This is a genomic window from Acinetobacter sp. YH12219 (genome assembly GCF_013417875.1).
Classification (GTDB): Bacteria; Pseudomonadota; Gammaproteobacteria; order Pseudomonadales; family Moraxellaceae; genus Acinetobacter; species Acinetobacter amyesii.
Genome location: NZ_VPDC01000003.1, coordinates 57,672 through 115,342, shown reverse-complemented (window position 1 = coordinate 115,342; position 57,671 = coordinate 57,672). Strand labels below are relative to the sequence as shown.

The window sequence follows — 57,671 nt, the reverse complement described above, 5'->3', positions numbered from 1 at the left end:
CCTGACGATGTTGTTCGGTCAAATAACACACGCGAAACTTCGCTTCTACCCATGCCTCAGACATAAAGCAAAACTTGTCACGGTTTAATTCACCTTTGCGTCCCACAGGGGGTAACTGGAAGAAGTCACCTGCAACAATGACTTGAATCCCCCCAAAAGCATCTTCACTGTCTTTAAAAAATTTTAAAACTTTATTCACCAAGTTTAATTGCTTGGCATGCAACATCGAAATTTCATCGATGATTAAAACTTGGGCATTTTCCAAATGCTCTTTTAAATATTTACGTTCTTTTAAGCGCTTTAACTCATCTTCGGAAATCGCATCTTTAATCCCAATCCCTGCCCATGTATGAATTGTCATGCCATTCATATGGGTTGCAGCAATCCCTGTAGAAGCCGTAATTGCCACCGGCACTTTGCGCGCTTTTAGATAATTGATGTACTGATTTAAAGTATAAGTTTTCCCTGCACCAGCCGAACCTGTTAAAAACACATTTTCGCCTGCTTTGAGCAGCTTGAGTGCAGTTTCTTGTTTCATAAGACCTATACCGTAAAAGAACGGCTATAGCCTAACGATTTTTGACTCAAAAGTTAAGCGCACAACACAGTTTCCTAAATCCGTATTTCGCCAATCTTACTTTAAGCTATTGAACCTATTTAAAAATTCTTTGGCGATATTTACTTTTTCTATTTCTGCTTGGGTATTATTTGAATACTCAAGTTGATCAAAAACCAAAATGTGGTTTTGCACATGACAGCCCAAAGTCATCGATACATGCAAAATGGGATGGTACATATGAAAAGCTACATATACTCTTGCAATGATACTGGCGCTATAACTTGATGCCAAACAATGTTTAAAGTGAATAGATTCATCAATAATTCGATCGATGGTTTTTAATTCTTCAAAGACCCAATCTTGAAAATATATTTTGTCTTCTGTTGTAAATGGCTGCCAGACTGTTGTCGCAAATTTACGCTTTAATTGAGTTAACATTTCTTGCTTTTGTTGCTTAGCATGCCAATGCACCGCCTGATGAAAGACCCCATTCCAGGTAATATTTTTAGGGACTGTATGACCTGTAGAATAAGTCGCACTAACATAGTCACGCACATATGCATCAAATACAGATACTCTTAAATTAGCATGCTTTAAATAAAATAAATTTCGAAAATCCTGCAGTTGAATTTTATGCTGTCGTAACATACTTAAAAACTGGCGATTTTCTTGGGTTTCTGGACGGATATAATCCATCAAAGCCTGCGGTAAATGCTGCGTACAACGTACTAAATGTTGCAGATAGGCCTGCATAATACGGCTCAAAGGTAGATAGACTTTTTTTATGGCCTGATCCTCCGCGCCTAATACCTGTCGCATTAAGATCAACCACTCATCTAAATACAAAATCGATGGGCTGATCACTACACGATGGTCATCATGCTGCTGATATTTTCGCTGTAAAACAAACTGTAGATTTTTTTCATGATTAAACCAATCATGTTCATGCGCAATCGTATGGCAATTTTGAATAAATAAGCGCGCTGCAACAAATTGAAAATGTTGTAGGGTTGCAAGAATCAATGCGGGATGAATATGCTGCGTATCGACAAAACTTAATGCCGTCACAGCCACTCGTACATTACTGTGTTGAAAATTACGACTCAGCCAATCCAACACTTCGGCTGACTGCTTGAACATCCATCGCACTGCACGGTTGTTGTCGAGTAAAGGGAGTTTTCCACATTTTTTTTGCCAAATTGCTGTGGCTTGCACAAAATTGCTATGGCTTAATATGTCCTGCTCTGCCCAAACATCCCGATGCATCAAACGAATAAAACCCAGCAAATTGGGACGCTCATATGCATGGTCGAGCAACAAAATAATATCTTCTATATGTTCATTTAATTCTTGTAAATTGAACCGATCTTCATAGCTCAAACTCATGATCCGGTATATGGTCGGATCTAAAAATTGTGCTGTAGCAAAACAAATCTCGTCCAAACTATCCATCAAGAGCTGTATCGGCAATATTTCAGCTTCTGTAAGTGAATGAAGCGCAAACATCTGCTCAATCTTTTGCATCAACCAAAGTGGTAGACAGATTTGGCATTCGATATACGTTTGTAATAGCGGTGTCTGATAAATCTGCTGCTCTTGCATCAGCTGATCAAAAATTTGCGCTTCAACTGCTGTCATCTGTGCTAAAAACTGCTGAACACGCGCTGGCCCATTTAGATGTTGAAAAATCGACTGTAAGATCAATTGTCTAAACTGCTGTGCTTTTTCTCTGAGCAAAAGTGAATGTTGCGGCTTTAGGTCTCCAGTAAAAAAATATAATTCATGAAATAAGAAATCTTCTATTGTCTCAATACAAGGCACTGTCGAATGCAATTCAGCAATTTTGATAGGTCTAAACGAACTTCTAGGAAACTGATAACCAATTGATTCACGACTTTGTAGTTGTAAGGCCCACAGTCCATTACACAGTTGAATGCGGTGCTGCTCTTGCTCAATTTTAAAGATATTTTGTGAATTGAGTGCTGTAGCAAGATCCATTTGCTCTTGATACAACTGCTTTAAACTTGGAGATATTCGAATAAGTTGCCGAGCAATATGCTCAAGCTGCGGGGTCAAGCTGTTCTGTTCCATCTTCCGCCCTAACGATCGTTGATTATTTTGCAACCTTCACTATAGTCAAAGTTTAATGCTCCGACTACTGCCATTAATCGGCCAAATAGCTGTACAAAAGGTCAATACGAAGGCGTTAAATAAAATAATCTAAAGGCTATTGTTGTGACAAAATTCACCATGATTTTGAGCTGTGACGGATAAAAAATGGGTAAAGTTTCAGAGTAGTCACTATTATTGATCTGTAGAATGTTGTTCTGCACGGATTTTTTTGAGCTGTTCTATCGCAGTGTAAATATCTTGTTGTAGAGCCTCTCGATAACGCTTTAAATCCTCCACACTCTGAATATGACTTAAACTTTGACGGGGTAAAAATTGAAAATAGAACGGAATGCGCTTGGGGATAATCCGTTTGGGTAAAGACGGAATCACATCACCATGGCGTAATAATTTATCGAGTTTTTGTATTTTTAATAGTTGTTTAAACCAACGATGTTCAACGATCACACTGGCATCAAAACCCAGTTCAAAGACTTCATCCCCACCTAAAGCAGCAAAAGGCACGATGTCATAATTAAATTCTTGCGCCAGTTTTAAAAAGCCATAACGTTGCTTCCAGATCAGTTGATAGGCTTCGCCTTTGCGTTTCAAAACCTCTCGACCGCCACCGGGAAAAACCAAAATGGAATAACCTTGTTGCATCACTGTTCTGACATAGTCCTGAATACCTTGGACTGCACCGAACTTTTTGACCATGCCACGCCAACCAGGCAAATAAAAATGGCTATGATCAGCAATACTGACCACAGCCACTTTATGTTCATTGTAGAGATAATCAATAATCACCGGTGAATCGAGTACACCGTAAATTGTGTGATTCCCTACATACATTGCAGGTTTAGATGCATCGATATATTCAGCGCCCAAAAACGTTGGCGTGAAATACATGCGGGATAAAGCGCTTAAACGCTTTATCCATTTTGCATCATGTTCAACCTGCAAATGTGCTGACCTTAGGCAGCATCATGTTTTTGAACAAGTACAGAACCTACTGAGTAGCCTGCACCAAATGAGCAAAGTACACCGTATTCGCCATGGTTTACTTCATTCGCAGTACGGTGCAATGCAATAATGACACCTGCTGATGAAGTATTGGCAAATTCATCAAGAATGATTGGTACAAGGTCTGGCTGAGCATGTTCTTTGCCCACAACCAGTTTCAGAATCAATTCATTCATGCTGGCATTTGCTTGGTGTAACCAGAAGCGTTTTACATCTGTTGCCGCAATTTTGTTGTCATCCAATTGCTTGGTGATCATTTTCGCCACTAATGGACACACTTCTTTAAATACTTTACGACCGTCTTGACGGAAACGGTTGTTGTCGATGTCAGCATCGACTTCACTCATATTTAAGTAACCGAAGTTGTTACGAATGTTGTTTGAGAACTGTGTAAACAGGTCAATATCCAACACTTCAAAACCAGCCTTGGTTTCAGTTTCTTCAATGATCGAAGCCGTTGCAACGTCACCAAAGATGAAGTGACAGTCACGCATACGGAAATCTGTATGACCAGATGTGATCTCAACGTTCACCAATAACACGCGACGAGCGCCTGATTTGATCGCGTCATAAGCTTGTTTGATACCAAAAGTTGCAGCGGAACATGCAACGTTCATGTCATAGGCATAGCCCTGAATACCCAATGCAGTTTGGATCTCAATCGCTACAGCAGGATAAGCACGTTGAATATTTGAACATGACAAAATCACTACATCGATGTCTTCTGCAGTCACGCCTGCATTTTCCATCGCTTGTTTAGCCGCAGCAACACCCCATTCCGCTTGTAGCGAAATTTCATCATTTGGACGTTCATGTAGCACTGGGCGTAAACGTTTTGGATCTAAAATACCGCTTTTTTCAGCAACATAACGTGCTTTCACGCCAGATGCTTTTTCGATAAATTCTGCACTTGAACCACGGCGTGCTTCTAGTTCACCGGCTTCAATTTTTTCAGCATTGTCGCTGTTGTACTGTTCCACATAAGCATTTAAAGCTTCAACTAACTCTTCGTTAGTAATTACGTCTTCTGGATGATAAAGACCTGTACCCGTAATGCGGATGCCCATGTAAAACTCCTTTTAGAAATTACCTATATCTTAACTGATTCCGAGCTTATCCCATACTTTTTGCAAGCGGGATGGAGAAATTGGCATCTTGGTCTTCATTGGTTGAGAGAAAATAGAGATGCGTAACTCCTCAACCATGAAATACAATTCTTTAAGGCGAGTGTCATTTTTAAACTTAAATAATTTTTCCATCCATGGGTCAACTTGATCAATGGCAGAATTGTCCCTTTGTAGGTTATTTGGCAAGCGGTCTAAACGCAAGACTAATGCCTTCAAATATCTTGGAAATTCGAGCCACACATCGGAAGTTTTGCCATAAACAAAATCTGAAAGTTGCATCAAATCGAGCTGATCTTCAATGTCATCAATGTTCTTCCCAAACACAGAATCATCTAAAACCAACAATTTCCGACGTATATCCTGCCATTGAATATAGGTTTCAGTTAAAACGGCTAATGCTTGTTGCCCATGGGTTAAGAAAGATTTCTTTACATTTAAAATCAGGTTTTGGTACTCCTGCACATTGACAGGTAGCTCATTTATTGCAAGCTGAAGTGTGGCATAAACTAACATTTGCTCTAGTTTAGCTTTGTCACCTAGCGGTGAATAAGCCAATGCCAAGGGTTTAGAAATCTGTTTTTTCAACTGACGAACTAAATCCCCCAACTGCATATGAACCAAACGAATGATCCCTTCGCGGTGTTGTTTGACTGCTTCAAATTGGTCATTGAAAGTCTGAATCACCACACCCGATTCATCTTTGGCATCCAACTCCGCAAAGCTTTTGACTGGAACAAGCGCTTGATATTGTTTCACCACCACACCCGTGACTTTTTGTGATGCTTCGAACACAAAATTATCAGGGAAGGTTTTAAACTCACCTTTTAACTGTTTGACTGGGCTATGAGTTTCCGTACGACAGCGAGCTTTGAGTTCATCTAGATCACGACCTTGCTCAATCACACGGCCTTTTTCATCAATGACTTTGATTAAAGGCAGCAGATATTGCTCAACGCGTTCCCAAGAAAAGTCTTTGTCTGTGATTTGCTCACCACGCAGTTGATATGCCAAGAAACTAAAAATATGCTCGCGCAAATGCATAGCATCGACACGATCCATCAATTTACGAGTCGTATCAGGTATTGGCACCAAGTGACGGCGTTTATCCTTAGGCAGTGCTTTAAGCAAGGCTTCAATCAGGTCTTGTCGCCAACCAGGTATACCCCATGACCAAATATTTTCATCCACTTGCGGTAAAGCTTGAACTGGAATTTTGACCGTTGCACCATCTTCATCATGACTTGGGTCAAAACGATAACTTGCAGCCAAACGCAGTTCACCATTTCGTAGGTAGTCTGGAAATTGCTGGGTCGTTGGACGGTCATTCATCCAAAGCGCATCATCATCGATAAATAAATGCCGTGGATTTTTCGGTTCTACAGTTGCACGCCAGTCTTCAAAACTACGACGACTTGCCACCTCTTCAGGCACTTTTGCAGCATAAAATTGGTAGATGGTTTCTTCATCCACCACCAAATCACGACGACGCAGTTTATCTTCAACACGCTCAACTTCTTCGAGTTTTAATAAATTGTGTTTTAAAAACGGCGGCGTAATACCCAAATGTCCCGTCGTCAACGCATCGCGTAGGAAAATTTCATGCGCCGCCGGATGATCCACTTTTTCATAATTAATCTGACGACATGGCTCAATAATCAAACCAAATAAAGAAATTTGATCATAAGCATTCACCACACCAGCTTTTTTCGACCAATGCGGCTCAAAATAATGATGCTTCAATAAATCGCCTGCAGCCAATAGAATCCATTCAGGTTCAATTTTCGCCAACGTTCGAAGATATACCTGAGAGGTTTCAACCATCTCAAAAGCCATGACCCACGGTGTATTGGTTTTATGCAAGGTTGATGCAGGGAAAATACGTGCCTTTTGCTGACGCACTGCCATGAACACATTACGTTCATCGGTTTTGTTGGCAATAAATGAAAGTAAACCCGTTAATAGCGCACGGTGCAGATTTTCATAATTGGCTTTCTTTTCATTAAAGGACAGTTTTAAGCCTTGAGCCAAATCCACCAATTGCTCATGGGTTTTTTTCCACTCACGGAGGCGTAACCAACTCAGGAAATGGTTGCGTGCAAAGGTTCGACGCTTATTTTCACTCATGTCACGGTTAGCGACTAAAGCTTCCCATAATTTGATATAGAACAAGAAATCCGAGTCAGCTTCACGGAACAAAGCATGTTTCTGATCAGCCTGCATTTGTTTATCCGCAGGACGTTCACGTGGATCTTGTACCGCTAAAGCAGCGACAATAATCAAGACTTCATTTAATACACCAAAATGCGCTCCACCCAAAATCATCCTTGCAAGACGTGGGTCGATCGGCATTTTCGCCATTTGCTGACCAATTTTGGTTAAACCACCACCCTTCGCCGGAGGAAGTCCCCCTTTTGTAAAGGGGGATTTAGGGGGATTACTTTCAATAGAATCTCCCCCAACCCCTCTTTGCGAAAGAGGGGCTTTCCCTTTCTCAACCATCGCCCCAAGCTCAATCAAAAGCTTACGACCATCATTCACCAAACGATGATCTGGCGGCTCAATAAAATCAAAGTCTTCTAATTCACCAAAGCCCAAACTTTGCATTTGCAAAATAACCGAGGCCAAGTTGGTTCGTTTAATCTCAGGCTCGGTAAATTCAGGACGACTCATAAAGTCTTCTTCTGAATACAGTCGAATACACACACCCGGTGCGATACGACCACAACGACCTTTACGCTGATTTGCTGCCGCCTGTGATACAGCCTCAATCGGTAGACGCTGTACACGTGAGCGATAGTTATAACGGGATATCCGAGCAAAGCCACTATCAATTACGTAGCGAATATTCGGTACGGTTAAAGCCGTTTCTGCCACGTTGGTGGCAATAATAATACGTCGCCCACCACCCGATGGATTAAAGATCTTTTGCTGTTCTGCCAAAGCCAATCGAGCATATAAAGGTAAAACTTCGGTATGACGTGGCCCAAACTTTTGCAGTGTTTCCTGTAACTCACGAATTTCTTGTTCAGTGCTGGCAAAAATCAAAATGTCGGCATGTTCAGGATGACCTTTTTCCTGCGCATCTTGAAAACATTCTTCTACTGCCGAAACCACGGCACGGGGTAAATTTTCTTCAAAATCGTCAAATTCATCATCATCACTGCCGACAATGCTCAGCTCTGAAATCGGACGATAACGCAACTCTACAGGGAAGCTTCGACCTTCCACCTCAAAAATAGGTGCCCCATTGAAGTAATTAGAGAAGCGGTTTACGTCTAATGTCGCGGAAGTAATAATGACTTTGAGATCTTTACGACGTGGCAAGAGCTGTTTGAGATAGCCCATGATGAAGTCGATATTTAGCGAACGTTCATGCGCTTCATCGATAATAATCGTGTCGTATTTATTTAAGAATCGGTCATTGGCCAGTTCAGCCAATAAAATACCGTCAGTCATCAAACGCACGATGGAATCTTGTGAACCTTGTTCATTGAAACGAACTTTAAAGGAGATCGACTCCCCCAGCTTTTCGCCCACTTCTTCTGCAATACGTTGCGAAACACTACGCGCTGCCAGTCGACGAGGTTGCGTATGGCCAATCAAACCCGTTAAACCACGACCGGCAAGCATGGCAATTTGCGGCAACTGTGTAGTTTTACCCGAACCTGTTTCACCTGCCACAATAATCACTTGATGCTTTTGAATCGCGTCAATCAGTTTGTCTGCATACTGCGTAACAGGTAAGTCTTGATTTAATTTAATATTTGGGATGCGGGCAATCCGTTCGCGCACTTTCGCATTCGACTTTTCAAACAAATCTTGAAATTTTTCAGGATTGGCTTCTTTGCCTTTTTTCAGCCGACTTAAGCGATGGCGATCACGAACCATGACCAATTGATCGACATTTAACTGACTTGGCACAGATGCATTATCCTAATAATTAAAATAGAACCGAATATTTTACGCTGTATGTAAAAATAGTGAAAGATGAATCTATTTTTTGCGTGCCTGAAACCAATAGATGAAGCCGAACAGAATAAAATGATAAAAAACTAAAATTACGGCCAATAACCAATAATTGCCACATGCTTCTATACTGTCATGTAATAGCTGATAAAATGGCACTGTATAAGACACACTCAACGGCACAATTAAAAACATCAATAAAATGAAAGAGATGATCAAAAAATGATGAACAGATTTTGCTAAGCACAAAAAGAATTGAGAATAAAAAGCAAATCAACGCAATAAAAATAAATAAAAGAGGTTCATCCGATGAAGAACCATTCATTTCAGCATAATAATTAATTTGATTCGGGCTAGCACCTTGAAATGAAAGCACATTCTTGATTCATCCAGTACAGAATAATAAAGCCACATGCTGACTAGAATACGCAACTCAAGCTTATCCATTTGGATGCTTTATCCATTAGGTTTCAGTCCCATAGAAAATATAAATGATACTAAAAACAATAAATATACTCTGCCCGATCACCCATGCGAACAACCAACCATTATGACAATAAACAATACTGTCATAGATAATTTTTGAAATTGAAGCAGTTTCTATCATTAAAATGATGATGAATTGAAAAATCGCATATAGCCATAATATAACCACATACCAAGCACGTCTAAATGATAGCAACAGTGGGAAAAAAAAGAAGATTCCAACGATTCCCGTGGTACTCAATAGCGTAGGATCATCTGATGAAGTTCCTAATAGTTCATTAAAATAGGTCGCTTTTTGAGGTTGCAAGTATTCATAGATACATAAATTTGTACCTGTGTCTTCAACTTTAAGAATACATAGTGATGCAAGTGCAAGACTGAGAATGGCAATGATACGAAAAAATTGACTAAGCACTTGATCAAATCTGGAATCATTTTATGTTCATGCCATCTTATATGAACAAATTCTATAATTTGAAATATTTTTTATAACTTTTTTAGAGATCACCCTTGAAATCTTATGCCACAAGCATCATGTTGGTTACAGACTTTGAAAAGATGATTTTGTCATTTTACTTTCAACTTTATATGGCATTGATATGGCTTATATCGAATGAAATAATGATAAATAATCGTTATTGCTGAAATAGTTCTGGAGTGTACTAATTCGGATTTTCCGATATTAGTTATGTAAAAATACTATTTCAGCAATAAGAAAAATTTCTGTACCCTATTGGAAATCAAAAACAAACCTCAATCATGGAGACAATGATGAGCTTAATTAATACTGAAGTTAAACCGTTTAAAGCACAAGCATTCCAAAATGGTCAATTCATCGAAGTAACTGAAGCTGATCTTAAAGGTAAATGGTCTGTTGTATTCTTCTACCCAGCTGACTTCACTTTCGTTTGCCCAACTGAACTTGGTGACCTTGCTGACAACTATGCAGAATTCCAAAAACTAGGTGTTGAAATCTACTCAGTTTCTACTGACACTCATTTCACTCACAAAGCTTGGCACGATTCTTCAGAAGAAATCAAAAAAATCCAATACGTAATGGTTGGTGATGCGAACTGGACTCTTGCTAAAAACTTTGACGTATTAATCGAAGCTGACGGTCTTGCTGATCGTGGTACTTTCGTTATCGATCCAGAAGGTAAAATCCAAATCGTTGAAATCAACGCTGGTGGTATCGGTCGTGATGCTCAAGAACTTCTTCGTAAAGTTAAAGCAGCTCAATACGTACACGCTCACCCAGGCGAAGTTTGCCCAGCTAAATGGAAAGAAGGCGACGCAACTCTTGCTCCTTCAATCGACCTAGTTGGTAAAATCTAATCTGTATTAGATTGAACTGATTCAAAAACCACGCTTTTAGCGTGGTTTTTTTATGCCTATTATCTGCGAGTATATACCTCCATACACCCTACGCAGTTCACACTTTATTCCTACAACTTTAACGCTCAAGCACATTCCACATGTCTGTAGATATTCATCAAGTTAGAGCTTACACAAATATAATAAAAATGCGCCGCAAACCCGATTGTCTAGGCTTACATCTTTGCCAGTATTTCAGTATTTTTAACATGAATTTTAGGTCAATTGCTTATTTCAGGAAGATGTAAGCCCATGAAAAAATATTTCGTCTCGATCAGTTTAATTTTATGTTCGTTTACAACTTTTGCTGCCGTGAACTGCGAAGGTGAAATTAAAAACCAAAGTATTCGTGAAGATATTAAAGTCAAAAAAAATTGTCAGCTTGAAGGTTTAATTGTTCATGGCAATGTGATTTTAGAAAATGGTGCCAATGTTGAACTGCATGACAACTACATCAAAGGCAATATTGAATCGAATAAAAATTTTACCAAGATCATTGCCAATCATAACAATATCAGTGGCAATGTCGATTTTACGACAGGGAAAAACATCCAACTCCTCAATAACCAAATTTCAGGCGACCTGAAATTAAAGAAAAATAACGGCAATATTGTGCTAAATAATAATGAAATCGCAGGTAATTTAATTTGTCTTGAAAATGCTTTTTCAATTAATGGCAGTAACAACCAAGTCAAAGGCAATAAATCAGAACAATGCCGTAGTTTTTAACTCTCCTTACACTAATATGGGAGAATGACACTTATGGCATTTATTTGAACTGGCATTATTTTTATCAAATTAGTTGATAAAGAAATGAAAAAAATGTGAGATAAAACATTATTTTTTAACAATTCTGCAATACTCCACGCCTTGAATTTGTCTTAATTTCAAAAGAGATAAACCTTTAACTGCAGTATGACTATAACAACGCAATAAGGGGGTGGCTTATGACAACAACTGTGGTAACTTCTTGGAAATACAGTTCTTCTTCACGTTACTTAAAAATATTTTATGCGAATGGTTCTGGGGATCTCTTTTATCCAGTTTCACCTTTTATTTATGATAATTTACTTCGATGTAGTGATAAAACGGCATTTGTCCACAAATATCTAGAATATGATCTACATTTTTCACGCGTAAGCTTACAGGGTTAAACCGCTACAAGTTTAGCGCTATAGCAACAGTATTTTTATTAATTAAAAAATATTTTCGATAAAATCAGGGCTGAATGCCCTGATTTTTAGTTACGCCAAGTCACCATAAAGAGCCCTGCGCCCACATTTAATGTTGTACTGATAAAACGATCATCCGTTTCAACACGCTGGATAAATTCAGCGACCTCATCGGCATGTGACAGCACATTGTCCACGATTAACACGCCATTTTGAACTTGTATTAATTCAGCTAAATATGACCAATACGCCACATACGCATCACGTTCTGCATCTAATAAAATGAATTCATAACGCTGATTTAACTGCTGTAAAAAATGCAGCGCATCGCCATGATGAAATTCAATGTATTCGGATAAAGCTAAATTTTCCGCATGCTGTTTAGCTTGTTCGATACGCGCTGCATCAATTTCAATGGTTTCGACTCGCCCTTGTGTAGACTGGGCAGCATCTGCCAAACACAGCGTGGAATAGCCTGTAGATGTTCCAATTTCCAAGATCTGTTTGGCTTGTTTTAAGCGAATTTGCATAGCCAAAAACAGTGCAGACTCAGGCTCAATATTTCGGTAACGCGCAAGTCGGTTATTTTGCGCAGCATCGTGAGCACTAAAGTCTGCATAGAGTTGTTGCATATAGTTTTTAAAATTTGCATCCATGCTCATGATTCTATCCTTTTGTTATTTCTTTCATATTTAAAGATTAAAGTACTAAATATCTGCTTAGTGGGTTTCTTGGATCAGTTTAAAACGTGGTATTACTTTACCATCAATTTCGACGGTTTCCATAAACATCTCTAAGGGTCTGACCCACATTGAATAGTCGTCATACAAGCACTGATAGACCACAACTTTTTCACGCGTTTCACTATGTGTTGCAACATGAAAGACTTGATACAACTGACCTTTATAATGCTGATAAATTCCCTGTTTAACCTGCATGCCATTTCCCTAAAAAGTTCTCAATACAATAGCGTTGACTCTAACATTCTCTCGCTCAAAGCGCGATGAATTCGTTTATTTTTCCACTATTTAACTTGTATTTCTCGATAGTGGCCCAATATTGACTGGATTCACATCGGTATATTCTTATGATTTAGAAAGAAATTTAATCATTTGATTTGTAAAACCGATTAATTTTATAAAAACAAACCGTTTCACCTATTTAATGGTTTGTTCTATCATTCTCTCATCAAATAAATTTACTCCTCTGGAGACGTTAGCAATGTTAGATCAAAATACTTCTGCTCAATTAAAAACCTTACTTGAACGCCTTGAAGGCCCGATTGAAATCGTCGCGACCTTAAACGGTACTGACAAATCAGACAAAATTAAAGAATTGGTAACTGAAGTTGCTGCCTTATCTGATTTAGTGACTGCACGTTTTGACGGTAACAACAGCCGTGCGCCAAGTTTTGGTATTGCAAAAGCAGGTGAAACTCCACGCGTATTCTTCGCAGGTCTACCTATGGGCCACGAATTCACATCTTTGATTCTAGCTTTGCTACAAACTTCAGGTTATGCACCGAAAGTTTCTGACGAAGTACTGAACACTATCAAAGGTCTAGGTCTTAAAACTGACTTTGATGTGTTTGTATCTTTAAGCTGCCATAACTGTCCCGACGTGGTTCAAGCACTTAACTTGATCGCCATTTACAACCCGGGTACAACTGCAACCATGATTGATGGTGCATTCTTCCAAGACGAAGTCGAAGAACGCAAAATCATGGCTGTACCAATGGTATTCCAAGACGGTGAGCACATTGGTCAAGGTCGTATGACCTTGGAAGAAATCATTGCTAAATTAGACACCAACTCTGCCGCAAAAGATGCTGAAAAGTTAAATGCCAAAGATGCCTTTGATGTCCTTGTAATTGGTGGTGGCCCTGCAGGTAATACTTCTGCAATCTATGCAGCACGTAAAGGTATCAAAACCGGTATCGTAGCTGAACGCATGGGCGGTCAGGTCATGGATACGATGGACATTGAAAACTTCACGTCGATTCAAAAGACTCAAGGTCCTAAGTTTGCTGCTGAAATGGAAGCACATGTACGTGAGTACGGTGTGGACATTATGAACTTGCAACGTGTATCTGACATCAAAGGTGCTGACCAAACAGCCAATGGCTTAGTTGAAGTGACTTTAGAGAATGGTGCAAAACTTGAATCTAAAACAGTGATTCTTTCAACAGGTGCACGCTGGAGAGAAATGAACGTTCCGGGTGAACAAGAATACCGTACTCGTGGTGTTGCATACTGTCCACACTGTGACGGTCCATTGTTTAAAGGTAAACGTGTTGCGGTGATCGGTGGTGGTAACTCAGGTGTCGAAGCGGCGATTGACCTAGCTGGTATTGTAGAACATGTAACACTTGTTGAATTTGATACCAAGCTTCGTGCTGACCAAGTCCTTCAAGATAAGTTAAACAGCTTACCGAACACCACTGTGATCATGAATGCATTATCTACAGAAGTAGTCGGTGATGGTTCACAAGTGACTGCACTAAACTACAAAGACCGTGCAACAGATGAAATCAAAACGATTGAATTGGCAGGTATCTTTGTACAAATTGGTTTGTTACCAAACACTGATTTCTTGAAAGAAACAGCTGTAGAACTTTCAAACCGCGGTGAGATCGTGATTAACGAACGCAACGAAACCAATGTGAAAGGTGTATTTGCAGCAGGTGACTGTACAACAGTACCGTACAAACAAATTATCATTGCAACAGGTGAAGGCGCGAAAGCATCATTGTCTGCTTTTGATTACATCATCCGTTCTGGTCAATAATTCAGTTTAAACAGAACAGCAAAAGCCAGTTTTCGAACTGGCTTTTTTTATGACTGAAAATTCATCTCTTGTTTCATTTATAAATTATTAATAAAACAAATATTTAACTCTCTGACGCTTTTCACTTACACAATAATGAGCAAAACAAACCGTTTAAAACTTGTACAGCAGCTTATTTGCACATTAAGATAAAACAATCATCACGGATTGATGGTTGACAATAACAACAAGAATGTTGGTCAAATTCGACTAAATGGAGAAAAGCAATGCACTATCAATATCACTGTGCTTGTTGCAATAAAGTATTGGCTTCAAGCGATAAAGAATGTTCCGAATGTGGCTCGCATAATATCCGTAGCCCATATGGCTTTTGGATATTTTGCATACTCAGTTGTTTGGCTGTTGCCATTCTATTTAAGAGTGTCCAAGTGTATTTGCAACAGCACGATACTGAAGCGACAACCCAACTCAACATCTTTGAAGTACTCAAGCAGGATGGTAAAAATTAAGCTTTTTTTACAACAGCCAAACATAGCCCTATGAACAGGCTGGCAATGTGTAAAATTTTAGCTAAGCTGAATTTAAGCACCGTTATCGGGTCGCGTTAAAGTCATTCAAAGAGATAAGTTAAAATGATGAAAGCCTGAATGATTTCAGGCTTTTTTATGCGCTAGCATCGCCCTGCTCACTTATCTTCACGAGGAAAATTCTTTAAACTATGGCGATAGCAATGAGGTTCTAGATGATGGTGCAGTTAATCAAAAAAGGCGGTTTACGTGAACGCGCCAATCGTAGCCGATCATACAAAGGCTCTGAAAATACCGAAACTACCCTCAAGCCAAACCGTTATCGTGATCATGCTGAAACCACCGATATTGCACAAGATCCATCAAATACAGCACCGTCTAAAGACCAAGATCAAACCAATCCAGAGCAATAGAACTTGGACATAAAAAAAGCCAAGTTTTAATACTTGGCTTTCGCTTTGCTGACAGCAATATGTTTGCAGCTATTGAAGATTGAACATTCTAATTGCGTCGAACCACAGCCAAATCGCAAAAATTAAAAATAACGCCCCTGAAACCACATCAATATAACTACCCGAACGTTGGTAGAGTGCTTTAATTTTAGGCAAAGACATAATCATCATAAACAAACTAAACACAATAAAGGTTTGAATCGGAATGATGACAGCAAGCTGTGCTTTTAGGTTACTACTGGCTGATGAACTCAACGCCAGTGAGAACACACTACTAAAATAAATCAATGTTTTCGGATTGGCTAAATTTGTAAATAAACCTAATAAGAAATAATTTTCAGTTTTCTGCTGACTTAAGGCCTGCCCATCTTCTAAATTGGCTGTTTGATTTAAACTTTTAAGCCCGCCACTAAACATTGCCCAACCCATTTTCGCTAAGAAAAATCCACCAACAGCCATTAAAACTTGTTGTATCCATGGAAATTGCTCAACCAGAACCGTAAAGCCCAATAAGGTTAAAACGACCCACACCACAATCCCGACAGAGATCCCCGCAATAATTTTTAAGGTATTTGCACGCGTTGTTGATGCTGCACTTTTAGCAATTAATAATACATCTGGACCGGGACTCAACTGCGCAACAAAATGAAGCGCACAGATGGTGAATAACAGTGACATGCAAGCTGATTCATTTGAATTAAAACGTGAAGATTATATCTCTTGTTCAATTTTTTTGTTGGCAACACAAGGTTTATTTTTAGGCCGTATCAAAATTTACGCAAAAAAAAAGCCGAATACACATTCGGCCTTTCATACTGAGTTAATTATTTTTTATTGACATCTTTCAGTTCAATTTGTTTCGCATCTGGCGTCACTTCACGAGCTTCACCATCAATAACGGATGAATCACGACCTGATTGCTGATTTTGCATATCTTGCATTTGACGCATCATATCTGCAAATGGGTTCTGACCTTGAGCACCGCCCATGCCTCCCATATCGCCCATCATGCCACCCATCATTTTTTCCATCATGGCTTGCTGACGCTTCATCATTGTTTTCATCATGACTGCTTTCATGGCATTTTGTACAGGTGGAATCAAAATAAGTAATGCCATAATATCTGAGATTAGACCGGGTAACAGCAATAAGAAACCAGCCAAAATTTTTGGTAAATTTCCAGTTAAAGCTGGATCATTACTCATTTGACCTGCTTGCATTTGCTGCATTTGAGGCATCAGACCTGATGAATATTTACGGATAATATTCATCCCTATAAAGAAGGCCGCCACGAACCAGAAAAAGACATACCACATGCTGCCGACGAGGTCGCCCACACCGATCCAGACAAACACTTCCAGGATCAAGCCTGCTAAAATCAGAAGAAATAATTTCATGAAAATTAAACAAATCTCAGTAAATTAATTTAAGGTGTTGCGTTCAACTGCTCAATCACTATCAAGCTTTTTTGACACGCTTATGTAACAATATGGGCATTATTTTATTTTTAAAGGGCAAATAGGGCAAACATGTCATTAATTATCGGTATTGACCCTGGGTCTCGCCTAACTGGTTACGGCATCATCGAGAAGGATGGCTCTAAACTACGTTTTGTCGATGCTGGCACCATTCGTACCGAAACAACAGAAATGCCTGAACGCTTAAAACGTATCTTTGCTGGTATTGATCGCATCGTAAAGTTTCACGGGCCTACTGAAGCTGCTGTTGAACAAGTCTTTATGGCTCAAAACCCTGACTCAGCCCTAAAACTAGGTCAAGCACGCGGTGCTGCCATTGCCGCTTTAACCAATTTAGATTTACAAGTCGCTGAATATACTGCACGTCAAATCAAACAATCTGTGGTCGGCTATGGGGCTGCTGATAAAGAGCAAGTCCAAATGATGGTTATGCGCATTCTGAACCTAAGCATCAAACCCCAGCAGGATGCAGCCGATGCTTTGGCTGCCGCAATTTGTCATGCGCATGCGTCTGGTAGTATGAGTAAAATGGCTGTACTGAATGCCTTAGGTGGTATGGCTCGCGGCCGAAGTCGTGTAAGCACTCGACGTCGGTAAATAATCGTCAAATCATATAGTTCAGTAATTCATTCTGTTTTCAAAAGCCCACCTAATCTAGTGATCAAATTTAGCGAATCATTTTAAAACCGCTATAGTCTAATTCATGCATTGGAATTTCTTGCTGATCGATTTTAGTCACGTCTGCTCGTAACGGCCCCACCAGACTGTGTTTCAGTATTTTATGAATGGCGTCTTCAGTTCCTATAATCAGCGCTTCAACTTCGCCCGTCGCTAGATTTTTCACATAGCCATTTAAACCGAGTGCAAGCGCTTGCTGCTCAAACCAACGACGGTAGCCAACACCCTGCACTTTACCTTGAATTCTCAATTTAACTGCATGCATTTTAGTCTTCAACTCCTGAATGATTGACCACATGATAAACCGCTTGGGCCATATCCTGTGCTTGCAAACCACGCATCCCCGACTTCGCCAATACATCACCTGCTAAAGCATGCAGGCTTACGATTTCATGCAGATGAATTTGCTGATGAAATTGTGCTTTTAAACTTGCAATCATCCCTGCAAGCACATCCCCCATACCGCCTGTACCCATTCCTGCATTACCTGCGGTGCAAATCCAAAGCTGATCTTCAAGTATTAAGCTGCCTGCCCCTTTAAGCACCCATTGACCTTGAAATTTTTCTTTTAAATACTGAATTGCTTGTACACGATCCGCTTCAACTTCTGCAGTAGATAGACCCAATAATTTTGCAGCCTCACCCGGATGTGGCGTTGCATAGGTGCGTGTATTCAATTTTTCAGGTGTTTCAGCTAGAAACCACAAGGCATCTGCATCCAAAACAATTTCCAAGGTTGACTGCTGAATCAATGGAAACCATGACTGAAACTGCTGTTGTGCCCAATTGTCACGACCAAGCCCCATGCCAAAGCTAATCGCATCGACTTGATCGATCAGTTGCCGAATCGCTTTTACATTTAATGCATTGATATCGCGTAGCATAATATTCGGTGCGCGCGCCAAAATAGCGGTGTGATGTCGTGCATCACAAACAACCGTGACCTTACCTGCACCTGCATGGAATGCAGCCTCAGCAGCCATTATCACCGCCCCACCCATTTCAGCATGCCCACCAACAACCAAAACATGGCCATAACTGCCTTTATGACCAAAAGCTTGACGCGCAGGTAAGGCTATTTTCTGCGCAGACAAATAAGCGAGTGGCTCTAGCTCTGCATCAGTCGGTATACATGCCATCACCGAAACTTCACCTGCATATTCCTTCGCTTGACCTGTAAATAGCCCTGCTTTTAGACCCAATGCCGTAAAGGTATAATCAGCTTGAAATGCAATGGGTAAAGGCTGTCCTGTATTGGCATGTAAACCGCTTGGAATATCAATCGCAACTTTGAGTCCCGTGCATGCATTCAATCGTTGAATAATGGTTTGCCATTCGCTAGAAAGTTCACGATTGAGCCCTATACCAAATAATGCGTCGATATAAACGTCATAGTCACGCTGAAAATCAAAATGTGTATAGATCTTGAGCTTGTGATCTATCGCTTCTTGTACCGCAGAATGTAAATCTTTCGATGCTCCAATTTCAGCTGCATAGATATCGACTTGAAAGCCTGCTTGCTGTAGGTATTGCGCTGTAAGATATCCATCACCTGCGTTGTTGCCCTGCCCACAACATACGGCAATATTTTTTAAATTTTGCTGCTTGAACATTGGAATGAGTTGCTGAGCAATCGACCATGCGACCTGCTGCATCAGACCATAACTGCTATTGTGCTGAGCAAACCAACGCTGCTCCCAAGCTTGAATACTTTGGCTAAGATAAACAGGGCTATGGTAAACTTGCAGACGCATTGTTTTTCCTTGTTATGATTATGGCCGCTTCAATTCCTGCACAAAAAATTCCTGTCGATCAATATGATCCAGAAACCCTAAAAGCATGGATTAAAGCACAAGCCTTAAATTTAGGTTTTTCTGATTGTGTCATCGCAAAGCCAGATGCTCAAGAGGAACTCCCTCGTTTTAAAGAATATTTAGAACGTGGTTATCATGGCGATATGAAATTCCTAGAGGAAAACCTTGAAAAACGTGCCAATCCAGCACTTTTAGTCCCCGGTACCCGCAGTATCATTTGTGTCCGAATGGACTATTTGGTCGAAACCCCAAAACCACGTTATGTGCCTGATGAGCCAAATGCAGCCATCATTGCACGCTATGCGCGTGGTCGTGACTACCACAAAGTCATGCGCGGGCGTTTAAAAACTTTGTCGAATATTATCCGTGAAAAAATCGGAGATTTTGAATCTAGACCCTTTGCCGACTCTGCCCCAGTGTTTGAAAAATCCTTAGCTGAAAATGCAGGCATGGGCTGGACAGGCAAACACACCTTACTGATCCATAAAAAATCAGGCTCATTTTTTGTATTAGGTGAGCTGTTTACATCACTCGATTTGCCTTTTGATTCTCCGGCAACCAAACATTGTGGTTCATGCACAGCCTGTATTGATATCTGTCCAACTCAGGCCATCGTTGAGCCCTATATGTTAGATGCACGTAAATGCATTGCCTACTTAACCATCGAATATAAAGGCATCATTCCTGAAGAATTACGCCGTGGCATTGGCAACCGTGTGTTTGGCTGTGATGACTGTCAACTTATCTGTCCATGGAATAGCTTTGCGCATAAAACTCAAATTGAGGACTTTTATCCACGTCATGGTCTCGATCAAGTGAGTTTATTAGATCTTTGGCAATGGGATGAAGCCACCTTTTTAAGCTGCACTGAAGGCAGTCCTATCCGACGAACAGGCTATCAAAGCTTTATGCGAAATATCGCCATTGGCTTAGGCAATGCACCATACAGTTCAAATATTGTTCAATCATTAAAAAATTCTCGCGAAAAACATGACGCGATTGTGCAAGTTCATATTGATTGGGCAATTACAGAACAAAACTCAAAGATGCTTTAATGGATTTGATTCTATATTTTCTAGATCCTTACAAAGTTTTCATTTAAGCTAAAATTTAGTGACGCAATCAAAGAAACTTAATTTTTCATCTTAAAATAAACATTGCAGCGATTGTGCTGGCATTTAACACAACTTTGTAAGTATCTCAAATATCAAAAGTTCTTTAAAAAAGCCATTTCAATGTACTTTAGCCAACTTTCAATGTTACAAAATAGTCTTGGAAGTCTGCAAATTTTACGTATGATGATCTGCATTAGGCAGAAAATATGGATCATTTATGAGCTACCGAAATGACTGGACACACCCAGAAATACAAGAGTTGTATCAACAACCATTGATGGATTTATTATTCCGAGCACAGACCATTCACCGTGAATATTTCCAAGCCAATCATATTCAAGTCAGCACCTTACTTTCGATTAAAACCGGTAAGTGCCCTGAAGACTGTAAATATTGCTCTCAGTCTGCACATTATGACTCCGGATTAGAAGCTGAAAAACGTCTGGCTGTGGAAAAAGTCATCAATGAAGCGAAAGCTGCACTTGCCTCAGGTTCTTCACGTTTTTGTATGGGCGCTGCATGGCGCAATCCACATGAACGGGATATGCCCTATGTGCTAGAAATGGTGCGTGAAGTCAAAGCACTGGGACTTGAAACCTGTATGACCCTTGGCATGCTAAATCAATCTCAGGCAGAGCGCCTACATGAGGCAGGCTTAGATTATTACAACCATAACCTCGATACCTCTCGTGAGTATTATCCCAATGTTATTAGCACGCGTAGCTATGATGACCGTTTAACGACGCTGGATTATGTCCGCCAATCTGGAATGAAAATCTGTAGCGGCGGAATTGTGGGCTTAGGTGAAAGCCGTGATGACCGTATTGCCTTCCTGATGGAGTTGGCAACGCTGCCGATTCACCCTGAATCTGTGCCGATCAATCTCCTTGTACCTATTCAAGGTACCCCACTTGCTGATGTTGAGAAACTTGATGTGATCGAATGGATTCGCACCATTGCAGTCGCACGGATCATTATGCCAAAAAGCTATATTCGTCTCTCTGCAGGTCGTGAATCCCTGAGTGATTCAGAACAAGCTTTGGCATTTATGGCAGGTGCAAATTCACTATTCTCCGGTGAAAAACTACTGACCACACCCAATGCAGGCGAAGGCAAAGATCAGCTTTTATTTAGCAAACTCGGTTTAATCGCGGAACAGCCCAAACCAACTGCTGCACAGCTTTCAACTGATGCCATGCAAATGGCTTAAAACCCAAGCCCCGAACATCGGGGCTTAGTTTTATTGAATGATCAGTGGTAGGTTTCAATGTGCAATGCAAGAGATGGTGCGAATAAATGAATGGTTGAATCACCATGAGTATGGAAAATATATCGATTACTTCGCAAAGTTATGTGCTGTTATTAAAATTCCATACCCTGCATTTAAATAATCCCCTTCACGAATGATGTCTTGACCATTAGCATGTTGAACCACCAATTGTTGCTGAATCGCATCATAATGAAAAGATTCAAAGCAATCTTGATGTTGTAATAACCATGCAATGGTATCTGCCATATTGGCATCGACGGTATAACGCTCGGCTTGAAAATCTTTACTCATATCTGCATGAAAACTGTGAATGTATTTCTATTTTAATGATTTCAATATTGACCGGCATTAAAAAAGTGAGCTTTCGCTCACTTTTTTTTCGGCTGAGACTCTGCATTACTTTGTCACACCGCACTTACGACATTCCTTGTGCGAACCGATTTCTTCCATTTGCTCGTATTCGTAAATATGCATGCAAAATAGTTTTCTGAATAATTGAAGCATGTTGTTAAAACTCCCGTTTATTTATTAATGTGCTTCTGAATATTTCGTCCTGAAATATTATGATCATGCCTAAACACGCCATAGCTAATTTATTATCATATTTTTCCAATGAGTCAAATATCTTTACTTTAAAATGACACAATTTCGGATAATCGGTTATTTTTAAGCCTTCCTTATATTCACCTGAGTTATAAGGATTTTTATTAATATCAACATCACAGATATAGATTAATTTTCAGCAAATTTTGCACAAAAAAACTCCCCCTTAGGAGAGTTTTTTCAAATAGATGATCACATGAGTATCGTTATTAACAAGCCCTAGATTTAAACGTTCTGACTGGCAAACTTCGCACGTGCAGCATGCAATTTTTTATAGCTATCAATCAGACGTAAATGACGATCTAAACCTTCAAGTTGCATATTGGTTTCAGTTAAACCGTAGAAGCGAAGACTGCCATCCATTGAACCAATCACTGCATCCATACGTTCGTCACCAAACATACGACGGAAATTATGTTCATAGTCATTGAGATCTAAGTCATCGTCCAATTCAACTTCTAAAACTACATTCATGCATTGATAGAACAAACCACGTTCGACCGTATTGGTGTTGTATTGAAGGAAGGTTTCGACCAACTCTTTTGCTTCTTCAAATTCTTGTAAGGCAATATAGATCAGTAGTTTGAGCTCAAGAACCGTTAATTGGCCCCATACGGTATTGTCATCAAACTCAATCCCGATGAGCGTCACAATATCCGTGTAGTCATCCACTTCAAGCTCTTCTAAGCGCTCAACCAGTGACACTAACTCATCTTCATCTAGACGATGAATGTTTAAAATATCCTCACGGAAGTCCAAAGCTTTGTTGGTGTTATCCCAAACCAAGTCTTCAACCAAATACACTTCAGAATAACCCGGAACCAAAATACGACATGCCGTAGCACCTAGATGCTGGTAGACCGCCATATACGCTTCTTTGCCCATGTCTTCTAGAATCGCAAACATCGCTGTAGCTTCTTCCGCATTGGCATTTTCACCTTCTGCAGTGAAATCCCACTCTACAAAATCATAGTCTGATTGTGCGCTAAAGAATTTCCAAGACACCAAACCACTTGAGTCAATAAAGTGTTCTACAAAGTTATTTGGTTCAGTGACTGCATTTGAGCTAAACGTTGGTTTTGGTAGATCGTTTAGACCTTCAAAGCTACGGCCTTGTAGAAGCTCGGTTAAGCTACGCTCTAAAGCCACTTCGAGTTTAGGGTGCGCACCAAAAGATGCAAAAACCCCACCTGTACGTGGGTTCATTAAGGTTACGCACATCACTGGGTACTGACCACCAAGTGAAGCATCTTTTACCAATACAGGAAAACCTTGTTCTTCTAAGCCTTGAATACCTGCAACAATACTTGGATATTTGGCTAAAACCTCTTCTGGTACATCTGGTAGAGCCAATTCACCTTCTAAAATCTCACGTTTTACTGCGCGTTCAAAGATTTCAGATAAGCATTGAACCTGCGCTTCTGCCAAGGTATTCCCTGCACTCATCCCGTTTGACAAGTATAAATTTTCAATCAAGTTTGATGGGAAATACACTGTTTCACCATCTGACTGACGGACAAATGGAAGAGAGCAAATACCGCGTGCTATATTTCCTGAATTGGTGTCATATAGATGTGTACCTAATAACTCACCTTCTGGGTTATAAATTTCACGTGTGTAGTCATCCAAAATTTCGACAGGTAACTCGCCTTCTGGGCCAGGTTGGAACCATTTTTCATCTGGGTAATGCACAAAGTCAGCATTGGCAATCTCTTCACCCCAGAACTGGTCGTTATAGAAGAAGTTGCAATTGAGACGTTCAATAAATTCACCCAAAGCCGAAGCTAATGCGCTTTCTTTGGTTGAGCCTTTACCATTGGTAAAACACATTGGCGATTGTGCATCACGAATATGTAGAGACCAAACATTCGGCACGATGTTACGCCATGATGCAATTTCAATCTTCATGCCTAAACCAGCCAAAATACCTGACATATTGGCAATGGTTTCTTCTAATGGCAGATCTTTACCCGGAATAAACGTGGTACTTTCTGACGCTAAATTTGGCATAAGTAAAGCTTGTGCATCTGCATCAATGCTTTCTACTTCCTCAATGACAAACTCAGGACCAGTCTGAATCACTTTTTTAACCGTACAGCGGTCAATTGAACGCAAAATGCCTTGACGGTCTTTTTCTGAAATATCCGCAGGTAGTTCGACTTGGATTTTGAAAATTTGCTTATAGCGGTTTTCAGGATCAACAATATTGTTTTGAGATAAGCGAATATTGTCTGTCGGAATGTCTCGCGCCGCACAATACACTTTTACAAAATACGCTGCACATAATGCTGACGACGCCAAAAAATAATCGAATGGTCCGGGAGCAGAGCCATCGCCTTTATAGCGAATGGGTTGGTCGGCAATTACCGTGAAGTCATCAAATTTGGCTTCTTGTCGAAGGTTATCGAGATAATTAACCTTAATTTCCATGTGGGCACCTAAATATTCTTATGTGTCAGTGCAACACATAAAAATGAAAACTTAAGCCGAATAACTGTAGGACATTGACTTAAAAATGTGAGGCCAGTACCAATCTAAGCGCTTTTGGGCACGGTACTGACAAGAATGGGCATTATTATAAGGTTATTTTGACTGTTTGATAACTTTTGTCGTGATTTACATCACGATAGAATCCGGCACTTTGTGCATTTTGGTCGAATCCAAGCTCAACTGCTGCAACTACAGCCAATTTGTTGTGTTAGTGTGCAGCCGTGAAGAAAAAGGCTTGTCTTTTAAAAAAATCTTCGCTAGTATGCTTTGCGTCTGAACTTGTTGATAAATAACACATTCAGAATATAGGGCCTATAGCTCAGTTGGTTAGAGCAGCGGACTCATAATCCGTTGGTCCACAGTTCAAGTCTGTGTGGGCCCACCATATAAAACAACCCCTTACGTGCATTAATCGTGAGGGGTTTTTTAATGTTAAAAGCTAAGTAAAGTTTGTATAAGCTTTTAAAAGATATGGCAGATAACATATAGATACGTACAAAACTTCAAGTCAGCTTGAGTAAGCCACAATTGGTTAATACGAGAAGTAGGTTATAAAAAAATACATTTAAGAAAAATTTAAAGGCTTAAGTTCTAGATACCCTTAAATAAAGTCACGATTTGTTATACTTAAAAGATATTATTTTATTCATTATAAGCAAATGTTTTTTGATTCATGACTTTTAGAAATACTATATATTTCACACTTTAAAAGCACAAATATTAAGACTCAACCTGCTCAGGCTTTCTTAAGTCCAAATAAAACTCAACAATTGACCAAATAACAATCAAAGCAAACATAGCAACAGCGAATAACACAGCAGTTAAATAAATCATGCTTGAGTTCTCCGTTAGAAAACGAGTTAAGACCAACAGGTTAAAAGTTTTAACCTACGACAAAAGTCTAATAAGAATTTCTGACGGTGCCTAGCCATATTTAGCAAATTTTTAAGAGTATTTTTATCTATGATGATAGCTTTGCTATATAAAATTTAGCCGATTTATTGCTAAAAAGTATCAGTCTTCAATCCCCCTTCTTATTCCGATTTGTAATATATGCACAATTCAGATCAAAGCTCACTTAAATCCTCTTGACTCATGATCCAAACAAGCAGAAATTACACCTTTTTTAAATCACCGTATCACCGACTATGTTGAAAAAATTTATTGGCGAATCCGCATTTAAATTGGCGGGCTGGAAATACCACGTAGAACCTGATGTTTTAGAAAATAAACAAGTGATCGTCGGCTTTGAACACACCTCAATGATGGATGCTGTTCTTTCACTGGCCCTTTGCCAAATTTACGACATTAAAATTCACACGCTGATTAAAAAAGAACTCTTTAAAGGTCCATTTAAACCTGTTCTTGAAGCGATTGGCGGTATTCCTGTAGACCGTAAAGCCAATAAAGACATCGTGACTCAAATGGTTGAGCATTTTGAAGCCAATGAAAAATTTAATTTAGTCATTGCTCCAGAAGCGACACGAGCAGAACGTGGTGAAGCACGAAAACCGATTCGCACAGGCTTTTGGTATATCGCTAAAGCTGCAGGTGTGCCAATTGTATTAATGTATGCCAACTCAAAAACCAAACAAGGCGGTATTTTCGGTAAGATTTACCCAACTGACCTCGATCACGATTTAGCTTTAATTAAGCAGCTCTATAAAGATAAAGTAGGTTTAGACATCGTGATCCCAGAACCTAAAAATAAAGACTAAGTGCCATTCACGTTTTTTTAAGATATACGTACTTAAAGATATAAATGTATCGTGCTCCATGCATTGTACATTTATATCTTCCTTTTATAACAAGATCACCTCGCTCCTTTCAGCCCAATTCTCATCATAAGAAAAATTACAGTACGAGCGTTTAGACATTTCGCATTATTTTCTCAAATTTGGATATTTTTTTTTCAACTACTCAATTCCTGAAATCCAGTACTTTCACACAAAAAAGCCATTATGGTAGAATTTGCTCAATTTGATAGGCATAAGGCCAATCTACAAGGAGCATATTTCGCATGGCGGGTCATTCCAAGTGGGCTAATACTAAGCATCGTAAAGCAAAACAAGATGCGAGCCGCGCTAAAGTATTCACAAAATTTATCCGTGAAATCGTGACAGCTGCACGTTTAGGCGGCGGTGATGTAGCGTCTAACCCACGTTTACGTGCTGTTGTTGAAAAAGCATTAGTTGCAAACATGACACGTGACACCATTAACCGTGCAATCCAACGTGGTGTAGGCGGTGAAGAAAATGCTGATCTAAAAGAAGTCACTTACGAAGGTTATGGCGTTGGTGGTGTTGCTGTCATCATTGAAACAATGACTGACAACTTGAACCGTACTGTTCCTGACGTTCGTCACTGTTTCTCTAAAACTGATGGTAATTTAGGTACTGCAGGTTCAGTGGCTTATATGTTTACCAAACGTGGTGAGATTACTTTTGAAGATGTTTCTTTAGAAGATCAAATTATGGACATCGCTTTAGAAGCGGGTGCTGAAGACATCGAAGTGGACGAAGAAGAAATTCTAGTTATCACTACACCTGAAACTTTCGGTGAAGTTCAGGATGCGCTTGCAGCAGCAGGTTTAAAATCTGATAACGCCGAAGTGGTGATGAACCCTTCAACTAAAGCGTTAATTTCAGATATCGAACAAGCGAAAAAAATCATCAAAATGATTGATATGTTTGAAGATCTTGACGACGTTCAAAACGTGTATACCAACGTTGAATTCACCGATGAAGTGATGGCTGAGTTAGAAGCTCTATAATTTCTTCATTATGAAATAAAAAACGCACCCATCGGTGCGTTTTTTATTGCTAAGCTTTCAAGGGATAATGAGTTTGAATTAAGTGCAGCACTCAAACCTTATTTAACAATCCATTACAGTTAAAGACATTATATTGTTTAATCACGAAGCTCGAGTGTAATGCGACCACATGTTCAATTTTTCCAATACGCTTGAGTAAAATTTCACTGTAATTTTCCATATCTCGTGCCACCACTTCAACCAAGAAATCAGCTGACTGCCCTGTCACTAAAAATGCATTAATCACTTCAGGAATACTTTCTAATTCTTCTAAAAATTTTGCAAAAGTATCCGTATCATGTTTACTGAGTGACACCTGTAAAATTACATGTAGACTAAACCCTAATTTCTGATAATTAATTTCACGCTTTAAACCGCTCATAATATTGTGATCAATCAATTGTTTGATCCGCCGATGAACGGAACTGACCGATAAATTCACCCGCTCTGATAGTTCATTTAAATTGACATCTTCATGGGTCAAAATTTCTAAAATTTGTTTATCAAAACGGTCTAGTTCCATCGGTCTACTCCAGCCATTTTTGAAAACAGTGCTGATGATCCCGATTCATCAAACACCTGTTGTCATTTTCAATGTTATTTTAAATTTTAAAATCAGCATTTATGTGCAAGTTTTCTCATGTATAGCATGATTTATTAAAAATAATAAAGCTCAGATGCATCATATAAATAATAATTTGCATAAATATCTTGATTAAATGAATGTTTTTTCATCACGTTTTGATTTTTTATATTACCAAGTAAGTATTAAGTGGCTTAAAAAAAGCGCGCCATTAGGCGCGCTTTTTTTAAGCAGTATGACGCAAAGTTTCATATAAAGGGCTTATACACCACGCCAATCTACCCGTGCATTCCGTTCTGTTTGGTATATGCGTTGTACATATTGACCTAAAGGCAAATCGCTCAAATAGGCTTTATAAGCTTTGAACTCTTCTGACAAGGTTTCGCCATGCTCTTTTTCCCACGGCGTTCCGACAACCTCTAATAACGGCGCTAACATTGAACACACCGCAATATCGGCTAAACCTAATCGGTCGCCCACAAAATAACGCCCACCTTGTTCAATCAGACGTTGATTTAAATCAACCACAATTTCATCCAGTCGCTCACGTGAAGCCGCAACCTTATCTGTATCTAATTGATAACCCTTAGAAACCAGTGCCTTTATAATCGGTTTTGAATATTTTTCAAACTGACGTAAATAGCCTTTTTCACCAATTAAAATATCAAGTGATTCTTCACTTTCATTTAATACATGTGCCAACCCCCAACGGCGCACATGTTGCCCTAACTCAATGGAGAGTTCATTAATTTCTAAAGCGTCTTCACGCAGTTTGACATCTGGACGGATCAGACTATGTTCGGGGTAGGTCGCATCCAAGTAAAAGGCGATTTGAGTTGAATCTGCAACCCAATGATCTTGATCACGTAAAATCGGTAATTTGTTTTGCCCTGTTTTAAGCTGTGCAAATGCACGATGTACACCCGGCATTAAATTATGAGCCACATAATCCAACTCTTTATGATCGAGTAACCAGCGCGCCTTTTCACAAAAATGTGAGAGTGGAAACTGGTAGAGAGTTCGCATAAATGCTCCAAGTTTTTGTTGTAACTGTAGTTTATAAAACCCAGTAATTTTATAGGGATACTTTAGTCACTGTGTTATTGAAACACAATGTCATTTTTGCACCTATTCTGCATCTGTAGTGCAACTCAAGCATTATTCAGACGTGAATTCATCTCTATCTCTGCGCGATTCAATAAGATATACATTCTCCTGCCCATATCACCTGACTTTATTATGGCTTTCATGTAAAATCATCCACAATTTTTTTATAATACTTTGTGAGTTATTTCATGGGTTTTAACTGTGGTATTGTCGGCCTGCCGAACGTTGGTAAATCAACGCTTTTCAACGCATTAACCAAAGCTGCGATTGCTGCTGAAAACTTCCCATTCTGTACAATTGAGCCAAATACTGGGATTGTACCTGTACCTGACCCACGTATGGATAAACTTGCTGAAATTGTAAACCCACAACGTGTTGTCCCAACCACGATGGAATTTGTGGATATCGCAGGTCTCGTTGCTGGTGCATCTAAAGGTGAAGGCCTTGGTAACCAATTCTTAGCCAACATTCGTGAAACGGATGCTATTGCACATGTTGTACGTTGTTTTGAAGACGAGAATGTCATTCACGTAAATGGCAAAATTGATCCACTTGACGATATCGCAACAATCAACACTGAACTTGCACTTGCTGACTTAGAAGCTGTTTCTAAAGCAATTACACGTCTAGCAAAATCTGCAAAAGGTGGCGATAAAGAAGCGATTGCGACCAAAGCTGTTTTAGACAAAATCTTACCTTTACTGGATGAAGGTAAACCTGCGCGTGCAGCTGACCTTGATGAAGATGAACGTAAATTGGTGCGTGGTTATGGCTTCTTAACCCTTAAACCAACCATGTATATTGCCAACGTTGCAGAAGATGGTTTCGAAAATAACCCTCATTTAGAAGCAGTACAAAAATTAGCCGCTGAAGAAAATGCGATTGTGGTTCCACTTTGCAACCAAATCGAAGCAGAAATTTCATTACTTGAAGACGAAGACCGTGCGGAATTCCTTGAAGCTTTAGGCATGGAAGAACCTGGTCTAAACGTAGTTATTCGTGCAGGTTATGGCTTACTCGGCCTTCAAACATACTTCACAGCGGGTGTACAAGAAGTTCGTGCTTGGACAGTGAAAATTGGTGCAACTGCACCTCAAGCTGCTGGTGTGATTCACACTGACTTCGAAAAAGGCTTTATTCGTGCTGAATGTGTTGCCTACAACGACTTCGTTCAATATAACGGTGAAGCTGGCGCTAAAGAAGCTGGTAAATGGCGTTTAGAAGGTAAAACATACATCGTTCAAGATGGCGATGTTTTACACTTCCGTTTTAACGTATAAAACAGCACCCATAAGAAGCCAGCAATTTGCTGGCTTCTTTAATTTTAGGCAAAAGCTCAAGCCAAAAAATAAGCATATTTAAAAACTTAAAACCTACTTAAAAACAAAATTATATCGACACGAATACATGATTTGGTTGCCGAGTCACCACAGTGCAACGACTTAAATCTCTACCGTTCTGCTATAAATTTACTCATAGGCACTAATGCCTATTTTCATAGAACAATAGCAATGAAAAAAATCAGCACAATTCTAACAGCAGGTATCTTTACAATGCTTAGTGCAACTGCGTTTGCATGTCCACAAGGCACCACACTTACAGGTGGTACAGGTGCAAACCATAAAGGTGGTACTTGTGTTTCCATTGCAAAAGATGCAAAACATCAGGAACGTACTGCTACACATGCAGCACAAGTTGCGCAGCATGATGCAAAAGTCGCTCGACACGATGCAAAACAAGCCAGCCAATTGGCTCAGAGTCAAGTGAAACATAATCAAAAATTAGCAAAACATGATGCAGCTCAAGCACAGCATCTTGCAACACAAGCAAAATCAGAAGCTAAAACTTCAGCCCTTGCTGCCAAAGCTGCAAATACTGACGCAAAAGCAAAAATCGCTGCACAAAAGGTCGCAGCGGAACAACATAAAGCTGCTGTGAAATCCTAAACAGTTGAGAATTAACACATAGCACAAAAAAAGCCGGAATTATCCGGCTTTTTTATTCAAATCATTTATGGGTGAGCAGTTTGTAATGCTTTTGCATCCATCTCTGCGCGCTGTCTTCTTGCTTCTGTCAGCATGCTTTGTTCAAGCTCTTTACGAAAGCCGAGTAGAAACACAAACTCAGCTAGAACAAATAAAGGTCCTATTGCCAAGCCAATAACATCATCCATAAACGCAGGCTTTTTCTTTTCATAATAATGGCCGATAAACTGGATGATCCAACCCACTACAAAGATTCCCACACTCCAAATCAGCCATGACATGAGGCTCATCTTTGCGATCATCAAGGCTAAGGGATACGTAACCGCAAACACCAAAAGCATAATCAAACCGAAAATTTTATCTAAACTCAGGTAATAAATGACACTGGCAATAATCAACAACAATGCAAGGGTCAGTTCAAAACCTGAAATCATTAGCCCTACTCGTGCTGTTAGGCACATAATCGAAAACACAATAAGCGGAATACCCACAAAATGCGTCAGCACATTTTTTCGATCTAAATGATATGCTGCATACTGGCTTAGCAGTCTTTCAAGTTTGCTCATTAACTTACTCCTTGTTCATTTACTCATTTCACTATATAAAAAATGCATCAATAAAGTTGTCAGCTAATAGACAAGTTGGACCAAAAAATAAGGATATGCTGTGCTGGACGCTCAATATGTGCATCAACTCAATAAAAATGTATGGTATTCAGGCTTAAATCTTTCCTTCCAAGACTTTATCTGCCGCCATGCCCTGACCTTAGCTTTCGAAAAAGACGCACGTGTTTTTTTATCAGGACAGCGTTTTAATGGTATGTATGCGGTCTTAGAAGGCGCAGTTCGCTTAGGCTATATTGATATTCATGGCAAAGAAGCGATTGCCGCCATTGCTGAGCCGATTATGTGGTTTGGCGAAATATCCTTGGTTGACCAATTACCACGTTCTCACGATGCCATCTGTACCAAAAAGTCCACCTTATTACACTTACCGGCTCAAGCAATTCAGCAATTATTACAACAACACCCTGAGTTTTGGTTTCATATTGCCCAGCTCACCAGTCAAAAACTTCGCTATGCCTTTATGGAACTCATAGCCTTACAAACGCAAAGTTTAAGTCAACGTCTCGCACAGCGTCTGCTGTTTATTTTAAATGGATATGGAAATCATTTGGAAATTGAGCAACACACCATACATATCTCGCAGGAACAACTTGCGCAACTGATGAATTGCTCAAGACAATCAGTCAATCAGGAGCTTCAGCAATTGGAAAAAATGCAGGTCCTTCGTGTTGCGTTTAAACAAATTGAAATTTTAGATCTAGCGGAGTTACATCAGATTGCTCATGCACTTCCTGTGCATGATGTCTGACATTTGTGATTTAAATAAGTGCATTTAATTGCACCAGAATGATTCTTTATAGTTATTTTGCTTTTATTTGTAGCACTTCGCTTTATTGAGTTTTGATCAAGACAATAATTTGCAAACATTTACACTGTCAAAACCATTTGTACATGCTGCAACTTCTTGAGTTGATGCTTCTGATTTGTCTTCAGTCGCTGCTTGTGCATTGAGCGCTGTAGTCAAAACAGCCAAAACCGATAACATCATTAATGTTTTTTTCATCTTAATCACCTATTCAACGTCTTTAATTTAATTTACATACTTCATCTTATACGCAGTTATTTTTACACAATTTATCAAATAATGATAATTTTAATTTTTTATTACATTATTCATACTTTGTATTATTAATATTTTAAAGATATTAATTAAAGAGAAAGTCAGACGACTAGCGTTCTATAATGGGGAGTTTTTAACAATAAATTTTTCTCAAAAGATATTTTTACAATTCATTATCAATGCTTTATCTATTTAAATTCAAAAAATAAACATGTAAATTTGAAACTAAGCTCAACACAAAGACAGCAGTCTGATTTATTTTTTATATGAAATAGCAATGTTTTTAGGAGAATTTTCCAATCCTCTATTATAGATTTATTCTTGTTTTTTGATATTTTCCAAAAAAAAGCAGTGAAAATTCACTGCTTTGATCGAGTTAAACACCTACTTTTTTCGGATCGGTATTTCCGAGTTCAGGGTTTTCAATCGCACCTTTGCATTGATTTTTATCACGCTCATAATCTGCTTGCTTTTGTGCAACAGTCGAACTCTGATCAATACTTTCACGTGCCCAAATTTCCAGACTTGTTAAAGCTTTACGACACAGTGCATATTTACCTTCAGTCACAGAATCGGTCATTTTGACATTGATACGCCATTCGGTACTCAATTTACGTGCTGGAACACGGACTTTCTCTTCCATCTGATCGACTTGCTTTGCATAAACAATCGGATCGGCTTCATTGATAAACGCCCAAGCTTTGGCAGCATACTCCGTTGCATCATTGGTTAATTTGGGTGCTGCTTTAATTTCGACTTGAGCTTGTTCAGCTCCATCATTACCACAGGCCTGCAACAACACCGTGCTGCTCAATAATGAAACAATCAGTATCCCACGCATCTTTAACCTCTGCATATCCAGCTCATTTCAGCAAACATATTCGGCAATATGCTAGTGAATTCGAGTACAATACTCAATCATCATTTGACCTGTTGTTCAACTCTTTCAAAGGTGTGTCGTGTCTGAGCACAAACTTCCTACAGTTCAGCCTGCGGGTTTTTGGCAAGGTGCTAAAGATAGTCAAGCCATTATCTTTACCTATCTTCCTGTTTCTTTTGCATTTGGGGTTTCTGCGACTCAATTTGGTTTCACTGCGTGGGAAGCCTTATTTTTATCTTGCTCTATGTATGCCGGTGCCAGTCAGTTTCTCGTCGTTGCTTTACTGGGAAGTGGAACATCCATTTGGATGACTGCACTCACTGTGATTGCTCTCGATATACGCCATTTACTTTATGGCCCTGCCTTACAAAACCTGATTCAAGATCGACTTAACTTAAAGAAAACGGCAGTTTGGGCTTGGGGTTTAACCGACGAAGTTTTCGCATCAGGCATGATCAAACTGTCGCAACGTCGTCAAGAATGGTCAGAATCTTGGATGTTAGGACTCAGCTTATTTAGTTGGCTGTCTTGGGCAACAGGCTCATTTTTAGGCGGTTTATTTGCCGATCAAGTCAGCAACCTTCCACAATTTTTACAAGCCGCACTCGACTTTCTACTGCCTGCATTGTTTTTAAGCTTTTTACTTGCCGCATTTGAGAAAAAACATACATTTGTGGTCACGGTTACAATTATTGTTTCTGCGATTGCCTGCTACTTTATTGACTTGTCTGCCGCGATTTTTATCGGTATTTCTTCTGGTATTTTTGCCGGTTTATTCAAACATTATGTTTTAAAAAAACCTGATCCTGAGCATATGGGTGAAGCATCATGAATCTAGAAATTATCCTGGTCGGGATCTTGGTCGGAATTGCGAATTTTGCATCACGGTTTGGGCCATTTTTTGTAATTCAGAAATTTCAGCAAGGTTCACAGCAGCGTGGTTCTTTATGGCTCAAAATCGCTTTGGGCTCGATTGGTATCGCTGCAATTAGTTCAATGTTGGTGGTTGCAACCTTACCGCCTCTGCTTGAAACACCAAACAAAAGCTTTGCCATGTTGGTTGGATTTGCTGTGCTTGCAGGCTTGTATTTCAAGTTTAAAAAAATTGTACCTGCTACGCTCACTGCGGCCCTGACTTATGGCTTAGTCTATACCTATATACCTTTTCATCTCTAAAGCCGAGTCTGCGACAATCCAAATAAAAACTTCAAGCACAAGCTACTTTAGCCTGTGCTTTTTAATTAGCAATAATTATGAGATAGTCAGCGTATAACATAAAAAAATCTATATAAAACCAATAGATGGCAAAGTACCATGCTATTCAAGACAAAATTTATATTCATTCTAGACAACCATATGAATTGAGTTGGGGACTGCAAAAGCCCATCGAAGCGTAAATTTTTAATGCTTTATTCAAAGTCAGCTGTTCAGTGGTAATTTCTACGCTGTACATTGCCAACCTGCTGATCAGATCCGCGCCATTTATATCGAAAAAAATCAGCAAAAGACGATTGTGGGTTTATACAATGGCACACAGCAGATTCTGCATTTACACCCGCGTCGCCAGATGTTTCCGCACATATCTATGCCCCATCTGTTCAGTAATTTTCTGCAGCTGACCGGTTTTTTATTGATTTTTCTAATGTGTATTTTCAGCTTTAGTTCATGGCTCAATTCATCATTTCAGCTTCTGTCAGTGGCTGCAGACGTACTCTATTTCACTGCCGTTTTAGTTGGCTTGATATTGATTTTATGCATATGCGCCGCACTACTGCTCGGATTGCTGTACTGGCCCAACTTCCGCCAAACCACTGTGCAGCTTCGTGCGCTGCAATGTGCAAATTTGGATATTGAGCCATTCCGTGCATGTGTAAAAAATGTAGGCGTATTTAAAGTGAATTTAACTAAAAACAACTAATTACCACTTTTTAAAGATTTTAACAGATAAATAATTACACGAACGCTCCCCCATAAAGATATAAAAAAAATTGTTGGACAATATCATTTATTTATGTGAACACTCGCTTATCTCTCGAACAAGTTCTGCTATGCTTAAATTCCCATAAAATCAAGCATGGATGATTTACATGAGCGTCACTATTGGTACTCCACTTCAGTCTTCAGCGTATAAAGTCTTACTGTTAGGTTCTGGTGAACTCGGTAAGGAAGTTGTGATTTCATTGCAACGTTTGGGTGTAGAAGTTCATGCTGCCGATCGTTATGACCATGCTCCTGCCATGCAAGTTGCACATTTTTCTCATACTTTAAATATGGCAGATCCCGAGGCACTTAAAGCCTTAATTTCTCAAGTGAAGCCTCATTTGATTGTCCCTGAAATTGAAGCCATTGCGACTCAAGTTTTGGTCGAGATTGAAGAACAAAAGATTGCCACTGTCATTCCTTCTGCAAAAGCTGTCAACCTGACGATGAATCGTGAAGGGATTCGCCGTCTAGCTGCCGAAGAGCTTGGACTCCCGACTTCAGCCTACCGATTTGCCAATACCCTTGAAGCGTTCCGTGCAGCATGCGATGACATTGGCTATCCAAACTTTGTTAAACCTGTCATGTCGTCTTCGGGTAAAGGACAGTCACGTGTAAAAAGCTTTGATGAAGTCGATGCTGCTTGGGAATATGCACAAACAGATGGACGTGTAAATCAAGGCACCGTGATCGTGGAATCACAAATTGACTTTGACTTTGAAATCACCCTGCTGACTGTTCGTGCTAAAAATGCAGAAACAGGTGAAATAGAAACATCATTTTGCGACCCAATTGGCCACCGCCAAGACTCTGGTGACTATGTGGAAAGTTGGCAGCCACAACTTATGACTGCTCTTGCATTAGAGGAAGCCAAGCGTATTGCCAATAAAGTAACCATTGCATTAGGTGGATGTGGCATTTTTGGGGTGGAACTGTTTGTCAAAGGCGATAAAGTATGGTTTAGTGAGGTATCACCTCGTCCACACGATACAGGCCTTGTCACTCTTGCATCGCAATTCCAAAGCGAATTCGAACTGCATGCACGTGCCATTCTTGGTCTGCCTGTGAATACTGCTCGACACAGTACTGCTGCGAGCGCAGTCATCTATGCAGGCGTGGATGATACCAATTTATCATTTACTGGCTTAAATCTTGCTTTGGCTAATCCAGACACCGATTTACGCCTCTTTGGTAAACCAGAAGGCTTTAAACGTCGCCGTATGGGCGTAGCAACAGCACGCGCTGAAACCACAGATCACGCGCGTGAACTTGCTCAACATGCTGCACAACAAGTCAGTGTTCAACAAAACTAAGTTTGTAACACCTTAACGGACCACTGTTCATGATCAATACGCTTCCTCTGCTGAATTACATTAAAAGTAACCACGACATTCAGGCGATTAACCAATGGCGCTCAGATGTTGAAAATCAGCTACAGGAATGCTTTGAAAATGGACAGTCGATTCGTGATGTGATTTTGGCGCGATCGAATCTAATCGATGAAGCTTTAAAGTTCTTATGGACACATGCTGAACTCGACCAAACCGATCTCGGTTTGTTTGCTGTAGGTGGCTATGGTCGCCGTGAAATGCTGCCATACTCCGACGTCGATATCATGATTTTGTCTGAGGATGAAATCAGCCCAGAACAAGAAAAACTCATCTCCAGCTTTATTTCAACACTTTGGGATGTTGGTAATTTCAAACCGGGCATCAGTGTACGTACTATTAACGATTGTGTTGCTCAAGCCACCAATGATTTAACCGTGGCAACAGCGCTGATCGAAGCACGTTTGATTGTGGGCAATGAACACCTAGCCAAATGGCCACGCCGTATCGTGTCACAGACATGGACGGATAAAACCTTCTATGATGCCAAAATGCAAGAGCAAGCCAAACGCTATGCTCAACATAACAATACCGAAAGCAACTTAGAACCCGATATTAAAAATGCGCCCGGTGGTATCCGCGACATCAACCAAATCGGTTGGATTGCAAAGCGTCATTTCCGTGTCAATCGCATCTATGACCTTGTACATCTAGGTTTTATTTCAGAGTTTGAACTTGGCGTTCTTGAAGAAACAGAAAGCTTTCTTTGGGAAATCCGTCATCATTTACATCGCTTAACCAAGCGCGACGAAAACCGCTTACTGTTTGATTATCAACGTGACATTGCCGCTAAATTTGGCTATCAGCGTGAAGAAGGCAAATCACCGAATTATCCAATCGAACAGTTCATGAAACGTTACTACCGTAGCGCTCAGCAAGTGACGACTTTAAATGAAATGCTCTTGGCTTATTTCAATGAATCGGTCATCACACCGCGCTTGCCTGACTATGAACGTAAGATTGAAGAAATCAATGCCAACTTCAAATTAGTTGATGGCAAATTGGCGGTGCAGCATCATAAAATTTTCTCTGAAAATCCAAGTGCTATTTTAGAAATTTTCTACCTCTTGGCGAATCGTCCGGAAATTGAAGGCATTCGTGCCCGAACTTTACGTCTATTGTCTCTTGCGGCAAAACGTATTGATCAAAACTTCCGTAACAATCCCGCACATCAAGCCTTATTTATGGCGATCATTCGCTCACCCTACCGTTTATATGACACCATGGTGGCGATGAAACGTTATGGTGTGCTCGGCAACTATATTCCTGCCTTTGGGCAAATCATGGGACTCATGCAATACGACTTGTTCCATATTTATACTGTCGATGCCCACACCCTATTATTACTACGTAATTTAAACCGTTTTAAAGAGCCTGAATTTGCTAAGGACTTCCCTGTCGTTAGCTCCGTATTCCAACGACTGGCGCGCCGTGACATTGTTTATTTAGCGGCAATTTTCCATGATATCGCCAAAGGTCGTGGTGGTGACCACAGTGAACTTGGTGCAGCGGATGCAATTGCTTTTTGCCGTACCCATGGGTTTACTGAACGTGAATGCAACCTTGTCGCATGGTTGATTCAAAACCATCTATTGATGTCCGTTACTTCTCAGAAAAAAGATATTTCCGATCCAGATGTAGTGAAAGAATTTGCTGAGAAAATGGGCGATATGGAACATCTCGACTATCTTTACACATTGACAGTTGCTGATATCAATGCAACTAATCCGACGCTTTGGAATACATGGCGTGCATCCCTCATGCGCCAACTGTATACACAAGCGCGTGATGTGATTCGTTCTGGTTTGGGTCGTCCTGTAGATTATCCAATGCTGATCGAAGACACTAAATTTGCGGCCAGTGAACTATTAGTCAACGATTTTTCGCTCTACGATGTAGAAACTGTTTGGCAAGAACTCGGTGATGAATATTTCCTAAAAGAATCTGCCGATGAAATCGCATGGCATACGCGCGCCATATTAAAGCATGGCAATAATGCAGAACCATTGGTACTGATGCGAGCACATCGCAAATTTGCACAAGATGCGGTACAGATCTTTATTTACACCCAAGATCAGCCTAACTTGTTTGCGACCACAGTGGCTATTTTGGACAGAATGAATCTAGATGTTCAAGATGCCCGTATTATCACTGCATCCACTGCATTTAGTTTGGACACCTATGTTGTACTTGACCGTTTTGGCACCTTATTAACAGATCCAGAGCGTGAGCAAACCGTTATTGAAGCGCTTAAAAAAGCCTTGAGCCAATCAGACAAGTACCCAGGCCTGATGCAACGTCGCATTCCACGTCAACTGCGTCATTTTGATATTGAAAATACCGTGAGTATTTCTTTTAATGAAGCGCTTCAACAAAATATGGTTGAAATTGCGACACTTGACCATCCGGGCTTACTTGCTAAAGTCGGTGGTTTATTTATGATGCAAGGCCTAGATATTCACTCTGCGAAAATTGCGACGCTCGGTGAACGTGCTGAAGATATTTTCTATGTCACTAAAAAAGATGGCTCACCTATGAGTGATTCAGAAGCGGAAACGTTTGCTGCACAGTTAAAGTCAGCACTTGATGAAGCTTCGAATCAGGTTTGTAGTCATCATTAACTTAAATTGATCGGTATCCATTCCATGAACTCCAGTTTGTCATTATTGCACCCTTATCCATTTGAAAAGCTAAATAAGCTATTTCAGGATGTGAAACCCGCAGATTTGCCTTTGATTCCCCTATCGATTGGTGAGCCAAAGCATCCTGCACCGGAGTTTGTGAAACAGGCCATTATTGATAATTTTCAACACTTATCTACTTACCCAAACAGCAAGGGTTTACCTGAGCTTCGCACGAGCATTGCAAATTGGTTAACTCGTCGCTTTAAACTCAATAGCATCAGTGCAGACACCAACGTATTGCCTGTGTCTGGTACACGTGAAGCGATCTTCTCGTTTGTACAAGCTTTGATTAAACGTGAAGATGCCCCATATGTGGTGATGCCAAATCCGTTCTACCAAATCTATGAAGGCGCAACTTTACTTGCGGGTGCAGAACCTTACTTCATTAACTGTACAGAAGAAAATAACTACCTTGGCGACTTTGACGCTGTGCCAGCTGAAGTTTGGGAAAAAACCGCTTTACTGTTTGTCTGCACACCGGGTAATCCTACAGGTGCGGTACTTTCTAAAGAACAGTTTAAAAAACTGATTGCACTGTCTGACCAATATAATTTTGTGATTGCATCTGATGAATGCTACTCAGAGCTTTGGTTTGATGAAGCACCTGTTGGTCTGCTTGAAGTCTGTGCTGAAATGGGCCGTGATGATTATAAGAACTGCGTGGTATTCCACTCACTGTCTAAGCGTTCAAACTTACCGGGTATGCGTTCTGGCTTTGTTGCAGGTGATGCTGCGCTTTTAAAACCTTATTTACAATACCGTACTTATCATGGCGCTGCGATGCCTGTTCAACACCAGTTAGCTTCAATTGCAGCTTGGGATGACGAAGCACACGTCGAAGAAAACCGCGTCCAGTACCGTGCAAAATTTGAATTATTCCAACGCGAACTGGGTCACCTACTACCATTACAAAAACCTGATGCAGGGTTCTACTACTGGTTAAAAGTGGATAATGATGAAAGCTTTGCCAAAATGCTCATGGAAAAAGCACACGTTAAAGTGCTTCCAGGCCGTTATTTATCGCGTGATACTGCACAAGGTAATCCGGGTGAAAACCATGTCCGGTTAGCCCTTGTTGCTGATATTGCCCAATGTGAAGAAGTCATTCGTCGCTTAAAAGCAGTACTTTAATTGATTTAAAGCGTTTTGCTTAAAACAAAAAATGCCACAGATTTGGGGCATTTTTATTTGAGTCATTTCTTAACCATCATTCAGAGAAAATCATTTAAGGGTATTCACTTAGAAACAATTATTAAGAAATCATTGAAAAATATTAGAAATCAAATGTAGCACTCAATTTAAATGTTCGAGGTTCGCTCAGTGACAAATACGTATAGTCGTTCACCGATGCAGAGGCCCAATAGTCTTTATCTAAAACATTAGTCACACTAAAATTCAAACTGGTGGGTACATTCTTGATTTGCGTTTTATAGTTTGCACCCAAATCTATACGTGTCCAATCTTTAAGTTTCAATGTGTTGGCATTGTTTGCATAAGTTGAACCCGTATATACAACACGCCCATTTACACTAACATCTTGTTCAATCGGTAGTTTCCAATCCGCTTCGACATTGGCTTGGAACTCCGGCACACTGATCACACGATGTCCATCAAATAAACCTTGGTATGTGTCTTTTTGCTCGGTATCAATCCAAGTTGCACCGCCCAATATTTTGATTGAATCTGTTAATTGACCATAGGCATTAAATTCAAGCCCTTGGTGAATATTCGTCGCTTGACTGATTTGTGCAGTCCCCGAGCTATTCACTGAGGCTTTTTGGCGATCTGTATAGAAATAATTCAATGTTCCACCAATCAAGCCATTTTCATATTTCACGCCCAGTTCTTTTTGTTTCGACACAAATGGATCGGCAATAAAGTTGTTGCCTTCGCTATCCAAAATCGCTTCGCCTTGAACCAAAGCTTCGATGTAATTGGCATACATAGACCATTCAGGCGTTAATTTATAACTCACGCCCAATACTGGTGTGAGCTGATTTTTATTAATATTGTATTTATAGGTTCCGTAAGAATATACGTCTTGATCAACTTCCTGATAACGCGCACCCAGCATGAGCGTTAAACGATCATCTAACATCGAAATATTGTCGCCCAAGGCAAAACTTTTCAACGTACTGACACCCGCTTTTGGATAAGTCCCTTCTCCCCCCAACCATTTGTCAATGTTTGAATCTTCGGTGTAAATCGGATCATAAAAATTATCATTCAAACTGGTGGCATATCCATAGCTATAGCGTTTATCTGCACGATATAAAGAACCAGAAGCGACCACTTGATGTTTTAAAGCACCTGTTTCAAATTTAGTTTTCACACCCAGTTCTGCTGAATGATTGCGATCTTTACGTGGAATCATCGATGCAGAAAGTTTTGCTGTTCCTGCTGCGGTATCACTTAATTGCTGGCTTGAGTAAACACCGGCTTCTTCTGATGTTCGAAAACCATATGCTGCATAGGCTGTCGTTGCATCGGTTATGTCATATTCTGCACGTACACTTCCGAATAAATCTTCTTCGTTTGAATAAGTCCATGCTTGGCCATGATAATTAGCATACTGAGCAGCACTCGGAAGCTGTGTAACTGCATTGGTTAAACGCAAACTTGGTCGATTTTCTGAAAGGCGGTTATTGTTATAACCCAAATCACCAGATAGGCGGAAACGATCTCCTTTGTAGTCCGCAGCAATCAAAGCCAATCCAAGTGTTTTCTTTTCTTGATCAATCTCGGTTCCGCCATCATGGTATGCGGTATTGACCCGCACCCCAAATTGATCTTCTGCCCCAAAGCGACGTGACACATCCGATGCTACATAGGCACCATTGAAGTTTGTACCCACCGTCACACGTGTTAATGGATCATTACTAGCACGTTTCGGAAGTAAGTTAATCGACCCACCAATACCTGTTCCACCTGGGATTGCACCATTTAAAAATGCCGAAGCGCCTTTAAAGACTTCTACCCGCTCAAACAGTTCTGTTGGAATATATTGGCGTGGCAATATGCCATACAGCCCGTTATATGCCGTATCATCTGATGCCAGTGCAAAACCACGAATAAAATAGGCTTCTTGAAAGTTCCCATAACCTTTGGCGGTACGCACACCAGCATCTGCTTGTAGCACATCCCCAACGCTTTTCGCTTGGCGGTCTTGAATATATTGCTGGGTATAACTGGTGATATTAAATGGTGTTTCTAAATTTTTCTGATTACCGAAAATGCCCACTTTACCACCTGTCGCGACTTGCCCCCCTGCATAAGGCTTCATCAAGCCATTTGCAGAAGCATCCGCACTCACGACCACATTAATGGCTTCTAGCGTTTGAACTTCAGTACTATCGATATTGGCAGCGGGATGTTCCGTTTCAGCGACTTCATTCATCAAATACACAAGGATTAAGTAATTTAATTTCCACTCATGAAACCAATTTTCAAGCTTCATCTATCAGATGAAAACCCAAACAATGACAAATCATTCTCGGAGCTTAAGACAATGATTAACATATGCCTTCTACTACAGGCTTATTGAGGTGGATGAATAGCAAATTCATGTTCAACGGTATAACTGAGATTTTTATCGACCATCGGAATGGGTTCAAGTCGCGCAACCAATAGGGATTTTTGTACTTTTTGATCAAAGCTTTTAGAGCCTGAACTTGCGATGAGTTTTGAGCTACCAATATAGCCTGTTGCAGCAATCACGGTGAGCTGTAGTTTGACAGGATGCTTATATGTTTTCATTTCAGACACAGACAGCACATATTGTGGTGCATTTACCCAAGAGACTTCATACATTTTCGGTTTGACATGTGGATCAATTACATCGGCAACACGCGTAGGTTGGTATTCTTCAACAGGTGTTTTTAATAATTGCAATAATGCATTGACCCGAGCATCTGTCGTGCGGTCTAGATTGCTGGCATCAACAGACGTTTTTACAACTTCAGATGCGCTCAGATTGCTATCTGCCCAAGCTAACCCCACAAATACGAGTAAAAAAAACGTTAAAACACAAATTCGACGTTTAACCATCTGCTTAAACAATGTTATGACCTTCAAATAAAGACACTTCAGTATAAAACATCCAAAAAATAAAGACGCTTCCGCGCCTTTATATCAACCTCAGTTCGGCCAATGATTCACTTCATTTTGACTGAGCCAAAGCTTTTTCAATATCTTCATTCAAGGTTTCAGGCTTTGTCGTGGGTGCATAGCGGTTCAAGACCTGACCATTTTTCCCTATTAAAAACTTCGTAAAATTCCACTTAATGCCATTTCCCAATACGCCTTTCGAGTTATTGGTTAAATAACGGAAAATCACATGCGCTTCAGGGCCTTTTACATTTACTTTGGCAAACATCGGGAAAGATACGCCATAGTTTTTTTGACAAAACGCGCCAATTTGATCATTCGAGCCCGGATCTTGTCCACCAAATTGGTTGCATGGAAAGCCTAAAACCTCCAAACCTTGATCTTTATATTGTTCGTAAATTTTCTCCAAACCTGCAAATTGAGGAGTGAACCCACATTTGCTGGCGGTATTTACAATTAATAAAACCTTACCTTCATAATCTGCAAAGGATTTATTACTTCCGTCCAGTAATTCTGCTTCAAACTGGTGAATAGTTGTCATGGATAAGTTTCCTCATCATTTTTTTCTTTTGTTTCTAATTCTAAGGATGCCGAATTAATACAATAACGTAATCCAGTCGGCTGTGGGCCATCAGCAAAAACATGCCCTAAATGTGCGTCACAATGATGACAAACAATTTCTGTCCTGACCATACCGTGTGTCGTATCTACATTTTCTTCCACCGCAGCAGGTTCAATCGGCTTATAAAAGCTCGGCCAACCACAACCGCTATCGTATTTTGTTTCAGAAGAAAAAAGCGGTTCCCCGCAACAACGACATACATAAGTACCAGCTTGTTTAGTATTCCAATATTTTCCAGTGAAAGCTTGCTCCGTGCCTTTCTGACGCGTTATGCGAAACTCTTCTGGTGACAATTCTCTTTGCCATTCTCTTTCTGTTTTATTGAGTTTTCCCATGATGACGTCCCTTTATATCGTGGTATTTAAAATAGGATAATCCTATATTTACGTCATTCAATCTTAAATTTCTAGTCTTTATTCAACAATTTACAAAATCTATATAATGACCAAAAAAGCAAAAGGTAAGCAAATCTAAATCAATGGTAAGCAAAATGCCAAATTAAATGCTTTTTTGTGAGCAACTTTAGTGATAATCTTAGCGCTACTCTTGCTCAGGATTAAAAAATGTCGCAGAAAAAGAGCGTAATTTTTAAAAATCTGCTGCCCGTGATCAAACAATATCAACAGGCAGGGTTTACGCATGAAAAAATAGTTGCTTTACTCAGAGACGAACATCATCTCGATTTAGTAACGACCGAGACATTTAAAAGCTATTTATACCGTTATGCAAAAGTGACCTCCACTCTTTCCGAGAATATAAAAATGCCGAATACGTTTAACACCCCACGCGAAATTAAGAAATCGTCTAAGCTCGAGCATGTTTGCTACGACATTCGCGGACCAGTGTTACGAGCGGCCAATGAGATGGAAGAGGCAGGCCATAAAATTATTAAATTAAATATTGGTAACCCTGCTCCTTTTGGTTTTGAAGCACCTCAAGAAATTATTAACGACGTGGCACTCAACCTGCCAAATGCAATTGGTTATACCGACTCAAAAGGCATCTTCCCTGCGCGTAAAGCGATTTGTCAGTATTATCAACAAAAAGGCATCTTAAACATGCACGTGAATGACGTGTATGTCGGTAATGGCGTATCTGAACTGATCGTGATGGCAATGCAAGGCTTGCTCGACGATGGCGACGAAATGCTGGTGCCAATGCCGGATTATCCGCTTTGGACAGCAGCAGTTAACCTTTCTGGCGGTACAGCTATTCACTATAAATGTGATGAAGAAAATTTCTGGTATCCAGATATTGCCGACATGGAAAGTAAAATCACCCCGAATACCCGCGGTATCGTGGTGATTAACCCAAACAACCCAACAGGTGCGGTTTACCCACGTCATGTGCTTGAGCAAATTGTGGCTCTTGCGAAGAAATACGATTTAATTTTGTTTGCTGATGAAATTTACGACAAGATCGTTTATGACGGTATTGAACATGTTTCTGTTGCTTCATTGGCAGGTGATCAACTGTGTATTTCTTTCAATGGCTTATCTAAAGCGTATCGAATAGCCGGTTACCGTTCAGGCTGGATGGCAATTACAGGCGATAAATCACGTGCGCTAGACTACATTGAAGGTTTAGACATGCTCGCGTCGATGCGTCTGTGTGCCAACCACCAAGCGCAATATGCGATTCAAACAGCCTTGGGCGGTTATCAATCGATTAATGATCTCATCCGTCCGGGCGGTCGTTTATATGAACAACGCAACATTGCTTGGGAAATGTTGAATGATATTCCAGGTGTATCTTGTGTGAAACCAGAGGGTGCTATGTACTGCTTCCCTAAATTGGATCCTGAAATTTACCCAATCCAAGACGATGAGAAATTCATGCTAGATTTCCTCCGTGCTGAAAAAGTACTGTTGGTTCAAGGTACGGGTTTTAACTGGCCGACACCTGATCATTTCCGTGTGGTGTTCTTGCCTGCTGAAAATGAACTACGTGAAGCACTCACTCGTTTAGGTCGTTTCTTGGCGAAAATGCGTTAATTCATAAGTGCTTTAAAAATAAAAAAACCGTACGCCATGTACGGTTTTTTATTACTGTATCTTTAAATTTGATTTCTTACTATACGCACACCACAGCTATCTTTTTGAATAGTTAAGTTTTTAAGAATTAATTTTTAGCTTAGACCTTAGTCAAAACTTTAAGATCTGTTGATTTTTCTATAGCCTATTCATGTTATTTTTTAACCAATCATAAAAATACATGAGTACAGGATGTTCTCTAACAAAATTAAACTGAGCCTATTTCTCTGTCTAAGCATGTGCCTAGGCATCGGGATATTACGTTTTTCCTATACCGCACTCCTCCCTTCAACCCGTGAAGCATTTGGTTGGAGCCCAAGTTTTGCCAGCATCTTAGGCAGTGCCAATTTGCTCGGCTACTTGATCGGTGCATTTTGGGCCATGAAATTACCCCAAAATAAAAGCATGGTGAATTATATCCAACTCGCAGCTATTGCAGGGACACTCAGTTTACTCAGTTGTGCATTTTCAGGTTTTTCAGAACTTTGGTATAGCACTTGGCGCGTTATTTCAGGGATCAGCGGCGGCTTACTAATGATCCTCTCCCCAAGTGTCGTGGCCCAATGTTCACAGCTTCAAGACCGCTTTAAAATCAACTTTATTGGTTTCAGTGGTATTGGCTTAGGGGTGTTAATGGCAACGCTATTTTTGCCTTACATCCAAGATATTTCGACAATGTGGGCTTGGTTGATTTTGTTTTCTTTTTCAGCCCTGATTTGTATTTTAATCAGCGTGCTTTTGAAGAGTTTTAAATCACAGCTCACAACACTCACCGCGATTCCTGCAGTAGAACATAAAGTCGATGGAATTTTCTATTGTCTCTTAATTGTGTATAGCACCAGTGCATTTGCTTACGTGCCCCATTCATTATTTTGGATTGACTATTTAACTCACACCCTACACCTGAGCCCGATCGGGATCAATTTCAATTGGATTTTATATGGTCTAGGAAGTGCTTTAGGAGCCTTTGCTGCTTACTGCTTGGCACAAAAACTGGGAAATATTAGTGCTCTTAAAATATTATATAGCAGCTATGTCTTGGCGATTTTTATAGCAATTATTAATATCCATCCACTTTTTACTTTTTTATCTTCTTTTGCTACAGGCCTGCTCAATCCAGCAGTGGTTTTTCTCACCTCTTATACCATTCTGCAAATCTATGGTAGCGCCTATAAAAAGCTCTGGAGTATTGCAACCCTGTGCTTTGCATCTATTCAATTGATTGGCGGTTTAAGCTTTAGTTTTTTACAGCGAATTGGTATTGATTATTCACAGCAATTTATTTTGGCCGCATGCGTACTCTGCATTGGAACAATGCAACTCTTTTGGTTCACTCGAACAGCAAAATTAAGTAAGCATCTCGTCTAGGTAGATCACAAGACATTCAACTACATCACCAATCATGTATATAAAGAAAAGACCTATTTAAATAGGTCTTTTCTTTTTGATAAATCGTGAATGGACTAAGCTTTTTTCAGCTTTTTCTTTAACTTTTTCAAAGCAGAATTATGCTTTGAAATTTTGTTCAACCTCGCTTTAATTTCCTTTTTAAGTGATTTGGTTTTCTTAGACAAATTCATCTCCTTCTCGTCTACGTATAAAACTTAAATTTCGTTCAATTAGAAAATCGTTTGACCAAATGAACTTTGACTCACAAAGTCTTTAGCCTATTAATGATGTTGTTGACGCTGATTTCGTTGATGTGGCTGTTGTTTCTGTTTCTTTTGGTCTTGTTGCTGTTGCTGTTGCTGTTGCTGTTGCTGTTGCTGTTGCTGTTGCTGTTGCTGTTGCTGATCATTTTGCTGCTGTTGATCAGTTTGTTGGTTTTGTTGATGCTGTTTACGAGACATTTCATTTCTCCTTTTCATCACAAGTGTCGCAATGTACTACTACTAGATGTACTTCTACTAAAGGACAACAACCAATGTACCGCTAATTTTCAAGGATCCAAGCCAATAAATGTTTCGAATTACGTCATTGTAAAATCACTGGCGAATAATTAATTTGAAATCAATCCCCCTCTTTTTTTTGCATTACCTAAGTTCACGCTAATAGTGCGGTTTTAAACTTTTGGTAACATGACAAGCATGCCAGACCATCTGATTGATTGCGTGAAGTCACCTTTTGATTGCTGTTTTTTGAATGGTATTGTGAAGCTATGATTCTGTGTTTTTAATGTTTAGTCCTAAAAAAGGACTGAATGATTCAATCCTTTTTACCTAGCCTTTTATGCATCTAGCTTTTTTACACCTAGATTAGCAAATAAAGTTAGTCCATATGCTCAATGATGGCTTGTCCAAACTCCGAACAACGCAAGAGTTTTGCACCTTGCATGAGTCGTTCAAAATCATAGGTCACTGTTTTGGCTTCAATCGCCCCCGCAATACCTTTAATAATTAGATCTGCCGCTTCAGTCCAGCCCATATTTCGCAGCATCATTTCTGCAGACAGAATAATAGACCCAGGGTTTACTTTGTCTTGACCCGCATATTTAGGTGCAGTGCCATGTGTCGCTTCATAAACTTGTACCGCGCCACCAATATTGGCACCCGGTGCAATACCAATACCGCCAACTTCAGCCGCCAAGGCATCCGAAATATAGTCACCGTTTAAATTCAGGGTAGCAATAACTGAATAATCGGTCGGACGCATTAGAATTTGTTGTAAAAAAGCGTCTGCGATCGCATCTTTAATCACGATCTCTTTACCCGTTTTCGGATTTTTTATTTTGACCCAAGGACCGCCATCCAAGAATTCACCACCAAAGCGCTCAACTGCGACTTCATAGCCCCACTCTTTAAACGCTCCTTCGGTATATTTCATGATATTACCTTTGTGCACCAAAGTGACATTCGGCTTATCGTTATCAATGGCGAATTGAATGGCCTTACGCACCAAACGCTGAGAACCTTCTTTAGATACAGGCTTAATCCCGATACCGCAATTTTCCTCAAAGCGAATCTTAGTGACGCCCATTTCCTCTTTGAGAAATTTGATCATTTTCTTGGCTTCAGGCGAATCTGCTTTCCATTCGATCCCTGCGTAAATATCTTCTGAGTTCTCTCGAAAGATCACCATGTCTGTACGTTCAGGATGCTGAACAGGTGAAGGAACGCCCTTAAACCAACGTACTGGGCGCACACAGACGTAGAGATCTAATTCTTGACGTAGTGCAACATTTAGCGAACGAATGCCACCACCTACAGGCGTCGTTAACGGTCCTTTAATTGAAACCACAAATTCGCGTAAAGCCTCAAAGGTTTCTTCGGGCATATAGGTACCATAAATTTTATTGGCTTTTTCACCACAATAAACTTCCATCCATTCTATGGCACGTTTTCCACCATAAGCTTTTTGTACCGCGGCATTCACCACGGTTTTCATCACTGGAGTGATATCAACACCAATACCATCGCCTTCAATAAATGGAATAATTGGATTATTGGGAACATTGAATGATAAGTCTGAATTTACTGTAATTTTTGTCCCATCCACTGGAACGACGATCTTTTGATAACCCATTTTTATGACCCTCCCTGAGAAGCGAGTGAAAAAATAATTGCTGTTTGATAAGACTTTTAATTGCGCTTCACGCATAATACTCTAAAGCAAATCTACCTTTTTTGAGATTTAGATGGGAAATAGCTGCATTTCCCTATTGAATAAATCTTAACCAATTTGAATTATTGTATTTAATAGAAGTTATTTCCTATGAAAATCGTCATCTTAAACAAGCCATATGACGTGCTCTCCCAATTCCGTAAAGACGAAGCGCATATGACCATATCTGACTTCGTGGACGATCCTAGTCTACGTATTGCAGGTCGTTTAGATATGGACTCTGAAGGTTTGGTATTTTTAACCGATCATGGTGGTTTAAATCAGTACATTACCAAGCCTGAAAATAAAAAGTTCAAAACCTACTTAGTGCAAGTCGATGGTGACATCACAGAAGAAGCACTTGAGCAATTACGTAAAGGCGTTGAGCTGAAAGATGGTCTGACTTTGCCAGCCAAAGCCATCAAAGTGCAACAACCAGAATGGTTATGGGAACGTGATCCTCCTGTACGTTTCCGTGCAAATATTCCAACCTCTTGGGTTGAAATCCAAATTTGTGAAGGCCGTAACCGCCAAGTTCGTCGTATGACTTCAGCAGTCGGTTTCCCAACTTTACGTTTAATTCGTACACGTATTGGTGCAATTGATTTAGTTCAATTGGCTTTAGAGCCAGGTGAAACCAAAGAAATTGAGCCTTTACTGTACCCTGACTTTCAAAATATACCTGCTGAAGAACCTTACCGTTCACGCTCTTATGTGAAAAAACCAGGCGGTACAGGTGGTAAGCCAATGGTTCGTAAGAATAAAGATGGCTCAGTGAAAAAGTCTGGTACAAAACGTATCTGGCAAATGGATGAGAGCGAAAAACCAAAACGCCGTACCAATGGTACAACTCGTCCGAATACCAAAGCTCCACGTGGCCGCGGTCGTAATGGGCGTTGATATTATTTCTTAAAAATCAGTTTGAAAAAAAGCTTACGCCAGTGAGCTTTTTTTTCAATAAATATGTATCTTTGAAGCATAATTTATACAACTTTACTTGCTACTAACGAATCTCTCAGTGATGGCTTTAATACTTGAACCTCACCTGTTTCATGTCTTAATATTCTATATGAATAAATATTTTCAGTTTCTAATCCATAAATATTCTGAAATCTCATCTTAAATTTAAAATCCAAATCATTGATTTTTGCTGATAAAAAATCATTAGTATAAGTGTCATTCAAACAATCTAGCCTTAATTTAAATTCAATAGACTCATCAACTAATATTTTCATTTCACGCTGATAAATTGTGTCATCCAAAGTCATTAATAAAACAATTCTTGATTCATTAATTCTCGAATAAACACTAAAAATTAATGAACATAACTTTTCAGGCTTATTAGTTAATAGATCTCTAATATTAAGAATTTCTAATTTTGGAGTGCATAATTCTAAGTAAGGTTGGCATGAATTATGATTCATTCTCAATTGTTCTGACTGTAGCTGAGCAAGATACCCTTGCTGTTTAACGCTCTCCTTCATCTCTTCTATTTGAAGTTTAAGTGCTTTTTCTTGCTGTTCCAAAGCTTTGGTATTTTGATCTAATTGTTTACCTTGCTGGAGATACCCGAGTATTAACCAAAGAAAAGCAACTGGAGCAAATATACCTGCGAGAAAATCCCCTAGTGAATTCAGCTCTCTATTGGTAAATACAAAATTGTTTTGAACGCAAAACAGTACTATCACTAAGAACCAAATTACAGTTATCGAAATTCCAATTATTAAATTTTTACTATTCATTTTCTTATAAAAAACCCATACCTAAGTATGGGTTTTACATGAAAATTAAATACTTATCAAATTAAGCCTTCAACCACTTCTCAGCTTTAGCCTGATCTTCCACTTTAAGTTCAACTTCAGTTAATTCTGAACCTGCCGCTTTCACTTCAAAGCTCATCAGCTCATCACGGCGGAATGCCAACACCGTATAACTGCCATCTTGCTTGGCATATTTTTCTGCCAATTTAACGGTTGCTTTTAGACCATCAATTGCAATAATCACATCGTTCGCAGACAAGCCAGCTTTTGCAGCTGCACCGTCACGGCGAGCAGACTGAACCAACACACCTTCAGGCTTATCAGCCAGTTTTAAACCAAATGGCAATGATTTGTCATTTTTGAGTGTATAGCTTAAGCCAAACTCAGGTAACAACTGATCTAACGGCAATTCATCTGTAGTATTAATCAAGTGATTGATTTGTTCTAACCAATCATCACCTGTTAATTCATTACATAAATTGAAAATAGTCCGTTCATTGACTTGAATGCCATTTTGCGCATTTTCATATAGCTTACGCATTAAGGCATCAAGGCTAGAACCGCGCAGGCGTAAGCCTAGATCTAAACACAATGCAACGAGGCAACCTTTGTTGTAGTAACTTGTACCTGCGTTATTTGAGTTTTCATCCTGACGGTAGAATTTCACCCATGCATCAAAGCTTGATTCAGCCACAGTTTGAATCTCACGACCCGGATTTTGCAAATAGCGATCTATTTGTGCTTTTAAAAGCTTGATATAAGAATCCTGATTGATCACACCGCTACGCAGCAAGATCAAATCATCATAATACGATGTAAAACCTTCAAAAATCCAAAGCAAAGAGGTATAGCCTTCTTTGTTGAGGTCATAATTCACAAAGTTTTCTGGACGGATAAATTTTACCAACCATGAGTGGAAATATTCATGGCTGCATAACCCTAAGAAACGTTGATAATCTGCCGATGGTTCTACAGGTTCATTGGCTTTTGGTAAATCATCACGCGGGCTAATTAAACTCGTACTGTTTGGATGCTCTAAACCACCATAGCTATTGGCCGTTGCCATGGTCATAAAGGTATAGTCTTTAAATGGTGCCGAACCAAACATTGAAATTTCAGTCGAACAAATTTTTTCGATGTCTTGCTGCATACGCTGCGCGTTCATAGCATGTTTGCCCGACACCACAAACTCATGCGGAATGCCGTTGGCTTCAAAACTAAAACGGGTTTGTTCCGCCAGTTCAAACGGTGCATCAATTAACTGAGCATAGTTATCTGCATATAAGGTATAACGACCTTTCACTAAACTTTTTGACTTTAATCCAGTCGCAAGTTGGAAATGCTTTAACTCGGGTGGCAAGAAAACTTCAACCTCAATGGCTGTATCTTCTTGGTCAACTAAACCTAAACATGCGCAAGCTGGATTGACATATAAACGGCTTTGATCGACATAAGCACCACGGACCGATAAATCGAAGGCATATACATCATATTCAACCGTGATCAACTCATGATCTGTATTGAATAAACGCCATTTATTTTTTTCAAATTTCTCAATTTGTAACAAACGCCCATCTTCATCATATGCTCGAACGGCTTCGATATGCTTCGAAAATTCACGGATTAAGTAACTTCCGGGAATCCAAGTAGGCAACGAAAGCACCTGTGTAGGATTTGCCAAGAAACGTGCAGTGACATGGACTAGATGCTGACGATAATCGTCAAATTCGATTTGATAATGCAACATAATGGGCGATATAAAATAAATAAAAGATAACTTATCAATTAGATTAACATTTTTTACAACTGAATGCGGAACTGTCGCAATTGTCTACAATAATGACTAGTCAGCAGAAAAAAAAAGGCATAGCATGCCTAAAAATTTTTTCGTTTTACCACCAACGGAATGGTTGGTTAAGGAACCTCATTGAAACACATGATTTACCTCATCGCGCTGCTTAGTTTTCTATGCTCCACGATAGCAAATGCTGCCCTTTTAAATATTGTCCCTGAAACCGTTGAAGCTGAAGCTTGGACCATTTTAGACCCTCAGTCGGGTCAGGTGATTGCAGAACATAATAGCCATGTTCAGCGTGCCCCTGCTTCACTTACCAAAATGATGGTGGCTTATATTGCTTTAAAGGAAATTAAAGCAGGTCATTTAAAGAAAAATGAAATCTTAACCGCAACCCCAGTCGTACAAGTGGTTCAATGGGATGAATCACAAATGTATCTCAAAGCTGGTGAACAAATTTCAGTTGATCAGCTTTTAGCAGGTCTTGTGGTCATGTCAGCCAATGATGCCGCAGTGACTTTAGCTGAACGCATTTCTGGTGATATTCCAAAATTTATTGAACGCATGAACAAAGAAGCTAAAGCTTTGGGCATGAATGACACCAATTTTCAAAATCCAGCCGGTATTACCATGCCAGAACATTATTCATCGGCGGCTGACCTTGCACGTTTAGGGCAAGCACTGGTGACTGACACACCTGACTATTTGTATTATTCAAAACAACAAAGTTTTAGTTATAACCAACGCTTCCACCGTGCAACCAATATCTTATTAAAACAAGATCCCACCGTTGATGGCTTAAAAACAGGTTTTACTAAAGCTGCAGGTTATAACTTAGCTTTAACAGCCAACCGTTTGATCGCGAATCCTGACGCGCCAGAACGTCGTTTGATTGTTGTAGTATTAGGGGCAAAAAGTGGATTAAAACGTGCAGAAGTAGCACACAACCTCATGAACTTGGCTTATACCTATACACGTAATGAAGTTGCAATCAAAGATAAGCAATTAATTGCAGAATTACCTGTGGTTAAATCAACCTTGAAAATGTTTAAGGTGGAAACTCAACAACCTAAACTGATTACAACTTCACTTTATGATCAAGCTTATGCCATCGATTTAAAAGCTTTTGATCCTACACAGCAACGTATTCTTTTAAATACTGGCAATGGCCAAATTCAAGCCATTGAACCACTTCATGAAACACAGACTAAACTGAGTGTTGAAGTAAATGAAAAAGAACTCACTGCGCCTTTGGCTGAAGTAATGAAATTAGCCACCGTTACTGTTTATCAAAATAATCAGCTGATCAATACCTTTGATATCGAAGATGACGTGCAAATTGAAGAAGCCAATATTTTTGAGCGTTTCATGATGTGGATCAAAGGCCTTTTTAGCATCTTTAATACGGATGCAGCAGAAGTTAAAACCTACCCTTTAGGTCAATGATGTGATTATGTAACTTGTAAGACAATTCGTTATTTGTGCAATAAAGAAGATGACATACTCGTGCCATCTTCTTTTTTTCAACAATAATAAAATAGGTAATTCAATGAATAACGCTGATGACTCCAAGTTACACCATATTGTCATTGTCGGTGGTGGTGCTGGTGGTTTAGAACTGGTTACGCAACTCGGTGATTTACTCGGGAAAAAAAAGAAAGCGCGCATTACCCTCGTAGATATGAAACTCACGCATGTCTGGAAACCCCTTTTACATGAAATTGCCGCAGGCACGATGTCAGTCAGCGAAGAAGAAATCAACTACTATGCGCATGCTGCGAAGCATCATTATGAGTTTGTCTTGGCTAAGTTTGAAAATGTTCATCCTACTGAAAAAACCATTCAGCTCAGCAAAGTCCAACAAGGAAAATATGAATCTACTCAAGAACAACTGCAACTGAGTTATGACACCCTTGTTCTTGCTTTAGGCTCAGTTTCTAACGATTTCAACACGCCGGGCGTGTATGAACATTGCCACTATTTGGACAGCCTACAACAAGCTGAAATCTTCCAACAAGATCTCTTACAGTTATATTTGGATGCGCAAAATAGCAATACAGCACGTGAGTTGAAAATTGCCATTATTGGCGCAGGTGCAACTGGCGTTGAACTCTCCGCAGAATTGGTCGAAGCCAAACATAATTTTTATAAATATGGTTTAAATAAAATTCATCCGCAAAGCGTACAGATCAATTTAATTGAAGGTGCTGATCGGATTCTGCCTGCACTCCCTGAAAAAATGGCCGAGCATGCACAGCAGCAATTACAACGCATGAAAATTGAGGTCTTAACCTCTAAACGTGTGGAAAAAGTCGATGCTGAACATGTTTATTTTAATGATGGCAGTAAAATTAAAGCTGAACTGAAAGTATGGGCTGCAGGTATTAAAACACCAGAAGTGATTTCGAAGCTTGAAGGTTTTGAAAAAGACCGTATGGGGCGTTTAAGTGTGTATGCAACACTACAAACCAAAGCCTACCCTGACATTTTCGCTTTTGGTGATTGTGCTCATTGCCAACCGCGTGCAGATGAACCCGTCCTCGGCCCACGCGCTCAAGTTGCCAGCCAACAAGCGTCATTTCTCGTGGATTGCTTAAAGGCACGCATCCGTGGTCAGCAACTCCCAATGTTCGTATTTTCAGACAAAGGCTCCCTAGTCTCATTAAGTAAACATAAAGCAGTAGGTGAACTTTTAGGTCAGGTCAATGTTCAAGGCTTTGTTGCCAAATCAATGTATGTTTCATTGTATCGAATGCATCAAGCCACAATTTACGGCTATGCACATGCAGGACTATTAACGGCTAAAGATTTTGTTACACGAAAAATCGCGCCTAAAATTAAATTGCATTGAAATTTACAGATCTGCCCCAATTAATGAAAAAAGCATCATAAACATTTAAAAATTGCATTTTTTTGATAAATTTAGTCTACAAAAGTGCAATTTCACTTTATGATGTAACCCTTAAAAAATTGAATGGATCAATAACATGACTGCTATTGCAAATAACTCTGTGGTTTCTTTCCACTACACATTGACTAATGCAGAGGGTGAAACTCTCGACCAATCTCAAGGTGAGCCACTAGCATATTTGCACGGCGCTGGTAACATCATTCCAGGTCTTGAAAAAGCACTTTTAGGCAAAACTGTTGGTGAAAAATTCACTGTAACTGTTCCTGCTGCTGAAGGTTATGGCGAATACAACCCTGATCTCGTTCAAGAAGTTCCTGCTCAAATGTTCCAAGGCGTGGACAACATCCAACCTGGTATGCAATTCCAAGCTCAAACTGATGACGGCGTTCAAATCGTGACAGTTAAAGCGGTTGAAGGCGACAACGTTGTTGTTGATGCAAACTTCCCACTTGCTGGTCAAGATTTAACTTTCGAAGTTGAAATCGTTGAAATCCGTGAAGCTTCTGCTGAAGAACTTGAACACGGTCACGTACACGGTGCAGGCGGTCACCACCACTAAGATCCTCTGATCTCAAGTGCAAAAAGGCAAAGTTTTTACTTTGCCTTTTTTTATTTGCTATATTTCATGTAAAGCAAATAATTTATTGAATAAGAATGAAAACTCATACCCTTCTATTAAGTCTATGTCTCATAAATATGTCTTTTCCA

At 39.8% G+C, this 57,671-nt stretch carries 54 protein-coding genes and 1 tRNA gene (2 of these 55 cut by a window edge); 28 read left to right on the top strand and 27 right to left on the bottom strand.

Annotated features, from left to right (window positions below; genetic code table 11):
- The 6 genes from FTV04_RS02795 to FTV04_RS02770 all read right to left on the bottom strand — a co-directional run.
- Positions 1-538, bottom strand: the 5' portion of a protein-coding gene (locus FTV04_RS02795) for an AAA family ATPase (protein ID WP_180063146.1). Its footprint begins 1,178 nt before the window's first position; the window shows 538 of its 1,716 coding nt (coding positions 1-538); the start codon lies at positions 536-538; its stop codon lies beyond the left edge, outside the window.
- Between the two features lie 96 nt (positions 539-634).
- Entirely contained in the window at positions 635-2,650 is a 2,016-nt protein-coding gene (locus FTV04_RS02790; protein ID WP_180088533.1) for a hypothetical protein, read from the bottom strand.
- A 213-nt stretch (positions 2,651-2,863) separates the two neighbouring features.
- Positions 2,864-3,631 carry a 1-acyl-sn-glycerol-3-phosphate acyltransferase gene (locus FTV04_RS02785; RefSeq protein ID WP_180003116.1) on the bottom strand — a complete coding sequence of 256 codons (768 nt, stop codon included), beginning with the start codon at positions 3,629-3,631 and terminating at the stop codon, positions 2,864-2,866.
- Between the two features lie 11 nt (positions 3,632-3,642).
- The gene (locus tag FTV04_RS02780) at positions 3,643-4,758 is read right to left on the bottom strand and encodes a beta-ketoacyl-ACP synthase III (RefSeq protein ID WP_078189024.1); all 1,116 of its coding nucleotides are present in this window, start codon (positions 4,756-4,758) and stop codon (positions 3,643-3,645) included.
- A gap of 30 nt (positions 4,759-4,788) precedes the next feature.
- A complete protein-coding gene (locus tag FTV04_RS02775; protein WP_218949887.1) occupies positions 4,789-8,706 on the bottom strand; it encodes a DUF3418 domain-containing protein in 3,918 nt (1,305 codons plus the stop codon).
- 541 nt (positions 8,707-9,247) lie between these two features.
- The gene (locus FTV04_RS02770; protein ID WP_180088531.1) at positions 9,248-9,685 is read right to left on the bottom strand and encodes a hypothetical protein; all 438 of its coding nucleotides are present in this window, start codon (positions 9,683-9,685) and stop codon (positions 9,248-9,250) included.
- A gap of 356 nt (positions 9,686-10,041) precedes the next feature.
- Here FTV04_RS02770 and ahpC point away from each other — a divergent pair, with 356 nt between their 5' ends.
- The 3 genes from ahpC to FTV04_RS02755 all read left to right on the top strand — a co-directional run bounded on the left by ahpC (position 10,042) and on the right by FTV04_RS02755 (position 11,798).
- Positions 10,042-10,605, top strand: a complete 564-nt coding sequence (ahpC, locus tag FTV04_RS02765) for an alkyl hydroperoxide reductase subunit C (RefSeq protein ID WP_078193727.1) — start codon at positions 10,042-10,044, stop codon at positions 10,603-10,605.
- Between the two features lie 291 nt (positions 10,606-10,896).
- A complete protein-coding gene (locus tag FTV04_RS02760; RefSeq protein ID WP_180084197.1) occupies positions 10,897-11,373 on the top strand; it encodes a hypothetical protein in 477 nt (158 codons plus the stop codon).
- Positions 11,374-11,591: 218 nt separating this feature from the next.
- The gene (locus FTV04_RS02755) at positions 11,592-11,798 is read left to right on the top strand and encodes a KTSC domain-containing protein (protein WP_078189026.1); all 207 of its coding nucleotides are present in this window, start codon (positions 11,592-11,594) and stop codon (positions 11,796-11,798) included.
- An 86-nt stretch (positions 11,799-11,884) separates the two neighbouring features.
- Here the strand turns inward: FTV04_RS02755 and FTV04_RS02750 are convergent, their stop codons facing one another.
- Both FTV04_RS02750 and FTV04_RS02745 read right to left on the bottom strand, forming a co-directional pair.
- Positions 11,885-12,478 (bottom strand): O-methyltransferase, encoded by a 594-nt coding sequence (locus FTV04_RS02750; protein WP_180088530.1) that lies wholly within the window; start codon positions 12,476-12,478, stop codon positions 11,885-11,887.
- 57 nt (positions 12,479-12,535) lie between these two features.
- Complete coding sequence (locus tag FTV04_RS02745; protein WP_180088529.1) at positions 12,536-12,754, bottom strand: DUF1653 domain-containing protein; 219 nt, start codon at positions 12,752-12,754, stop codon at positions 12,536-12,538.
- Between the two features lie 283 nt (positions 12,755-13,037).
- On the opposite strand from FTV04_RS02745, the gene ahpF reads away from it, so the two are divergent.
- From ahpF to FTV04_RS02730, 3 genes are all read left to right on the top strand, one after another.
- A complete protein-coding gene (gene ahpF / locus FTV04_RS02740) occupies positions 13,038-14,603 on the top strand; it encodes an alkyl hydroperoxide reductase subunit F (RefSeq protein ID WP_180088528.1) in 1,566 nt (521 codons plus the stop codon).
- Positions 14,604-14,869: 266 nt separating this feature from the next.
- Positions 14,870-15,112 (top strand): hypothetical protein, encoded by a 243-nt coding sequence (locus FTV04_RS02735; RefSeq protein ID WP_078192893.1) that lies wholly within the window; start codon positions 14,870-14,872, stop codon positions 15,110-15,112.
- Between the two features lie 236 nt (positions 15,113-15,348).
- Positions 15,349-15,543 (top strand): hypothetical protein, encoded by a 195-nt coding sequence (locus FTV04_RS02730; RefSeq protein WP_168379657.1) that lies wholly within the window; start codon positions 15,349-15,351, stop codon positions 15,541-15,543.
- 69 nt (positions 15,544-15,612) lie between these two features.
- Here FTV04_RS02730 and FTV04_RS02725 read toward each other — a convergent pair whose 3' ends face one another.
- Both FTV04_RS02725 and FTV04_RS02720 read right to left on the bottom strand, forming a co-directional pair.
- A complete protein-coding gene (locus tag FTV04_RS02725; RefSeq protein WP_180007363.1) occupies positions 15,613-16,260 on the bottom strand; it encodes a LysE family transporter in 648 nt (215 codons plus the stop codon).
- 146 nt (positions 16,261-16,406) lie between these two features.
- The gene (locus tag FTV04_RS02720) at positions 16,407-16,979 is read right to left on the bottom strand and encodes an FxsA family protein (RefSeq protein WP_078192890.1); all 573 of its coding nucleotides are present in this window, start codon (positions 16,977-16,979) and stop codon (positions 16,407-16,409) included.
- Positions 16,980-17,111: 132 nt separating this feature from the next.
- Between FTV04_RS02720 and ruvC the strand changes: the two genes are divergently transcribed.
- A complete protein-coding gene (ruvC, locus tag FTV04_RS02715) occupies positions 17,112-17,657 on the top strand; it encodes a crossover junction endodeoxyribonuclease RuvC (RefSeq protein ID WP_078189034.1) in 546 nt (181 codons plus the stop codon).
- Positions 17,658-17,727: 70 nt separating this feature from the next.
- Here ruvC and FTV04_RS02710 read toward each other — a convergent pair whose 3' ends face one another.
- Together FTV04_RS02710 and FTV04_RS02705 are read right to left on the bottom strand one after the other, a co-directional pair.
- The gene (locus FTV04_RS02710) at positions 17,728-18,003 is read right to left on the bottom strand and encodes an acylphosphatase (RefSeq protein WP_168379658.1); all 276 of its coding nucleotides are present in this window, start codon (positions 18,001-18,003) and stop codon (positions 17,728-17,730) included.
- Position 18,004: 1 nt separating this feature from the next.
- Positions 18,005-19,492, bottom strand: a complete 1,488-nt coding sequence (locus tag FTV04_RS02705; RefSeq protein ID WP_180088527.1) for an NAD(P)H-hydrate dehydratase — start codon at positions 19,490-19,492, stop codon at positions 18,005-18,007.
- A 20-nt stretch (positions 19,493-19,512) separates the two neighbouring features.
- On the opposite strand from FTV04_RS02705, the gene queG reads away from it, so the two are divergent.
- Entirely contained in the window at positions 19,513-20,607 is a 1,095-nt protein-coding gene (gene queG, locus FTV04_RS02700; RefSeq protein WP_180088526.1) for a tRNA epoxyqueuosine(34) reductase QueG, read from the top strand.
- A 277-nt stretch (positions 20,608-20,884) separates the two neighbouring features.
- Positions 20,885-21,877, top strand: a complete 993-nt coding sequence (bioB, locus tag FTV04_RS02695; RefSeq protein ID WP_180088525.1) for a biotin synthase BioB — start codon at positions 20,885-20,887, stop codon at positions 21,875-21,877.
- 126 nt (positions 21,878-22,003) lie between these two features.
- Here bioB and FTV04_RS02690 read toward each other — a convergent pair whose 3' ends face one another.
- Positions 22,004-22,228 carry a hypothetical protein gene (locus tag FTV04_RS02690; protein WP_078192886.1) on the bottom strand — a complete coding sequence of 75 codons (225 nt, stop codon included), beginning with the start codon at positions 22,226-22,228 and terminating at the stop codon, positions 22,004-22,006.
- 537 nt (positions 22,229-22,765) lie between these two features.
- Positions 22,766-24,970, bottom strand: coding sequence for an OsmC domain/YcaO domain-containing protein (locus FTV04_RS02685; protein WP_180088524.1), 2,205 nt, complete (start codon positions 24,968-24,970; stop codon positions 22,766-22,768).
- A gap of 368 nt (positions 24,971-25,338) precedes the next feature.
- On the opposite strand from FTV04_RS02685, the gene FTV04_RS02680 reads away from it, so the two are divergent.
- The 3 genes from FTV04_RS02680 to FTV04_RS02670 all read left to right on the top strand — a co-directional run bounded on the left by FTV04_RS02680 (position 25,339) and on the right by FTV04_RS02670 (position 27,803).
- Positions 25,339-25,415, top strand: a tRNA-Ile gene (locus FTV04_RS02680).
- Between the two features lie 763 nt (positions 25,416-26,178).
- The gene (locus tag FTV04_RS02675) at positions 26,179-26,748 is read left to right on the top strand and encodes a 1-acyl-sn-glycerol-3-phosphate acyltransferase (RefSeq protein ID WP_078189041.1); all 570 of its coding nucleotides are present in this window, start codon (positions 26,179-26,181) and stop codon (positions 26,746-26,748) included.
- Positions 26,749-27,050: 302 nt separating this feature from the next.
- Positions 27,051-27,803, top strand: a complete 753-nt coding sequence (locus FTV04_RS02670) for a YebC/PmpR family DNA-binding transcriptional regulator (RefSeq protein WP_078189042.1) — start codon at positions 27,051-27,053, stop codon at positions 27,801-27,803.
- 91 nt (positions 27,804-27,894) lie between these two features.
- Here the strand turns inward: FTV04_RS02670 and FTV04_RS02665 are convergent, their stop codons facing one another.
- Positions 27,895-28,365 carry an Lrp/AsnC family transcriptional regulator gene (locus tag FTV04_RS02665; RefSeq protein ID WP_180050071.1) on the bottom strand — a complete coding sequence of 157 codons (471 nt, stop codon included), beginning with the start codon at positions 28,363-28,365 and terminating at the stop codon, positions 27,895-27,897.
- A 321-nt stretch (positions 28,366-28,686) separates the two neighbouring features.
- Positions 28,687-29,451, bottom strand: a complete 765-nt coding sequence (locus tag FTV04_RS02660) for a glutathione S-transferase family protein (protein ID WP_168379640.1) — start codon at positions 29,449-29,451, stop codon at positions 28,687-28,689.
- A gap of 269 nt (positions 29,452-29,720) precedes the next feature.
- Here FTV04_RS02660 and ychF point away from each other — a divergent pair, with 269 nt between their 5' ends.
- Both ychF and FTV04_RS02650 read left to right on the top strand, forming a co-directional pair.
- Positions 29,721-30,812 carry a redox-regulated ATPase YchF gene (ychF, locus tag FTV04_RS02655; RefSeq protein WP_078189045.1) on the top strand — a complete coding sequence of 364 codons (1,092 nt, stop codon included), beginning with the start codon at positions 29,721-29,723 and terminating at the stop codon, positions 30,810-30,812.
- Positions 30,813-31,043: 231 nt separating this feature from the next.
- A complete protein-coding gene (locus tag FTV04_RS02650; protein ID WP_180088478.1) occupies positions 31,044-31,478 on the top strand; it encodes a hypothetical protein in 435 nt (144 codons plus the stop codon).
- A gap of 65 nt (positions 31,479-31,543) precedes the next feature.
- Here the strand turns inward: FTV04_RS02650 and FTV04_RS02645 are convergent, their stop codons facing one another.
- On the bottom strand, positions 31,544-32,083 hold the full coding sequence (locus tag FTV04_RS02645) for a DUF962 domain-containing protein (protein ID WP_180056006.1): 540 nt from the start codon (positions 32,081-32,083) through the stop codon (positions 31,544-31,546).
- 100 nt (positions 32,084-32,183) lie between these two features.
- Between FTV04_RS02645 and FTV04_RS02640 the strand changes: the two genes are divergently transcribed.
- Positions 32,184-32,891: a Crp/Fnr family transcriptional regulator gene (locus FTV04_RS02640; protein ID WP_180056007.1), complete on the top strand. Its 708-nt coding sequence runs from the start codon at positions 32,184-32,186 to the stop codon at positions 32,889-32,891.
- Between the two features lie 96 nt (positions 32,892-32,987).
- Here the strand turns inward: FTV04_RS02640 and FTV04_RS02635 are convergent, their stop codons facing one another.
- The gene (locus FTV04_RS02635) at positions 32,988-33,146 is read right to left on the bottom strand and encodes a hypothetical protein (RefSeq protein ID WP_180009458.1); all 159 of its coding nucleotides are present in this window, start codon (positions 33,144-33,146) and stop codon (positions 32,988-32,990) included.
- 433 nt (positions 33,147-33,579) lie between these two features.
- Positions 33,580-34,059 carry a hypothetical protein gene (locus FTV04_RS02630; protein WP_111885993.1) on the bottom strand — a complete coding sequence of 160 codons (480 nt, stop codon included), beginning with the start codon at positions 34,057-34,059 and terminating at the stop codon, positions 33,580-33,582.
- A 103-nt stretch (positions 34,060-34,162) separates the two neighbouring features.
- Between FTV04_RS02630 and FTV04_RS02625 the strand changes: the two genes are divergently transcribed.
- From FTV04_RS02625 to dapC, 6 genes are all read left to right on the top strand, one after another.
- The gene (locus tag FTV04_RS02625) at positions 34,163-34,915 is read left to right on the top strand and encodes an AzlC family ABC transporter permease (RefSeq protein WP_078194362.1); all 753 of its coding nucleotides are present in this window, start codon (positions 34,163-34,165) and stop codon (positions 34,913-34,915) included.
- On the top strand, positions 34,912-35,259 hold the full coding sequence (ygaH, locus tag FTV04_RS02620; RefSeq protein WP_078189050.1) for an L-valine transporter subunit YgaH: 348 nt from the start codon (positions 34,912-34,914) through the stop codon (positions 35,257-35,259). The genes FTV04_RS02625 and ygaH overlap by 4 nt, the downstream gene beginning before the upstream one ends.
- A 466-nt stretch (positions 35,260-35,725) precedes the next feature.
- Complete coding sequence (locus tag FTV04_RS02615; RefSeq protein WP_180088523.1) at positions 35,726-36,001, top strand: hypothetical protein; 276 nt, start codon at positions 35,726-35,728, stop codon at positions 35,999-36,001.
- A 160-nt stretch (positions 36,002-36,161) separates the two neighbouring features.
- A complete protein-coding gene (purT, locus tag FTV04_RS02610; protein ID WP_180088522.1) occupies positions 36,162-37,376 on the top strand; it encodes a formate-dependent phosphoribosylglycinamide formyltransferase in 1,215 nt (404 codons plus the stop codon).
- 29 nt (positions 37,377-37,405) lie between these two features.
- Positions 37,406-40,072 (top strand): [protein-PII] uridylyltransferase, encoded by a 2,667-nt coding sequence (gene glnD, locus FTV04_RS02605; RefSeq protein ID WP_180004107.1) that lies wholly within the window; start codon positions 37,406-37,408, stop codon positions 40,070-40,072.
- A 24-nt stretch (positions 40,073-40,096) separates the two neighbouring features.
- Positions 40,097-41,266, top strand: coding sequence for a succinyldiaminopimelate transaminase (dapC, locus tag FTV04_RS02600; protein ID WP_180088520.1), 1,170 nt, complete (start codon positions 40,097-40,099; stop codon positions 41,264-41,266).
- Positions 41,267-41,408: 142 nt separating this feature from the next.
- Here the strand turns inward: dapC and FTV04_RS02595 are convergent, their stop codons facing one another.
- The 4 genes from FTV04_RS02595 to msrB form a co-directional block, all read right to left on the bottom strand.
- On the bottom strand, positions 41,409-43,532 hold the full coding sequence (locus FTV04_RS02595) for a TonB-dependent siderophore receptor (protein ID WP_180088629.1): 2,124 nt from the start codon (positions 43,530-43,532) through the stop codon (positions 41,409-41,411).
- Between the two features lie 140 nt (positions 43,533-43,672).
- On the bottom strand, positions 43,673-44,194 hold the full coding sequence (locus FTV04_RS02590; RefSeq protein ID WP_218949885.1) for an energy transducer TonB: 522 nt from the start codon (positions 44,192-44,194) through the stop codon (positions 43,673-43,675).
- Between the two features lie 100 nt (positions 44,195-44,294).
- Complete coding sequence (locus tag FTV04_RS02585) at positions 44,295-44,783, bottom strand: glutathione peroxidase (protein WP_078189057.1); 489 nt, start codon at positions 44,781-44,783, stop codon at positions 44,295-44,297.
- Positions 44,780-45,199, bottom strand: a complete 420-nt coding sequence (msrB, locus tag FTV04_RS02580) for a peptide-methionine (R)-S-oxide reductase MsrB (RefSeq protein WP_078189058.1) — start codon at positions 45,197-45,199, stop codon at positions 44,780-44,782. The genes FTV04_RS02585 and msrB overlap by 4 nt, the downstream gene beginning before the upstream one ends.
- Positions 45,200-45,427: 228 nt before the next feature.
- Between msrB and FTV04_RS02575 the strand changes: the two genes are divergently transcribed.
- Positions 45,428-46,858, top strand: coding sequence for a pyridoxal phosphate-dependent aminotransferase (locus FTV04_RS02575; protein WP_078189059.1), 1,431 nt, complete (start codon positions 45,428-45,430; stop codon positions 46,856-46,858).
- A gap of 231 nt (positions 46,859-47,089) precedes the next feature.
- Positions 47,090-48,265 (top strand): YbfB/YjiJ family MFS transporter, encoded by a 1,176-nt coding sequence (locus FTV04_RS02570; protein ID WP_180063170.1) that lies wholly within the window; start codon positions 47,090-47,092, stop codon positions 48,263-48,265.
- 302 nt (positions 48,266-48,567) lie between these two features.
- Here FTV04_RS02570 and FTV04_RS02565 read toward each other — a convergent pair whose 3' ends face one another.
- Together FTV04_RS02565 and icd are read right to left on the bottom strand one after the other, a co-directional pair.
- Complete coding sequence (locus tag FTV04_RS02565) at positions 48,568-48,747, bottom strand: hypothetical protein (protein ID WP_180088516.1); 180 nt, start codon at positions 48,745-48,747, stop codon at positions 48,568-48,570.
- Between the two features lie 418 nt (positions 48,748-49,165).
- Complete coding sequence (gene icd, locus FTV04_RS02560; protein ID WP_180009426.1) at positions 49,166-50,419, bottom strand: NADP-dependent isocitrate dehydrogenase; 1,254 nt, start codon at positions 50,417-50,419, stop codon at positions 49,166-49,168.
- 189 nt (positions 50,420-50,608) lie between these two features.
- Between icd and FTV04_RS02555 the strand changes: the two genes are divergently transcribed.
- Positions 50,609-51,397, top strand: coding sequence for an rRNA large subunit pseudouridine synthase E (locus FTV04_RS02555; RefSeq protein WP_180063172.1), 789 nt, complete (start codon positions 50,609-50,611; stop codon positions 51,395-51,397).
- 83 nt (positions 51,398-51,480) lie between these two features.
- Here FTV04_RS02555 and FTV04_RS16750 read toward each other — a convergent pair whose 3' ends face one another.
- Together FTV04_RS16750 and FTV04_RS02545 are read right to left on the bottom strand one after the other, a co-directional pair.
- On the bottom strand, positions 51,481-52,239 hold the full coding sequence (locus FTV04_RS16750) for a hypothetical protein (RefSeq protein WP_257220949.1): 759 nt from the start codon (positions 52,237-52,239) through the stop codon (positions 51,481-51,483).
- A gap of 61 nt (positions 52,240-52,300) precedes the next feature.
- The gene (locus FTV04_RS02545; protein WP_180088514.1) at positions 52,301-54,004 is read right to left on the bottom strand and encodes a M61 family metallopeptidase; all 1,704 of its coding nucleotides are present in this window, start codon (positions 54,002-54,004) and stop codon (positions 52,301-52,303) included.
- Between the two features lie 180 nt (positions 54,005-54,184).
- On the opposite strand from FTV04_RS02545, the gene FTV04_RS02540 reads away from it, so the two are divergent.
- The 4 genes from FTV04_RS02540 to FTV04_RS02525 form a co-directional block, all read left to right on the top strand.
- Positions 54,185-55,498 carry a D-alanyl-D-alanine carboxypeptidase PBP6B gene (locus FTV04_RS02540; protein ID WP_306669395.1) on the top strand — a complete coding sequence of 438 codons (1,314 nt, stop codon included), beginning with the start codon at positions 54,185-54,187 and terminating at the stop codon, positions 55,496-55,498.
- 103 nt (positions 55,499-55,601) lie between these two features.
- Entirely contained in the window at positions 55,602-56,903 is a 1,302-nt protein-coding gene (locus FTV04_RS02535) for an NAD(P)/FAD-dependent oxidoreductase (RefSeq protein WP_180009421.1), read from the top strand.
- Between the two features lie 136 nt (positions 56,904-57,039).
- Entirely contained in the window at positions 57,040-57,522 is a 483-nt protein-coding gene (locus FTV04_RS02530) for a peptidylprolyl isomerase (protein ID WP_078194383.1), read from the top strand.
- A 137-nt stretch (positions 57,523-57,659) separates the two neighbouring features.
- Positions 57,660-57,671: the beginning of a hypothetical protein gene (locus FTV04_RS02525; protein ID WP_180088512.1), read on the top strand. 972 nt of this gene lie beyond the right edge of the window; only the first 12 of its 984 coding nucleotides appear in the window; it begins with the start codon at positions 57,660-57,662; its stop codon lies beyond the right edge, outside the window.

Coding starts and splice junctions, on each gene's coding strand:
- queG (WP_180088526.1), top strand. CDS start 19,513: ATGGCCGCTTCAATTCCTGCACAAAAAATTCCTGTCGATCAATATGAT.
- ahpF (WP_180088528.1), top strand. CDS start 13,038: ATGTTAGATCAAAATACTTCTGCTCAATTAAAAACCTTACTTGAACGC.
- FTV04_RS02585 (WP_078189057.1), bottom strand. CDS start 44,783: ATGACAACTATTCACCAGTTTGAAGCAGAATTACTGGACGGAAGTAAT.
- ychF (WP_078189045.1), top strand. CDS start 29,721: ATGGGTTTTAACTGTGGTATTGTCGGCCTGCCGAACGTTGGTAAATCA.
- ahpC (WP_078193727.1), top strand. CDS start 10,042: ATGAGCTTAATTAATACTGAAGTTAAACCGTTTAAAGCACAAGCATTC.
- FTV04_RS02530 (WP_078194383.1), top strand. CDS start 57,040: ATGACTGCTATTGCAAATAACTCTGTGGTTTCTTTCCACTACACATTG.
- FTV04_RS02570 (WP_180063170.1), top strand. CDS start 47,090: ATGTTCTCTAACAAAATTAAACTGAGCCTATTTCTCTGTCTAAGCATG.
- FTV04_RS02760 (WP_180084197.1), top strand. CDS start 10,897: ATGAAAAAATATTTCGTCTCGATCAGTTTAATTTTATGTTCGTTTACA.
- FTV04_RS02535 (WP_180009421.1), top strand. CDS start 55,602: ATGAATAACGCTGATGACTCCAAGTTACACCATATTGTCATTGTCGGT.
- FTV04_RS02665 (WP_180050071.1), bottom strand. CDS start 28,365: ATGGAACTAGACCGTTTTGATAAACAAATTTTAGAAATTTTGACCCAT.
- FTV04_RS02645 (WP_180056006.1), bottom strand. CDS start 32,083: ATGAGCAAACTTGAAAGACTGCTAAGCCAGTATGCAGCATATCATTTA.
- FTV04_RS02545 (WP_180088514.1), bottom strand. CDS start 54,004: ATGTTGCATTATCAAATCGAATTTGACGATTATCGTCAGCATCTAGTC.
- ruvC (WP_078189034.1), top strand. CDS start 17,112: ATGTCATTAATTATCGGTATTGACCCTGGGTCTCGCCTAACTGGTTAC.
- FTV04_RS02670 (WP_078189042.1), top strand. CDS start 27,051: ATGGCGGGTCATTCCAAGTGGGCTAATACTAAGCATCGTAAAGCAAAA.
- FTV04_RS02725 (WP_180007363.1), bottom strand. CDS start 16,260: ATGTCACTGTTATTCACCATCTGTGCGCTTCATTTTGTTGCGCAGTTG.
- FTV04_RS02660 (WP_168379640.1), bottom strand. CDS start 29,451: ATGCGAACTCTCTACCAGTTTCCACTCTCACATTTTTGTGAAAAGGCG.
- FTV04_RS02565 (WP_180088516.1), bottom strand. CDS start 48,747: ATGTCTCGTAAACAGCATCAACAAAACCAACAAACTGATCAACAGCAG.
- FTV04_RS02635 (WP_180009458.1), bottom strand. CDS start 33,146: ATGAAAAAAACATTAATGATGTTATCGGTTTTGGCTGTTTTGACTACA.
- FTV04_RS02595 (WP_180088629.1), bottom strand. CDS start 43,532: ATGAATGAAGTCGCTGAAACGGAACATCCCGCTGCCAATATCGATAGT.
- purT (WP_180088522.1), top strand. CDS start 36,162: ATGATTTACATGAGCGTCACTATTGGTACTCCACTTCAGTCTTCAGCG.
- FTV04_RS02705 (WP_180088527.1), bottom strand. CDS start 19,492: ATGCGTCTGCAAGTTTACCATAGCCCTGTTTATCTTAGCCAAAGTATT.
- FTV04_RS02630 (WP_111885993.1), bottom strand. CDS start 34,059: ATGCAGAGGTTAAAGATGCGTGGGATACTGATTGTTTCATTATTGAGC.
- FTV04_RS02675 (WP_078189041.1), top strand. CDS start 26,179: ATGTTGAAAAAATTTATTGGCGAATCCGCATTTAAATTGGCGGGCTGG.
- FTV04_RS02615 (WP_180088523.1), top strand. CDS start 35,726: ATGTGTATTTTCAGCTTTAGTTCATGGCTCAATTCATCATTTCAGCTT.
- msrB (WP_078189058.1), bottom strand. CDS start 45,199: ATGGGAAAACTCAATAAAACAGAAAGAGAATGGCAAAGAGAATTGTCA.
- bioB (WP_180088525.1), top strand. CDS start 20,885: ATGAGCTACCGAAATGACTGGACACACCCAGAAATACAAGAGTTGTAT.
- ygaH (WP_078189050.1), top strand. CDS start 34,912: ATGAATCTAGAAATTATCCTGGTCGGGATCTTGGTCGGAATTGCGAAT.
- FTV04_RS02780 (WP_078189024.1), bottom strand. CDS start 4,758: ATGGGCATCCGCATTACGGGTACAGGTCTTTATCATCCAGAAGACGTA.
- FTV04_RS02790 (WP_180088533.1), bottom strand. CDS start 2,650: ATGGAACAGAACAGCTTGACCCCGCAGCTTGAGCATATTGCTCGGCAA.
- FTV04_RS02710 (WP_168379658.1), bottom strand. CDS start 18,003: ATGCATGCAGTTAAATTGAGAATTCAAGGTAAAGTGCAGGGTGTTGGC.
- icd (WP_180009426.1), bottom strand. CDS start 50,419: ATGGGTTATCAAAAGATCGTCGTTCCAGTGGATGGGACAAAAATTACA.
- FTV04_RS02685 (WP_180088524.1), bottom strand. CDS start 24,970: ATGGAAATTAAGGTTAATTATCTCGATAACCTTCGACAAGAAGCCAAA.
- FTV04_RS02730 (WP_168379657.1), top strand. CDS start 15,349: ATGGTGCAGTTAATCAAAAAAGGCGGTTTACGTGAACGCGCCAATCGT.
- FTV04_RS02735 (WP_078192893.1), top strand. CDS start 14,870: ATGCACTATCAATATCACTGTGCTTGTTGCAATAAAGTATTGGCTTCA.
- FTV04_RS02775 (WP_218949887.1), bottom strand. CDS start 8,706: ATGGTTCGTGATCGCCATCGCTTAAGTCGGCTGAAAAAAGGCAAAGAA.
- glnD (WP_180004107.1), top strand. CDS start 37,406: ATGATCAATACGCTTCCTCTGCTGAATTACATTAAAAGTAACCACGAC.
- FTV04_RS02650 (WP_180088478.1), top strand. CDS start 31,044: ATGAAAAAAATCAGCACAATTCTAACAGCAGGTATCTTTACAATGCTT.
- FTV04_RS02750 (WP_180088530.1), bottom strand. CDS start 12,478: ATGAGCATGGATGCAAATTTTAAAAACTATATGCAACAACTCTATGCA.
- FTV04_RS02720 (WP_078192890.1), bottom strand. CDS start 16,979: ATGAAATTATTTCTTCTGATTTTAGCAGGCTTGATCCTGGAAGTGTTT.
- FTV04_RS02755 (WP_078189026.1), top strand. CDS start 11,592: ATGACAACAACTGTGGTAACTTCTTGGAAATACAGTTCTTCTTCACGT.
- FTV04_RS02555 (WP_180063172.1), top strand. CDS start 50,609: ATGAAAATCGTCATCTTAAACAAGCCATATGACGTGCTCTCCCAATTC.
- FTV04_RS02575 (WP_078189059.1), top strand. CDS start 45,428: ATGTCGCAGAAAAAGAGCGTAATTTTTAAAAATCTGCTGCCCGTGATC.
- FTV04_RS02745 (WP_180088529.1), bottom strand. CDS start 12,754: ATGCAGGTTAAACAGGGAATTTATCAGCATTATAAAGGTCAGTTGTAT.
- FTV04_RS02690 (WP_078192886.1), bottom strand. CDS start 22,228: ATGAGTAAAGATTTTCAAGCCGAGCGTTATACCGTCGATGCCAATATG.
- FTV04_RS16750 (WP_257220949.1), bottom strand. CDS start 52,239: ATGAATAGTAAAAATTTAATAATTGGAATTTCGATAACTGTAATTTGG.
- dapC (WP_180088520.1), top strand. CDS start 40,097: ATGAACTCCAGTTTGTCATTATTGCACCCTTATCCATTTGAAAAGCTA.